This window comes from Butyricimonas sp. Marseille-P3923 (genome assembly GCF_900184685.1).
Lineage (GTDB): Bacteria > Bacteroidota > Bacteroidia > Bacteroidales > Marinifilaceae > Butyricimonas > Butyricimonas muris.
On sequence record NZ_FXXL01000003.1, the window covers coordinates 1 to 57,671 of the forward strand.

At 43.8% G+C, this 57,671-nt stretch carries 52 protein-coding genes (1 of these 52 running past the window's edge); 33 read left to right on the forward strand and 19 right to left on the reverse strand.

Going from position 1 to position 57,671, the window contains the following annotated elements:
• Positions 1-219: 219 nt before the first annotated feature.
• The 19 genes from CS948_RS00245 to CS948_RS21805 all read left to right on the forward strand — a co-directional run bounded on the left by CS948_RS00245 (position 220) and on the right by CS948_RS21805 (position 16,100).
• On the forward strand, positions 220-741 hold the full coding sequence (locus CS948_RS00245) for a UpxY family transcription antiterminator (protein ID WP_099290033.1): 522 nt from the start codon (positions 220-222) through the stop codon (positions 739-741).
• Positions 742-852: 111 nt separating this feature from the next.
• Positions 853-1,602: a hypothetical protein gene (locus tag CS948_RS00250; protein WP_099289803.1), complete on the forward strand. Its 750-nt coding sequence runs from the start codon at positions 853-855 to the stop codon at positions 1,600-1,602.
• A gap of 19 nt (positions 1,603-1,621) precedes the next feature.
• On the forward strand, positions 1,622-2,932 hold the full coding sequence (locus CS948_RS00255; RefSeq protein WP_099289804.1) for a UDP-glucose/GDP-mannose dehydrogenase family protein: 1,311 nt from the start codon (positions 1,622-1,624) through the stop codon (positions 2,930-2,932).
• The gene (locus tag CS948_RS00260; protein ID WP_099289805.1) at positions 2,933-3,946 is read left to right on the forward strand and encodes an NAD-dependent epimerase; all 1,014 of its coding nucleotides are present in this window, start codon (positions 2,933-2,935) and stop codon (positions 3,944-3,946) included.
• Positions 3,947-3,984: 38 nt separating this feature from the next.
• On the forward strand, positions 3,985-5,535 hold the full coding sequence (locus CS948_RS00265; protein WP_099289806.1) for a hypothetical protein: 1,551 nt from the start codon (positions 3,985-3,987) through the stop codon (positions 5,533-5,535).
• On the forward strand, positions 5,516-6,133 hold the full coding sequence (locus CS948_RS00270) for an acyltransferase (RefSeq protein ID WP_255301814.1): 618 nt from the start codon (positions 5,516-5,518) through the stop codon (positions 6,131-6,133). The genes CS948_RS00265 and CS948_RS00270 overlap by 20 nt, the downstream gene beginning before the upstream one ends.
• Positions 6,123-7,316 (forward strand): O-antigen ligase, encoded by a 1,194-nt coding sequence (locus CS948_RS00275; protein ID WP_099289807.1) that lies wholly within the window; start codon positions 6,123-6,125, stop codon positions 7,314-7,316. Before CS948_RS00270 ends, CS948_RS00275 begins: the two co-directional genes overlap by 11 nt.
• A 178-nt stretch (positions 7,317-7,494) precedes the next feature.
• Positions 7,495-8,589 carry a glycosyltransferase family 4 protein gene (locus CS948_RS00280; protein WP_099289808.1) on the forward strand — a complete coding sequence of 365 codons (1,095 nt, stop codon included), beginning with the start codon at positions 7,495-7,497 and terminating at the stop codon, positions 8,587-8,589.
• A 2-nt stretch (positions 8,590-8,591) separates the two neighbouring features.
• On the forward strand, positions 8,592-9,404 hold the full coding sequence (locus tag CS948_RS00285; RefSeq protein WP_141560851.1) for a hypothetical protein: 813 nt from the start codon (positions 8,592-8,594) through the stop codon (positions 9,402-9,404).
• Positions 9,401-10,426: a CapA family protein gene (locus CS948_RS00290; protein WP_099289810.1), complete on the forward strand. Its 1,026-nt coding sequence runs from the start codon at positions 9,401-9,403 to the stop codon at positions 10,424-10,426. Before CS948_RS00285 ends, CS948_RS00290 begins: the two co-directional genes overlap by 4 nt.
• 5 nt (positions 10,427-10,431) lie before the next feature.
• A complete protein-coding gene (locus CS948_RS00295) occupies positions 10,432-11,721 on the forward strand; it encodes a phenylacetate--CoA ligase family protein (protein ID WP_099289811.1) in 1,290 nt (429 codons plus the stop codon).
• Between the two features lie 11 nt (positions 11,722-11,732).
• Positions 11,733-12,485, forward strand: a complete 753-nt coding sequence (locus CS948_RS00300) for a glycosyltransferase (protein ID WP_227217292.1) — start codon at positions 11,733-11,735, stop codon at positions 12,483-12,485.
• 46 nt (positions 12,486-12,531) lie between these two features.
• Positions 12,532-13,140, forward strand: a complete 609-nt coding sequence (locus tag CS948_RS00305) for a sugar transferase (protein ID WP_099289812.1) — start codon at positions 12,532-12,534, stop codon at positions 13,138-13,140.
• Between the two features lie 4 nt (positions 13,141-13,144).
• Complete coding sequence (locus CS948_RS00310; RefSeq protein ID WP_099289813.1) at positions 13,145-14,305, forward strand: DegT/DnrJ/EryC1/StrS aminotransferase family protein; 1,161 nt, start codon at positions 13,145-13,147, stop codon at positions 14,303-14,305.
• 125 nt (positions 14,306-14,430) lie between these two features.
• Positions 14,431-14,709: a hypothetical protein gene (locus tag CS948_RS00315; protein WP_099289814.1), complete on the forward strand. Its 279-nt coding sequence runs from the start codon at positions 14,431-14,433 to the stop codon at positions 14,707-14,709.
• Positions 14,639-15,046, forward strand: coding sequence for an RteC domain-containing protein (locus CS948_RS00320; protein ID WP_141560852.1), 408 nt, complete (start codon positions 14,639-14,641; stop codon positions 15,044-15,046). The genes CS948_RS00315 and CS948_RS00320 overlap by 71 nt, the downstream gene beginning before the upstream one ends.
• 153 nt (positions 15,047-15,199) lie before the next feature.
• The gene (locus CS948_RS00325; protein WP_099289816.1) at positions 15,200-15,832 is read left to right on the forward strand and encodes a hypothetical protein; all 633 of its coding nucleotides are present in this window, start codon (positions 15,200-15,202) and stop codon (positions 15,830-15,832) included.
• Complete coding sequence (locus CS948_RS21500) at positions 15,829-15,966, forward strand: hypothetical protein (protein ID WP_176554842.1); 138 nt, start codon at positions 15,829-15,831, stop codon at positions 15,964-15,966. The genes CS948_RS00325 and CS948_RS21500 overlap by 4 nt, the downstream gene beginning before the upstream one ends.
• A 2-nt stretch (positions 15,967-15,968) precedes the next feature.
• The gene (locus tag CS948_RS21805; RefSeq protein ID WP_255301816.1) at positions 15,969-16,100 is read left to right on the forward strand and encodes a hypothetical protein; all 132 of its coding nucleotides are present in this window, start codon (positions 15,969-15,971) and stop codon (positions 16,098-16,100) included.
• A gap of 51 nt (positions 16,101-16,151) precedes the next feature.
• On the opposite strand, the gene CS948_RS00330 is transcribed toward CS948_RS21805, so the two are convergent.
• The 16 genes from CS948_RS00330 to CS948_RS00405 all read right to left on the reverse strand — a co-directional run bounded on the left by CS948_RS00330 (position 16,152) and on the right by CS948_RS00405 (position 32,755).
• Positions 16,152-17,144 (reverse strand): electron transfer flavoprotein subunit alpha/FixB family protein, encoded by a 993-nt coding sequence (locus CS948_RS00330; protein WP_099289817.1) that lies wholly within the window; start codon positions 17,142-17,144, stop codon positions 16,152-16,154.
• A 115-nt stretch (positions 17,145-17,259) separates the two neighbouring features.
• Complete coding sequence (locus tag CS948_RS00335; RefSeq protein WP_099289818.1) at positions 17,260-18,042, reverse strand: electron transfer flavoprotein subunit beta/FixA family protein; 783 nt, start codon at positions 18,040-18,042, stop codon at positions 17,260-17,262.
• 12 nt (positions 18,043-18,054) lie between these two features.
• Positions 18,055-19,194, reverse strand: a complete 1,140-nt coding sequence (locus CS948_RS00340; RefSeq protein WP_099289819.1) for an acyl-CoA dehydrogenase — start codon at positions 19,192-19,194, stop codon at positions 18,055-18,057.
• A gap of 47 nt (positions 19,195-19,241) precedes the next feature.
• Positions 19,242-20,444, reverse strand: coding sequence for an acetyl-CoA C-acetyltransferase (locus CS948_RS00345; RefSeq protein ID WP_218014297.1), 1,203 nt, complete (start codon positions 20,442-20,444; stop codon positions 19,242-19,244).
• A complete protein-coding gene (locus CS948_RS00350; protein ID WP_099289821.1) occupies positions 20,444-21,103 on the reverse strand; it encodes a 3-oxoacid CoA-transferase subunit B in 660 nt (219 codons plus the stop codon). Before CS948_RS00350 ends, CS948_RS00345 begins: the two co-directional genes overlap by 1 nt.
• An 82-nt stretch (positions 21,104-21,185) precedes the next feature.
• Positions 21,186-21,974 carry an OAM dimerization domain-containing protein gene (locus CS948_RS00355; protein ID WP_099289822.1) on the reverse strand — a complete coding sequence of 263 codons (789 nt, stop codon included), beginning with the start codon at positions 21,972-21,974 and terminating at the stop codon, positions 21,186-21,188.
• A gap of 143 nt (positions 21,975-22,117) precedes the next feature.
• Positions 22,118-23,674: a lysine 5,6-aminomutase subunit alpha gene (locus CS948_RS00360; RefSeq protein WP_099289823.1), complete on the reverse strand. Its 1,557-nt coding sequence runs from the start codon at positions 23,672-23,674 to the stop codon at positions 22,118-22,120.
• A 12-nt stretch (positions 23,675-23,686) separates the two neighbouring features.
• Entirely contained in the window at positions 23,687-25,087 is a 1,401-nt protein-coding gene (locus CS948_RS00365; RefSeq protein WP_255301817.1) for a DNA mismatch repair protein MutS, read from the reverse strand.
• Between the two features lie 52 nt (positions 25,088-25,139).
• Positions 25,140-26,150: a hypothetical protein gene (locus tag CS948_RS00370; protein ID WP_227217280.1), complete on the reverse strand. Its 1,011-nt coding sequence runs from the start codon at positions 26,148-26,150 to the stop codon at positions 25,140-25,142.
• An 88-nt stretch (positions 26,151-26,238) separates the two neighbouring features.
• Positions 26,239-27,483, reverse strand: a complete 1,245-nt coding sequence (gene ablA / locus CS948_RS00375; RefSeq protein WP_099289824.1) for a lysine 2,3-aminomutase — start codon at positions 27,481-27,483, stop codon at positions 26,239-26,241.
• Between the two features lie 67 nt (positions 27,484-27,550).
• Positions 27,551-28,588, reverse strand: a complete 1,038-nt coding sequence (locus tag CS948_RS00380) for a zinc-binding dehydrogenase (protein WP_099289825.1) — start codon at positions 28,586-28,588, stop codon at positions 27,551-27,553.
• Between the two features lie 102 nt (positions 28,589-28,690).
• A complete protein-coding gene (locus tag CS948_RS00385) occupies positions 28,691-29,734 on the reverse strand; it encodes a zinc-binding dehydrogenase (protein ID WP_099289826.1) in 1,044 nt (347 codons plus the stop codon).
• A 31-nt stretch (positions 29,735-29,765) separates the two neighbouring features.
• Entirely contained in the window at positions 29,766-30,593 is an 828-nt protein-coding gene (locus tag CS948_RS00390) for a 3-keto-5-aminohexanoate cleavage protein (protein WP_099289827.1), read from the reverse strand.
• Between the two features lie 10 nt (positions 30,594-30,603).
• Positions 30,604-30,990 carry a hotdog domain-containing protein gene (locus CS948_RS00395; protein ID WP_099289828.1) on the reverse strand — a complete coding sequence of 129 codons (387 nt, stop codon included), beginning with the start codon at positions 30,988-30,990 and terminating at the stop codon, positions 30,604-30,606.
• A 64-nt stretch (positions 30,991-31,054) separates the two neighbouring features.
• Complete coding sequence (locus CS948_RS00400) at positions 31,055-31,702, reverse strand: CoA transferase subunit A (protein ID WP_099289829.1); 648 nt, start codon at positions 31,700-31,702, stop codon at positions 31,055-31,057.
• Between the two features lie 516 nt (positions 31,703-32,218).
• Positions 32,219-32,755 (reverse strand): flavodoxin family protein, encoded by a 537-nt coding sequence (locus CS948_RS00405; RefSeq protein WP_099289830.1) that lies wholly within the window; start codon positions 32,753-32,755, stop codon positions 32,219-32,221.
• A gap of 170 nt (positions 32,756-32,925) precedes the next feature.
• On the opposite strand from CS948_RS00405, the gene CS948_RS00410 reads away from it, so the two are divergent.
• Positions 32,926-33,621: a hypothetical protein gene (locus tag CS948_RS00410; RefSeq protein ID WP_099289831.1), complete on the forward strand. Its 696-nt coding sequence runs from the start codon at positions 32,926-32,928 to the stop codon at positions 33,619-33,621.
• Here the strand turns inward: CS948_RS00410 and CS948_RS00415 are convergent.
• Positions 33,583-34,137 carry an RNA polymerase sigma factor gene (locus CS948_RS00415; protein ID WP_099289832.1) on the reverse strand — a complete coding sequence of 185 codons (555 nt, stop codon included), beginning with the start codon at positions 34,135-34,137 and terminating at the stop codon, positions 33,583-33,585. The genes CS948_RS00410 and CS948_RS00415 overlap by 39 nt on opposite strands.
• Before the next feature lie 103 nt (positions 34,138-34,240).
• Here CS948_RS00415 and CS948_RS00420 point away from each other — a divergent pair, with 103 nt between their 5' ends.
• The 9 genes from CS948_RS00420 (at position 34,241) to CS948_RS00460 (ending at position 49,722) form a co-directional block, all read left to right on the forward strand.
• A complete protein-coding gene (locus CS948_RS00420) occupies positions 34,241-35,383 on the forward strand; it encodes a FecR family protein (protein WP_099289833.1) in 1,143 nt (380 codons plus the stop codon).
• Between the two features lie 96 nt (positions 35,384-35,479).
• Positions 35,480-38,932, forward strand: coding sequence for a SusC/RagA family TonB-linked outer membrane protein (locus tag CS948_RS00425; RefSeq protein ID WP_099289834.1), 3,453 nt, complete (start codon positions 35,480-35,482; stop codon positions 38,930-38,932).
• Positions 38,933-38,960: 28 nt separating this feature from the next.
• Positions 38,961-40,400 (forward strand): RagB/SusD family nutrient uptake outer membrane protein, encoded by a 1,440-nt coding sequence (locus CS948_RS00430; RefSeq protein ID WP_099289835.1) that lies wholly within the window; start codon positions 38,961-38,963, stop codon positions 40,398-40,400.
• A 15-nt stretch (positions 40,401-40,415) separates the two neighbouring features.
• Positions 40,416-41,201, forward strand: a complete 786-nt coding sequence (locus CS948_RS00435) for a DUF4843 domain-containing protein (RefSeq protein ID WP_099289836.1) — start codon at positions 40,416-40,418, stop codon at positions 41,199-41,201.
• A gap of 15 nt (positions 41,202-41,216) precedes the next feature.
• Entirely contained in the window at positions 41,217-42,722 is a 1,506-nt protein-coding gene (locus tag CS948_RS00440; protein ID WP_099289837.1) for a PKD-like family lipoprotein, read from the forward strand.
• A 12-nt stretch (positions 42,723-42,734) separates the two neighbouring features.
• Entirely contained in the window at positions 42,735-44,984 is a 2,250-nt protein-coding gene (locus CS948_RS00445; RefSeq protein ID WP_176554843.1) for a zinc-dependent metalloprotease, read from the forward strand.
• A gap of 15 nt (positions 44,985-44,999) precedes the next feature.
• Positions 45,000-47,174, forward strand: a complete 2,175-nt coding sequence (locus CS948_RS00450; RefSeq protein WP_176554844.1) for a zinc-dependent metalloprotease — start codon at positions 45,000-45,002, stop codon at positions 47,172-47,174.
• A 27-nt stretch (positions 47,175-47,201) separates the two neighbouring features.
• The gene (locus CS948_RS00455; RefSeq protein WP_099289840.1) at positions 47,202-48,476 is read left to right on the forward strand and encodes a DUF255 domain-containing protein; all 1,275 of its coding nucleotides are present in this window, start codon (positions 47,202-47,204) and stop codon (positions 48,474-48,476) included.
• Between the two features lie 7 nt (positions 48,477-48,483).
• Entirely contained in the window at positions 48,484-49,722 is a 1,239-nt protein-coding gene (locus CS948_RS00460) for a thioredoxin fold domain-containing protein (protein WP_099289841.1), read from the forward strand.
• Between the two features lie 63 nt (positions 49,723-49,785).
• On the opposite strand, the gene kbl is transcribed toward CS948_RS00460, so the two are convergent.
• Both kbl and CS948_RS00470 read right to left on the reverse strand, forming a co-directional pair.
• Positions 49,786-50,976, reverse strand: coding sequence for a glycine C-acetyltransferase (gene kbl / locus CS948_RS00465; protein WP_099290038.1), 1,191 nt, complete (start codon positions 50,974-50,976; stop codon positions 49,786-49,788).
• Positions 50,977-51,087: 111 nt separating this feature from the next.
• Positions 51,088-51,660, reverse strand: coding sequence for a TlpA disulfide reductase family protein (locus CS948_RS00470; RefSeq protein WP_176554845.1), 573 nt, complete (start codon positions 51,658-51,660; stop codon positions 51,088-51,090).
• Positions 51,661-51,787: 127 nt separating this feature from the next.
• Between CS948_RS00470 and CS948_RS00475 the strand changes: the two genes are divergently transcribed.
• The 4 genes from CS948_RS00475 to CS948_RS00490 all read left to right on the forward strand — a co-directional run.
• Positions 51,788-52,363, forward strand: a complete 576-nt coding sequence (locus CS948_RS00475) for a sigma-70 family RNA polymerase sigma factor (RefSeq protein ID WP_099289843.1) — start codon at positions 51,788-51,790, stop codon at positions 52,361-52,363.
• 59 nt (positions 52,364-52,422) lie between these two features.
• Positions 52,423-53,613: a FecR family protein gene (locus CS948_RS00480; protein WP_176554846.1), complete on the forward strand. Its 1,191-nt coding sequence runs from the start codon at positions 52,423-52,425 to the stop codon at positions 53,611-53,613.
• A gap of 71 nt (positions 53,614-53,684) precedes the next feature.
• Complete coding sequence (locus CS948_RS00485; protein ID WP_255301818.1) at positions 53,685-57,260, forward strand: SusC/RagA family TonB-linked outer membrane protein; 3,576 nt, start codon at positions 53,685-53,687, stop codon at positions 57,258-57,260.
• A 12-nt stretch (positions 57,261-57,272) separates the two neighbouring features.
• Positions 57,273-57,671 carry the 5' portion of a RagB/SusD family nutrient uptake outer membrane protein gene (locus CS948_RS00490; RefSeq protein WP_099289845.1) on the forward strand. The gene runs 1,119 nt beyond the window's last position, so the window shows 399 of its 1,518 coding nt (coding positions 1-399); it begins with the start codon at positions 57,273-57,275; its stop codon lies off the right edge, out of view.

Here is a 57,671-nt window from a genome sequence, read left to right on the forward strand (position 1 = left end):
CAATAAACGATGGTTTTTTCATATTAAAATGTCGTTTGGCGAAACAGTTTTCGTGTACCTATAAGAAATATCACTGTTTAAGTGGGGTGCGTGAAACACATGGCAATAAATAATCTAAACCCGTGATAGGGTCAGTGCGCGAAGCGCATCCGGACGTAGTGTGCCGGGAAAATGGCGAGAAGGTGGAGAATCGCTTTTCGTAACAGAATCAACAATTACATGATCGAGGAGAAAAAAATACACTGGTATGTCGCTTATACGCGGGTAAATCAGGAATTATTTATCAAGAAAAAGTTGGACGAGTTGGGGATCGAGAATTTTCTCCCGCGTGAGGAGCAGGTTCGGGATACCCCGCTGGGTCGTAAGACTATTCGTGTACTTTTGATCCATGGTATGATTTTTATCCGTACGGATAAAGCCACGAGTTTCTCCTTGATTAACGAGTATTCCTTGAATATCGTTTACCTGAAAGATATAGAAGGGCGTTGTTCTTTGATTGTTCCCGACAAGCAGATGGAGAATTTCATGTTCTTGTTGGATTTTTCGCCGGGTGGCATCGAGATATTGAACAAGGACCTCAAGCGAGGTGACCGGGTGCGGGTGCTCAAAGGTCCCTTGCAAGGGTTAACGGGAGAGTTGGTACGTTTGAGAGGGCACAAACGAGTGGTGATCCGTTTGGACGGTGTGGCATCGATAGCCACGTCTTATATTCCGGGTTCCTTTCTTGAAAAAATAGAGTAGAATAGAACAATCGAATTAATTTAAGATTCATGAATTATGATTTGCGATTAAAAAAGTATCGATAAGTACAATTGAAATCATAAATCTAAAATCATAAATCAAGAAATATAAATGGAAAAAGGTTTATTTCACGATTTGTACAAGCGATTGAACATGCTTGATATCCGGGCGTATCCCCCGGGGCAATTGTCTGGCTTGTTACACGGTTACTTAACAGTGTATTCTATGGTACGGGTGTACCCGTGGTTGGAGGGGACTTTCGGTCACCCTGGTGATATTCACGAGCGGGCGAAAGAGATTGCACGGCTATACTCGGGGCAGTTGAGGAATGAGGATATTCCCGTGGATACCCGGGTGGGGTATGCGGCGGATATGATGGATGTTTATCAGGTATACTCGGACTTGGGGTACTTGAAAAATGGTGTGGATGCGGCTTACCAGATACTCTCGGTGCGGGAGAATGGTAAAATCGCTTTGCCTTGTCGGACACCGAATGTTTGTCGGTTACTGTGTAATTGTTACTATTTTGCCGGAGATGAGGTGTGTGGTGAATTGGCGGGGAGGTTGGTGATGGAAGCATTGGGATATAGGCGAGGCGGGGAACGTGATGTGTTGTTGGCGTGGTGGAGTGCTATTTGTTTGTACAATGATGTGGTCGGGGCAATGGAATTACCCAAAGAAGAACTGGAGCGGTTGAACGAGGAACGGACTCGTTTACGGGTCAGCGTGGAGCGGGAGGAGGACGAGAGGATCGAACGTTTCCGACAAGCGGGACAGGAAGCGGACTTTGGTTTGGTATCGGAGGTTTTTTATATTTTGGCGAAGCGGCAGTTCGAGGAATTGAATAAAACGTGTGGGTAGAATTATTTAATTTATAATTATGAAGATAGCGATAGTGGGAACCGGTTACGTGGGCTTGGTATCCGGGACGTGTTTTTCGGAAATGGGAGTTGATGTAACTTGTGTTGACGTGAATAAAGAGAAGATAGAACAGTTACAACATGGGATGATCCCGATTTACGAGCCGGGACTGGAAGAGATGGTACACAAAAACGTGAAGGCGGGAAGGTTGCATTTCACGACCGATTTGACCGAGGTTTTGGACGAGGTGGAGGTCGTGTTTAGTGCCGTGGGGACACCCCCTGACGAGGATGGTTCGGCAGACTTGAAGTACGTGTTGGAGGTGGCACGAACCGTGGGACGCAACATGAATAAATATCTGGTGGTGGTGACCAAAAGTACTGTACCCGTGGGAACGGCAATTAAGGTAAAACAAGCAATTCGGGAGGAACTGGAACAGCGTGGTGTGACGCTCGAGTTTGACGTGGCTTCTAACCCGGAGTTTTTGAAGGAAGGGGCGGCGGTAGAGGATTTCATGCGTCCGGACCGTGTTGTCGTGGGAGTGGAAAGTGACCGTGCTAAAGAGAGCATGACCCGTCTTTATCGTCCTTTTATGTTGACCAATGATCGGATGATTTTTACCGATATACCTTCTGCCGAGATGATTAAATACGCCGCTAACTCGATGTTGGCAACCCGTATTTCTTTTATGAACGATGTGGCGAACTTGTGTGAACTTGTTGGCGCAGATATCAATATGGTGCGTAAGGGAATCGGGGCAGATACCCGTATCGGGCAGAAATTCCTGTACGCGGGTTGCGGGTATGGCGGAAGTTGTTTCCCGAAGGACGTGAAAGCGTTGATCAAGACTGCCGAGCAAAACGGTTACGAGATGCAGGTGTTGAAGGCGGTGGAAAGCGTGAACGAGCGTCAGAAGTCGGTTCTGTTCCGCAAGTTTGTGAATCATTTTAGCGGGGATGTGAAGGGGAAAACTGTAGCGTTGTGGGGTTTGGCTTTCAAACCGGAAACGGATGACATGCGTGAGGCGCCCGCTCTGGTGTTGATTGATTTGTTGTTGAATGCGGGTGTGACGGTGAAAGTGTATGATCCTATCGCTATGGACGAGTGTCATCGCCGAATCGGGGATACGGTAGTTTACTGTAAAGATATGTACGAGGCGACGGTCGATGCGGATGCTTTAATGCTTGTCACGGAGTGGAAAGAGTTCCGGGTACCGAGCTGGAGCGTGTTGAAAAAATCGATGAATGGTCGTGTGGTGATTGATGGGCGGAATATATACGAGAGGCGGGAGCTGGAGGAGAACGGTTTTGAGTATTATAAAATAGGATAAATGAAAATACTGGTGACAGGTGCAGCCGGTTTTATCGGGTTTCATGTTGCCCGGCATTTGCTCGAGCGTGGTGATGAAGTGGTGGGACTGGATAATATCAACGATTATTACGATGTAAACTTGAAATACGCCCGTTTGGCAGAAGCGGGGATTGATAGGGAATGCGTTGAATACGGGAAACCGGTACAAAGTGTGAGGTACCCGTTATATCGATTTATAAAATTGAATCTCGAGGACCGGGAAGAATTACCGGGATTATTCGAGCGGGAGAAGTTCGAGCGTGTGATAAACCTTGCAGCTCAGGCGGGAGTCCGTTACTCAATTGAGAACCCGTTTGCTTATGTGGATAGTAATCTCGTGGGATTTGTCAATGTTTTGGAGTGTTGCAGGCATAATCATGTTCGACATCTGGTTTACGCTTCCTCGAGTAGCGTGTACGGGGCAAACGATAAAGTACCTTTCTCGGAAGACGATCGGGTGGATGAGCCCGTGAGCCTGTATGCTGCCACGAAGAAGGCGAACGAGTTGATGGCGAGTTGCTATTCCAAACTTTACGGGATGCCTGCCACTGGTTTGAGATTTTTCACGGTTTACGGTCCGTGGGGACGACCGGATATGGCGCCCATGCTTTTCGCTAAAGCGATCATGAACGGGGAGCCTATCAAGGTATTTAATCACGGGAATATGATGCGGGACTTTACGTACATCGATGATATCGTGGAGGGGATGATTCGTGTGTTGGACAAGGTGCCGGGAGTTAATAAAGATCGTCAACATAGCGTGTATAATATTGGTTGTTCCTCTCCCGTGCGGTTGATGGATTTTATTGAGAACCTAGAGCGGGCTATGGGAAAAGAAGTGGAGAAAGTTTATTTGCCGATGCAGCCGGGGGACGTGTATCAGACTTATGCGGATATTGGGAGTTTACAAAAAAATGTAGGATATAATCCGAATGTATTTCTTAAAATAGGAATAAGGGAATTTGTGAATTGGTTTAAAGGATTCTATTTGTAATGAATTAAGTGTATGTATATTAAATATTATTATTATTAATGAAGCCTTCTAATGTGGTGATTGTCAATACTGTATTTTTGTATGTGAAAATAGTGTTGACAGCATTTATAACTTTATTTTCAACAAGAATTATTTTAGATGTATTAGGAGTAGAAGATTTTGGTATTTATAATTTGATAGCTGGAAGTGTGGCTATTTTAAGTTTTCTAAATGGGGCAATGATGGTTTCAACACAGAGATATTTGTCTGTATGTTTGGGGAGTAATGATGCCTCAAAATTGTTTAAAATATTTAATACTAGTTTTATACTTCATATTGCAATAGCGTTATTAATATTTTTTGTAATTGAGATATTAGGATTATGGTTGTTTGATGGAATATTGAAATTTGATTTAGAACGATTTGATGTTGCTAAATTGGTTTATCATATTGTTGCGTTTACATTATTTGTGACAATTGTAGGAGTTCCTTATAATGCTGCTATAAATGCAAGGGAGGATATGTGGTTTTTTGCATTAGTTGAAATATTGTTAGTCGTGTTGAAACTATTGGCAGCTTTTTATTTATATTATACACCCTATGATGCCTTGGTTGTTTTTGCTGTTTCTACTTTATTGATAACTTTTGTTGGCTATATAATTAAATGGTGGTGGTGTCAATGGCATTATCAAGAAACAAAAATAGATATAAAAAGGGGTGTTGATTTTAAAATATTAAAAGAGATTCTTGCATTTTGTGGTTGGAATACCTTGGGAGCTGCTGCTCAGGTTGGTCGAAATCAAGGGACAGCTGTTGTCTTGAATGTATTTTGGGGAACTTTGGCTAATGCGGCTTACGGAATAACTAATCAAGTGAACGGATTGTTAGTGTCTTTTTCTCAAACTTTGACTAGTGCTATTGCTCCACAGATAATGAAAAGTAAAGGTAGCGAAAATCAGTCAAGAATGCTTTATTTAGCAATGTTGTCATGTAAGTTTTCCTTTTTTTTATCTTCGTTGTGGGGAGTGATATTATTGTCTGAATTACCTTTAATATTGCGTTTTTGGTTGAAAGAAGTTCCCGTGAATACAATTGAATTTTGTCGTTGGACGATATGGATATTTTTAATAATGCAATTGTATCCGGGGTTAGTGCGGGCATTACAAGCTGATGGTAGAATAAAGTATTATCAGATAGCGATATCGATATTGTTGTTATTGCCTCTTTTGATAGGATGTGGATTATTTGCTTGGGGATTTTCGATTAATAGTATTTTTGGGGTGATGATTTTTGCTCAAGTAATGACATTGTGTGTAACGCTGTATTTTTCAAAAATATACGTGGGATTAATTATAAAAGACTATTTATGGAATGTCGTTTTAAAATCTTGTATGATGTTCTCGGTGAGTCTTTTAGTGGCTTATATTTTTCATTATATAGAAAATGAATGGCTTCGTTTTATTTCTGTTGTGTTGACGGCGTTAATTACTCAATGTTTATTTTTTGGGAAGATTATATTGTCTGGAACAGAGAGAGAAAAGGTATATAGTATAGCATGTAAGTTAATATGTAAAATATTTGGAAATGTTAATGAAAAACGTTTTAGTTAAGATGTTTTCTCTTTTTCAAAAGAGAACTTTAAGGAGAAGGGTTAAGTTGCTCGGGAGTGGGCAAACTTTTAATAGATTTAGTAAGATCATATTGAATGATGGGTCTATGCCTTCAGATATAACTTTAGATTCTCATGTAAATATGTATGGTGTACTTACATCTTGTAATCATGGTAAAATATTTATGGGTGAATACTCGAAAATAGGAGTGAATTCACATATAAATTGCTCTAATATGATTACAATAGGGAAAGATACGGCAATAGCCAGTAATACTGTAATACAGGATAATAATACTCATCCAGTTAATCCAATTGATCGTAGAATTATGAGAAGGACTCCTCATGGATCAGACTTGAGGAGTTGGAAACATGCAGCGAGTGCCCCTATTATTATTGGAGAGAATGTTTGGATTGGGGAACATGTGCGGATTTGTAAAGGGGTAACTATTGGTGATAATGCAATTATTGCAGCTTGTTCTGTTGTAACTAAAGATGTTCCAGCAAATTCTGTGGCAGCTGGAAATCCAGCTAAAATAGTAAAAACTGATATAGATAAGTCTAGTACTTCTGTTTTTAGCCAAAGTAATGAAGATTGATAATTTTTTATTACTTCTATTTTCGTTTTTTTTAGGGCTAGGAGGGGTTTCTTTCTGGGGAAGTGCAAGCTCAGAAGGTGGGTCTGTATTTACTCAACTGTTTTTATTATTATTCATTTGTGTAGCATTTTTTTCTAAAAGAAATAGACTACATACTTTTAGTTATGGCAATTATATTTTTGCTTTGCTGGGAGTATGGTTAATTACTTTCCTTTCAAGTATTTTTCACCAGATTAATCTATTTGATGTGTTTTATCTGGTGTATTTTTTGAAGTATGCGTTGGCTATGTTGACGTTTGTTATATTGTTGATCTATTTTGAAAGGGATGAAAAGTTATTATTTAAATCTTTGTTTTGTTTTTCTTTTGCTTCGGGGCTTGTCGCTTTAGTTTTTCTTTTGAATTTGCTCCCAGGAGCTTTTGATTTTCATAATGGTCGTTTAGCGATAGTTGGGGAAAATGCTAATACAACAGGAGGGCGTTTTGCATTATCATTTATAGTATTATCATCATTTATCATTTTTGATGTTTTTAAGTGGCGGGTTAAGCGATTGGTTTTGATATTTTTCGCATTACCAATATTCTTCATGGTTGTAGCAAGTGGTTCAAGAGGGGCTTTTTTAGCAATGATAATAGTAACGATGATAATGTATTGGTATTCTATTGCTAGTTGGAAAAAAAGAATTCTTGTATTTTCTCCAGTATTATTGATTTCAGTGTTGTTTGTGATTTATTGGATGGGGACAAAGGAAGAGTTTGTAATGGCGGAACGTCTATTAGACGTGGTTAAGTATGGTAGTAATGGTGGACGTGATATGTTGATGGTACAAGCAATGGATATTTTTTCTGATTATCCATTATTTGGGTGTGGAGAACCGTTGTACGTTTTGGAACGTTCTATACGTTTTAATGAACATTTACCAGTCCATAATCTTTTGATTCATACGTTAGTAACAGGAGGAGTTGTTGCTCTTTTGTGTCTAGTCGCGTTTTATGTTTTATTGTTTAAAGATTCTGTTGAAGTATTACAAAAAACACCACTTCCGATGTGTTTGTTTTTGTATATTTTAATGCTAGCGATGAAATCAGGTGGATTCGCAACATTTTTATCGATGTGGTATATTTTTTCAATTGTTGCCGCATTATCAAGATTGATTAAAAAAAATGAATCTATGTCTTTATAGAAAATATTGGATGGAACTCACTTTATCGATTGATGATTATCTGAAAATATGATTATCCGCCGCGCGGAAAAGTGTTTGGTGTGACGATAAGAATTTCGTGTGATTTTTTGAATTATGTTATCTAATGAATGATAATTATTAAAACGAAATTGATACTTGTTTATTATAGGAAATATATATGAATATTTTGTTTTGTTCTAGGATATATGCTAATAAAGATACTGGTTTGTATTGGAGTATCCCTAATCAAGTAAGAGCTCAAGGGAAATGTGATAATGTTTTTTGGTACAATTTGTGGATGGGTGAAACTGAAGAATGGAAAATAACAAATTATTATCATTCGTTACAGGATTATCCGAGCGGACGTCTTAAGGATTTACCTGCTCCTTTTGATACTCCTGATTTAGTTGTATTTGAAACAGTATATATATTTGCTTTTAAAGCAATCGTCTTTGATGTTTGGAAAAAGAAAATACCATATATTATTATCCCTAGAAGTTCTTTGACGGCTCCAGCCCAAAAAATTAAACCTGTGAAAAAATGGATTGGTAATTTGCTTTTCTTTTGGAAATTTACGAGAAAAGCACTTGCAATACAGTATTTGACAGAAAATGAATATAAAGAATCTGGTGATAAGTGGAATAAGAAGCATATTATTATTGGGAATGGGATAACTCCCCCTTCTAACAAAAAAGAATTTTTTTCACGAGAAGGATTAAAAGGTGTATTCATCGGGCGTTTAACTTTGTATCATAAAGGTCTTGATTTGTTGGTTGAGGCATGTAATGAGGTGCAAGATGAACTGCGTAAAGCTAAGTGTTCAATTCATATATATGGTCAAGATAGAGAAGGTGTAGTTGAATATTTAGATAATTATGTGCGTAAAAAACATTTGGATGATATTGTTTTTTATCATTATGGAGCTGTATTTGGAAAAGTGAAAGAAAAGGTATTGTTAGATAATGATTTTTTTATTTTGACGTCACGTTTAGAGGGGCATCCGATGGCGTTAATTGAAGCTTTGTCTTATGGTTTGCCTTGTTTGGTTACGCAAGGTTCTAATATGCGAGAGGAAATTGAGGATGTGGATGCTGGGTGGGGTACCGAAGTGAATGTTGATTGTATTGCGAAAGGATTGTTAAAGATTTTATCTGAAAAAGCCTTGTTAGATTTTAAAAGCAAGAATGCTATTATTTTAGCAGAAAGATATAATTGGGATAGGTTGGCTCTAAAAGCTCATGGTGTGTACGAAATGTTATTAAAGACCAAATGATTATGGCATGGATAAATTATAATCATGTACTTGTAAATAAATCTATTATAAATTCTAATTTGGATTTTGATGAAATGTATCACCTTCTGCATACAGAGAATGTATTCATGGCAAAGTATATAACTGATTTTGACATGAGATCGTCAACAGAATGGTGGTATGTTATTAAAGATGATAAAATAGATTTATCTAAAATGAAATCTAAATATCGTAATGAGATTAATAAAGGATTAAATAATGCAACTACTAGAAAAATAAATCAATGGGAATTTAAGGATGAAATTCATCAGCTATTTATGAAAGTTATGAAAAAACGTAGCCAACATAAAGATAGGAATTTGGAAGATATGTTTATGGATAGATTTGAGGAATCGAATGAATCAATTGAATGGTGGGGTGTATTTCTTAATGATAATAATAAATTGGTAGCTTTTGCGATAGTTGATTCTTATGAAGAGTATGTGGATTTAAGAGAATTTTTCTTTGATTATGATTATTTGAGGTATCATATAAGTAATTCACTTGTCTATGCTTTATGTGTTCATTATTTGAATGAAAAAAATAAACGCTTTATATCTGATGGAGAACGTTCCATAAATCATCCTACAAATATACAAGATTATTTGATAAGGACTTTTGGATTTCGGAAGGCTTATTGTACTTTGCATATTGTTTATAAAAATGCTATAATTAAAAATATTGTTTCCTTTTTGTGGAAAATACGGAAAGCGTTGCTATTTCTTAACAAATTCTCTTTGGGCAAACAAATAAATACATTAATAAGATTAGAAACTATATATAGATCATTTAGATGATTCATTTAGCCGGAGATATTAATTTAACGGATGGTTTTTTTGATACTGGATTCGGAGTTGGAACGAGTCTAATGAAAAGAAATAATCCATATGTACATTTGGATAGAGAAGCTGAAGATGTTTGGGTCGGAAATTTTGAGGGTGTTTGTGCAAGTTCCTCGGATAAAGAAGGAATATATAAACGACAATTTTTGATAGCCCCTCAATATTTAGCTCATATAAAGCATTTTGATTATTATGGCGTGGCAAATAATCATGTGATGCAGCATGGACAAGTTGCCTATAGGGAAATGCTCCGAAATCTTTCTGAATTGGGGTGTGGTATATTTGGAGATAATATTCGAAAAAGTGTAACATTTGAACATCAAAATAAGAAGGTTAGTATACTTGGCTTTTCTGTACGTACAGAAAATTTTTCAAAAGAACCATTATATTGGTATTGTCCGGAATATATAGAAATACAAGAAGAATATCAGAAGATTTCTGATAGTGATTTCAAAATTGTTTATATTCATTGGGGAAATGAATTTATCGACAGACCTTATGAAGAGCAAAAAAGATTTGCCCATTGGTTGGTAGATTTGGGGTTTGATTTGATTGTGGGAATGCATCCGCATTTGTTGCAAGGTTTTGAATGTTATAAAGATAAATATATATTTTATTCCATAGGAAACTTCGTTTTTAATATGGTGTGGGAACCATTGAGATATTCTGTATTGATAAATGTAGATCTGGAAAAAAGTGATCCGTCAATCTCGTATAGTTATATTTATATTGGAGATGATTTTTTCCCAAAGCAAGTTGAAGAATGTCATGTACCTAAAATATATAGGTTTGAATATCTGAATACTTTGTTATGTGATATCGTTGCTAATGAATCTTACTACGACATGGTGTTTCAACGGATGAGAAAATATAGAAGGAACAATTGGAAAAATTTTATTGGCAATATAAGTCATTTTAAATTTAAAGATATACATGCACTTGTGCGTGATTTCATATATAGAAGAATAAAGAAATAGTATTAATGCTACATCGATTAATTTATTATTTAGGGATGCTCAAAAGGAATCCTTCTCTTTTGGAGTATTATAATTTTTTGAAAGAATCTGATTTTTGGTCATTAGAAAAGTTGCAGAAATATCAATTGGAAAAGGCAAAAGTTTTTTTTCAATTTGTGTATGAGCATTCAGTTTTTTATAGAGAATTGTTTGATCAAGTAGGGTTTAATGCACAAAAAATTACGTGTGTTGATGACATAAAAGTATTACCGATTATTGATAAAAATATTCTTCTAAGGGAAAATGAAAGAATACAATCGGATTATCGTTTTAAGAAATTGTTTTTTTCTGAAACTTCAGGTACAACGGGTCAAGTCTTGAAATTTTATAGAAATGAAGAATGGGAATCGGGACATCGGGCTGCAATGTTTAGGGGATATCATTGGTATGGTGTGAAAGTTTGGGAGAAAAATGGTTATTTCTGGGGATATAATATAGATAAAAAGCAAAAGTATAAAGTTGCATTTCTTGATTTTTTGCAGAATCGTTTTAGAATGTTTTCATATGACAAAGAAGAGTTGAAACGTTTTATAAAACGTTTGAGAAGAGCAGCATATTTAGAAGGATATTCTTCTATGATTTATGAAACGGCAAAAATGGTGAATCAGTTACCAGAGAGGAAGAATGATTTCAAGTTGAAAATGGTAAAAGGGACTTCAGAGAAAATTTACGAGAGTTATCAAGAGGAAATTCAAAAAGCATTTGGTCTAAAAATGATTAGTGAATACGGTTCTACTGAATCTGGAATTATAGCATACGAATGTCCGGAAGGAGGACATATGCATATTTGCATGGAAAATGTTATCGTAGAAGAGGTGAATGGTGAAATTGTAGTAACAAATTTATTGTCGTATTCATTTCCAATTATTCGCTATAAGTTAGGTGATTATGTGAAACTTGCGGATAAGACCTTTAGATGTAAATGCGGTAGGGAGCATTCTGTAATATTGGATATTCTTGGGCGTGTTGGTAAATGTGTTAAAGGGTATGTGCAACAATATCCTAGTTTGATGTTTTATTATGTGTTTAAGAATATTGCACAGACTACTGGTATTTCTTTAAATTATCAAGCAATACAAAAGGAGATAGGAAAGGTTGATTTGAGAATAGAACAAAATCAACCGGAATATCAATATATATTGCAGCGAGAATTGGATAAATACTTTAAAAAAGATGTTGATTTCAAGATTGTTTGGGGACAAACATTACATACTTGGAATGGAAAATTACGGGATTTTATTTCAGAATTAGATTGAGAGGTCTTTTTATGGAAGATTTAGTTTCTGTTATAATGCCGTCCTATAATTCTTCTCGTTTTATAGGGGAGTCAATATCGTCTGTGTTGAAGCAAAGTTATGTGACTTGGGAGTTATTAATTGTAGATGATTGTTCGCAAGATAATTCGGTAGAGATTATTAATCAATATACTGAGAAAGATTGTAGGATACGATTGATTGCATTGAAGTATAATGTTGGGGCGGCTGCGGCTAGAAATATAGCGTTAGAGAATGCTAGAGGAAGATTTATAGCTTTTTTGGATAGTGATGATGTTTGGCGAGAGAATAAATTGGAGTATCAAGTGAAATACATGTTAGAACATAATATCCCTTTTTCTTTCTCAAGTTATGAAATAATGAAAGAAGATGGAGAACGATTAAATAAAATTGTAAAAGTTCCTTCTAAGCTTTCTTATTGTCGTTATTTATGTAATACAATTATAGGCTGTCTAACGGTTGTGATCGATAGAGATGTTGTTGGCGATTTTAGGATGCCTATAATTAGAAGTAGTCATGATATGGCTTTGTGGTTGTTAATAATGAAACGAGGTTTTAAGGCGTATGGATTAAAGGAGTGTCTGGCAACTTATAGACTTGTTGCAACTTCTAATACTTCTAAAAAATGGAAAGCGGCAAAAGACGTATGGAAAGTGTATCGAGATATAGAACATTTGTCTGTTTTTTATTCCATGTATTGTTTTTGTGGATATACATTTAATGCGATATGCAAAAGGGTGTTGTGAAATTGTATTTGCGGTGATGTAATAATGTTGAGTTAATCTTTTTATTATGTTTCTAAAAGAGGTGTTTGACCGTTTCATGGCATTGCTCGGCTTAGGTGTGTTATGGCCTTTTTTATTAGTCGTCGTAATTTTGATACGGGTGAAAATGCCGGATGGTCCGGTGATATTTAGGCAGAAACGGATAGGTAAGGAGGGACGATTATTCACGATGTATAAATTTAGAAGTATGACAGTAATGCATACTGGTTCATCTGTGTCTGTGGCGGGAGAAAGTCGTATAACTCCATTAGGGGCGGTGTTAAGAAAATATAAATTGGATGAATTGCCGGAGTTATGGAATGTGTTGAAAGGAGATATGAGTTTCGTAGGGCCTCGACCGGATGTTCCCGGATACGTGGATTGTCTAACTGGGGAGGAGCGGGAAGTGTTGAAATTGAAACCGGGGATAACGGGACCTGCTAGTTTGAAGTACCGATGCGAGGAAGAGGTGTTAGCTAAGGTAGAAGATCCTCAAAAATATAATGATGAAGTGATTTTTCCGGATAAGGTGAGGATTAATAGAAATTATATTAAGCATTGGAGTTTCGTGTTGGATATGAAAATTATTATTTACACGATTATTAGAAAAGATTTGGAAGAAGAATTTTTGAAATAATGGTATGAAAGATAGAATTTGGCTTTCTCTCGCTCACATGGGTGGACGAGAGCAGGAGTTTATACGTGAGGCATTTGAAACGAATTGGGTGGTACCGCTGGGACCGAACGTGAACGCCTTCGAGAAATCCTTGAGGGATTTTTTAATTGAAAATGGAGAATTGAAAGTTGAAAATGAGGATAAGTGTGTGGTGGCGTTGAGTGCAGGGACAGCGGCGTTGCACCTGGGGTTGATACTTTTAGGTGTGGGAGAGGGGGATGAGGTGATTTGCCAGAGTTTCACGTTTTCGGCATCGGCGAACCCGATCGCTTATCAGGGGGCAACTCCGGTGTTCGTGGATAGTGAGGCGGATACTTGGAATATGGATCCGGTGTTGTTGGAGGAGGCGATAGAGGACAGGTTGAAGAAGACGGGGCGGTTGCCGAAAGCGATTATTCCAGTGCATTTGTACGGGATGCCGGGGAAGATGGATGAGATTTTGGAAGTTGCTGATAGATATAAAATACCCGTGTTGGAGGATTCGGCGGAGGCGTTGGGTTCGGAATACAAGGGACGGAAGTGCGGTACTTTTGGGGAGTATGCGGCGTTGTCGTTTAACGGGAATAAGATTATCACGACTTCGGGCGGTGGGGCATTGGTTTGCCCTTGTGAAGAGCGGGCGAAACGGGCGTTGTTTTACGCCACGCAGGCGAGGGAACAGGCTCCGCATTACCAACACGAGAAGATAGGGTATAATTACCGGATGAGTAATATATGTGCGGGGATAGGTCGGGGGCAGATGTTCGTGTTGGAAGAGCACGTGAGGAGAAGGCGAGAGATACATGATTTGTACGTGAGGTTGCTGGAGGGGGTGAAAGGAGTGAACGTGATGTGTCAGCCGGGGGGGGGAGATTTTAATTCGAATTATTGGTTAACGTGTATCACGGTGGAACCGGAAAAGGCGGGCTTCACACGTGAGGACGTGAGGTTGGCTTTGGATGCGGATAATATAGAGAGCCGCCCGTTGTGGAAGCCGATGCATTTGCAGCCGGTGTTCAAGGATGCACCTTTTTACGGGAACGGGACAAGCGAGAGATTGTTTGAGGTGGGGTTGTGTCTGCCTTCGGGACCGATGTTGACGGATAAAGATATTGAGAGTGTGGTTGGGGGAATTTTAGATTTATGATTTATGATTTATGATTTTGGGATTTAGTGATTGCTGACGATTTGATTAATTGATGAAGATAGAGGATACGCCTCGGGAGATGAGTTCCCGGGGCTTTTTTGTTTTATAAATTAAAATATAGAATTATGAGAAATTTAATGAAAGCGAGGTTATTCTCTTGGTTGGAGGATACTCAAGAAGAGATGACAAGGGAAGAGATTGGTTTGATGGTACAGGAGTTCATGGGGGATTTGGAGAGGTGGCTTGACGAGGGACGGGATTACAAGGTGGTTGCCCGTGGGTTGGAGCGGGTACGGGTCCGATTGGCGGTTTCGTGCGAGATGTTCCGGTCTGGTGACGGGATGGAAAAAAAAGAAGATAGTCGGTCGGTGTGCGGTTGCCGTGTTGGAATTGGTGGAACGTGAGATCCAGCTGGTGCGGGAAGGATTGGAATACCCGGAGTGGTTTGGGGCGAGGTTGAAGGGGGGACCGCTTGCCGTTTGGCGCTCGGGTTCGTTTAAGATGGAGATTGTTGAATTGGCCTTGGGGCTTTTCTTGGCAAAGGTGTTGTGGACACCGGGTGGCAAGTTGATGGAATATGACGAGATTATCAAGTTGATGGAGTCTGTATTGGGAATAGAGTTGCCTAATTACCGGGAATTGAAGCGGGATATATTTAACCGGAAAAAAGAGTTGACGGTGTTCTTGAAGCGGTTGATCGTTTTGATTGAACGGGAAAGAGATGAGAAAGATGGTTTGTAGGGGTAAAAAATAGTGCTGATAAATAGAGCGTTATAAAGTAAGTTACTACACGTGTGCTTCACGTGTAGTAATGAAGTATCGGGGCGGGTGTAATTTTGCATTCAGTAAAATGAGAGAGAATTGAAATTAGTATCCATTTAAAGCGAGAGTATTATGGCAGAAGTAAAAAATTGTTTGGGAATTAGGGGACGGATAGGGGATTATGTTCTGTTCCGGTTGGGGGGCAAGACGTTTTTAAAAAGGAGGGTGAAAGAGAATAAATCCAACACGGAAAAACAACAAGTGATGAGAGCAAGATTTCGGGCGGCAGTGTGTTTTTACCAGCGGTTGAAAGAGATGCCTTTGAAACAGGTGTTGAGTGTGGCGGCTAGAGGGAGATGTGTTAGCGGGTATGCTTTGTTCATGAAAATGAATCTGAAAGCTTTTGGGGCAGATGGGAGAATTGCGGACTTCGCGTTGTTACAGTTCACGGTGGGAAAGCGTCAACGGGCTTATAGTTTGGAGGGATGGATTGCTCCGGCGGGGAGGGTGACGTTGGAATGGAGAAACGGGTGGATTAGCGAGTTGAGAGAAGGACAGGATCGATTGGAAGTGGTGGTATTGAAAGAAGAGTGTTCATTTTCTCCGGTGTTGGTGAGCGAAGGTGTTACCCGGAATGATAGAGGAGCGTGTTTTTGGGTGGCGCATAAGCCGGGGCGGAAGGTACACGTCTATTGTTATTTTGTTTCCCCGGACGGGAAAGAGTTGTCGCAGAGTCAATATGTTTGTTTGAAAGAAAGAATATGAAACCGGTGCAAGGTATAGTTAGTGCGGTCAGCGAGTTGATTGGGCGGCTGACCTTCCCGGCGAGGGAGAAGAAGCAGTTGGAAACGGATCTGTTGAAGGTTTTTATTTTTTTACCAGAATATTTTTCACGCTGAGTTTGAATGCATTTTTCACGCAATTGGCGGATAATTTGGTGGCAGGAATTTTGAGCATCGTGGGAGGTGTGATCAGTTCGGTTGTAGTGGCTTGGTGCAAATACCGATGGGAACGGAAGCGTTCCGGAAGGTGAGAAAGGGAGAATGAAAATGGAGCCCGTTACAGGCTCCATTTTTTATCGGTTTTATTTTTTCAGTCTTTCGGTGAGAAGAGGAACGATCTTGCGAACGTCGCCAACGATACCCAAGTCTGCCACGTTGAAGATCGGGGCAAACTTGTCTTTGTTGATGGCGATGATGAAGTCGGATTCTTCCATACCGGCAAGGTGCTGGATGGCTCCAGAAATACCCATAGCGAAGTACAAGTCGGGACGTACGGTTTTACCGGTTTGTCCTACCTGACGTTCGTGACCGAGAACTCCGGCGTCAACCATTGCACGGGAAGCGGATACTTCCGCACCGATGGTACCTGCCATTGCACGCAACATATCGAATCCTTCTGCATTACCTACTCCGCGACCTCCGGAGATAAGAACTTTAGCCTCGGTGATGTCGATCAGATTTTTGGATTCTTTCACGGTTTCGATAACACGTACACGGAATTTAGATTTGTCGAAATTGATTTTCACGTCTTCAATGTTGCCTTTCCGGTTCAAGTCACGTTGTGCCATGCGCATTACCCCGGGACGTACGGTTGACATCTGCGGGCGGTGTTCTTTACAAATGATGGTGGCCATGAGGTTTCCCCCGAACGCGGGACGAGTCATTAACAGACCGCCGTCCTCGGCTATTTCCAATCCGGTACAGTCTGCCGTCAATCCGGTTTCAACCCGTGCGGACAGGCGGGGACCCAAGTCACGACCGATCGTGGTGGCTCCGATTAACACGATGCTCGGCTTGTTCTCGATGATGATTTGGTGGATTGCTTGGGCATAAGGTTCCGTCGTGTAGGTTTCGAGTTCCGGTGCGTCTACACGCAACACGGTGTCGGCACCGTAAGCAATACATTCTTGGGCTTGCGTGGAAAGGTTATGACCTAATAGCATGGCATACACTTTCTCGTTCAAGGCATCAGCTAATTCTCTGGCTTTGCTCAACAATTCCAGAGCCACGTTTTGGATAATGCCTTCTCTTTGCTCGATGAAGACATAAACGTTTTTATATTGTGCTTTATCCATCTTTCAATTTTAGATTTTAGATCCTATTAATTTCTTGATTTATGATTTTAGATTCCGATCGCATAAATTCAACGTTTTGTTCAATCGTAAATCATAAATCATAAATCCGAAATTTTTAAATAATAAATTTCTCTTTCAACTTGTTGATAATGATATCTGCGGCTTCCGCAGGTTCTACCTCGTAGATTTGTCCTGCTGCTTTCACTCCTTTCGTGAATGATTTGAATACACGGGTGGGAGAGCCGTTCAGACCGATCTTTTTCTCGTCAACAGTGATGTTGTCGAAGCCCCAGACTTCTATTTCTTTGTCGTAAGCTTCCACGATTCCTCTCACGGACATATAGCGGGGTTTTACGCCTGATGCCAAGGCGGTTAACACGCACGGGGTGTCAACTTCCACCATTTGGTAACCTTCTTCCGTTGACTTTTTCACGGTAAGGGTTTTATTACCGTCGAAAGTCAGTCTTTCCACGTAGGTTACTTGCGGTAAATCGAGGTGCTCTGCGATTTGCGGTCCTACCTGTGCGGTATCCCCGTCGATTGCCTGACGTCCGGTGATCACCAGATCAAAATCCAAAGTTTTTAAAGCGGCGGCAATGGTATTGGAAGTTGCCAATGTATCGGCTCCACCGAATTTCCGGTCGCTTAACAAGATGGCACGGTCTACCCCCATGGCGTAAGCCTCTCTCAAGATAGCCTCTGCCTGTGGCGGTCCCATGGTAAGAACTGTCACGTGTGCATCGTATTGGTCTTTTAATTGAAGGGCAAATTCAAGTCCTCCTTTATCGTCAGGATTCATGATACTGGGTACCCCGTCTCTGATAAGGGTTCCTGTAACGGGATCCAGTTTGATTTCCGTGGTATCCGGAACTTGTTTAATACAAACAACTATCTTCATTTCAATCTTCTTTTACTTTAATAAATTTGCAGCGATCACCATTCTTTGAACTTCTGATGTTCCCTCGTAGATTTCGGTGATCTTGGCATCTCTCATCATTCTTTCAACCGGGTATTCGCGGGTGTACCCGTATCCCCCGTGGAATTGTACCGCTTTGGTGGTAACTTCCATGGCTGTTTCGGCTGCAAATAATTTACACATGGCAGCATCCGTGGAATAAGCCTCTTTTTGGTCTTTTTTGTAAGCGGCTTGTCTTACCAGTAAACGGGATGCTTCAATTTTGGTCTGCAGGTCTGCCAGTTGGAATTGTGTATTCTGGAACTGACCGATGGCTTTCCCGAATTGTTTCCGTTCTTTCACGTATTTCACGGTTTCGTCCATAGCACCTTGTGCGATACCCAATGCTTGAGAAGCGATACCGATACGTCCGCCATCAAGTGTTTTCATGGCGATGCCGAATCCTTTACCTTCTTGCCCTAACAAGTTTTCTGCCGGAACGATGCAATTTTCCATGATCAATTCGCAGGTTGCAGAACCGCGGATACCCAATTTTTTCTCTTTTTTACCCACGGAGAATCCCGGGAAATCTTTTTCCACGATAAACGCGGAGATTCCTCTGGTACCCTTGGATTTGTCGGTCATTGCCATGATGATGTACACGTGAGCGTAACCGGCGTTGGTAATGAATATCTTGGAGCCGTTAAGCACGTAATGATCTCCCTCTTTCACGGCAATGGTCTGTTGTGCGGATGCGTCCGTACCGGCGTTCGGTTCGGTTAACCCGAATGCTCCGATCCATTCCCCGGAAGTTAGTTTGGGAAGATATTTGGCTCTTTGCTCGTTGGTTCCGTGTTCCATAATCGGGGCGCAGCACAATGACGTGTGTGCGGACACGATTACTCCCGTGGTGGCGCATACGCGGGACAATTCCTCTACTGCCATCGTGTAGAGTATGTTACTGCCTCCGGCTCCGCCGTATTCCACCGGGAATGGAATACCCATGATACCCAATTTCGCCATTTTTTCAACGGTTTCTATGGGGAATCTTTCTGATTCGTCCACTTCTGCCGCCAAGGGTTTTACCTCTTTTTCCGCGAACTCTCTTATCATTTGTAAGAAGAGTTGCTCTTTTTTTGATAGACTGAAATCCATTATTATTAATGTTTTTTTAGTTGAACGAAGCTAGTTGTAATTCTAAATCAGCATTTTTTTAGAATCAATGCCGTCCCCATGCCACCCCCTATACAGAGAGAGGCAAGCCCTACTTTAGCTTCACTGTTTAGCATTTCATATACAAGTGATACGATGATACGATTGCCGGATGCTCCGATGGGGTGCCCCAGAGCAATGGCACCACCGTTGACGTTTGTACGTTCGTTTATCCATTCTCTCGTTACGCCGTGTTGTGCCATCAACTCGTGAATTACTCCCAGTGATTGTGCCGCAAATGCCTCGTTTAGTTCAATCACGTCGATGTCGGATAATTTTATTCCGGCATTCTTCAACGCGTTGGCGATTGCGGGCACGGGTCCCATGCCCATGATAGCAGGATCCACACCACCCTGTCCGACACCGATGATCTCGCATAGAGGAGTCAGGTTGTTTTGTTTAACAGCCTCTTCCGAAGCGATCATCACGAAGGATGCACCGTCGTTGATTCCGGACGCGTTACCGGCTGTGACGGAGCCCTCTTTTTTGAAAGCGGGACGTAAAGTCGATAATTTTTCCAGAGATGTCTTTCTGTTGGGAAATTCGTCTGTGTCGAATTGTAAAGTCTCTTTTTTGACTTTATACTCGATAGGCACAATTTCAGCTTTGAAGTTACCGTTATCGATAGCAGCTATAGCACGCTTCTGCGATTTCATGGCAAATTCATCCTGTTCTTCGCGGCTGATAGAATATTTTTCCGCTATATTCTCTGCCGTTATTCCCATGTGGTATCCTTCGAAAGCATCCGTGAGGCCATCGAATACCATGTGGTCGATAACGGTTACATCTCCCATGCGATGTCCGTCACGGACATGCCCGGGGAGAATATATCCCGCTTTGGACATGGATTCGGTACCTCCCGCGATGATCAGATTCGCCAATCCCGCTTTGATAGCGCTTACACCGTTTAACACGGCTTTCATTCCGCTACCGCATATCATGTTGATACCATAGGCCGGTACTTCCTGAGGGATTCCCCCTTTGATAGATGCCTGACGGGCTACACCTTGACCCTGTCCGGCGGATAGTACGTTACCCACGATTACTTCATCGATATTTGCAGGGTTTACTCCGGTTTCCGCGATTATATTTTTGATTACCGCTGCACCGAGGTCTGCTGCTGATAATGAAAGAGTACTTCCTAAAAATTTGCCGATCGCTGTTCTTTTTGCTGCTACGATATATGTCTTCATTATTGAGGCATGGGTTTTAAGTTTTTAGAAACGATTAATTCACAGCCTGTTGCTGCTTTGATGTCATCTAATGTAAATTCACTGTTCAATTCTACCAGTTCGATTCCTGCCGGGGTTACGTTCATCACGCCCATCTCGGTGATGATCATGTCAACTTCGCCCGCGGCGGTCAACGGTAGGGTACATTCTTTTAGTATTTTGTGATTTCCTTTTGCCGTGTGTTCCATGGCAAGGATTACTTTTTTAGCGCCTACCAGAAGGTCCATGGCTCCACCCATACCCGGTGCTTTTTTGCCGGGGATAATCCAGTTTGCCAAGTTTCCTTTCTCGTCTACCTGTAAAGCACCAAGGATAGTTACATCCACGTGTCCGCCCCGGATGATGCCGAAAGAAGTGGCGCTGTCAAAGCTACAAGCTCCGTCTACAGCCGTGATGTATCCACCACCGGCATCCGTCAATTCCGGATTTTCTTTTCCTGCTTCCGGTTTCGGTCCCATGCCTAACAATCCGTTTTCGGATTGCAGCACCACGTGTACGTCACTTTGCAAGTAATTAGGAACCATTGTCGGTAATCCGATACCCAAGTTTACCACGTCGCCGTCTTTTAATTCGAGAGCTACCCGTTTGGCGATAACTTCTCTTACTTGATCTTTATCCATAACCGTTTTAATTTTTGATTTCAGATTTCGGATTTTAGATTAATGGTAATCATAAATCGTAAATCTCAAATCGTAAATGTAATTATTTATTTTTTCTTCTAACAAATTCCTGTGCGATAAATGAAGCCACGTCATCGGCATAGGTATTCATACCGAATCCGGCATCATAACCCAGTTCTTTCGCTAATTCGTGGGAGATACGGGGTCCCCCGCAAGCCAAGATTACCTTGTCCCGCAAGCCTTCCGCTTCGAGCATTTCCACGAGTTCAATCAAGTTTTGGATGTGAACGTCTTTTTGCGTAACGGTTTGTGAAACCAGAAGAGCGTCCGCTTTCAACTCGATAGCCTTGGCGATAAACTCTTCGTTGGGTACTTGACTTCCCAAGTTGTGAGCCTCTACCATCTCGTACCGTTCCAAGCCGTAGTGTCCGGCGAAACCTTTCATGTTCATGATGGCGTCGATTCCCACGGTATGGGCGTCGGTTCCGGTACTGGCACCCACGACAATCAACGGGCGTCCGATGTTTTCACGGATAAATTCGTCCGTTTCGTGCATATCCCATTTCGTCCCTTCCACTTTAGGCACGTGAATATTCGTGAAGTCCACAGTGTGCGTGCAACTTCCGTAGCAGTTGAAGAAGGTGAATCCTTCGGTCAATTCCTTGTGGAATACGACTTGCGGGTTCTCGAATCCCATTTTCTTCAATAATTGTTTAGCGGCTTCGATAGCCTCATCCCCGGCAGGTACGGGTAACGTGAAACTCAATTGAGTTTTTCCGTCGTTCATCGTGTCGCCGTAGGGTTTTATTTTTTTCAGATCCAGTGTCTGGTCAAAATCATTTTTATCGGTAGAATATAATCCTCCACTCATAATTAATTGAAAATTGAAAATGCAAAATTGAAAGTTATCAATTGCATAATTGGTTAAATTTTATTTTATTCACTCTTTTGAAAACTTGAAATTAAAAATGATAGTCATAGGACATCTCATTTTCAATTTTCAATTCTCAATTTTCAATTGTTATTAAGCATTAGCTCAATAAACGGGTTATAGTAATTGGCACCCTTGGCGGCAACTCCGTCAAGTCCTTTACCACCATTCTTCGGGCGTTTCACGTCACCGAAGATACCTTTTTCCAGCGCAGTGAAAAGTCCTTCACGCTCGATGTTTTCGAGTAGAGCGATCGCGTTGTCCAATACTTCTTTGGCACGACTCTGGATGATACCGTCCTTTTTAAATTCTACCTCGTCGCCGATGTTTTTCATGTTACTGAAAATGTATTTGGCATTCTCGATAGAGAGGTAACGGTCGGACATGAAAGGTGTGTGGATTGCTTCTGTCGGCATTCCCAACAATTGGATACCTTGTGAAGTCCATATTCCGATCATGTTGAAGAGTGCATCCTGTATGTGTCCGCGGAAGATATTTCCCGTCATGAACTTGGTTGGAGGCATATATTTTAACGTGGCTTTCGGGAAAATTTCACGAGTCATTTGTGCTTGGGAAAGCTCCAGCAGGAATCCGTTTTCCAGTGACGGGTCCATCTCAAAAGCGTGTCCCAATCCCATTTGTTCTTCTTTCAGTCCCGCGAGTAAAGCCAATTGTTCGTTGATAAGGTCGGAAGCCAGCACGGTATGCGCTTGCTCCACGGCATCGGCGGTAGTCAGATAGTTGTCCTCACCCGTGTTGATGATCACTCCGGCAAACCCGTTGATTACACGTGACATGAACTGGTCAACCAGCGTGCGTTGCATGTTGATGTCGCGGAAAAGAATCCCGTAAAGAGCATCATTCAACATCACGTCCAAGCCTTCCAAGGCTCCCATGGCGGCAATTTCCGGCATACATAACCCGGAACAGTAGTTGCACAAGCGGATGTAGCGTCCGACTTCTTCGCCCACTTCGTCCAGTGCTTTACGCATGATGCGGAAGTTTTCCTGTGTCGCGAAAGTTCCCCCGAATCCTTCTGTTGTTGCTCCATAAGGCACGTAATCCAACAAACTCTGCCCTGTTGTACGGATTACGGCGATAACGTCAGCACCCTGCCGTGCGGCTGCTTGAGCCTGTACCACGTCTTCGTAGATATTTCCGGTAGCGACGATCACGTACAGGTAAGGTTTCGGGCCTTCGCCTATCGTTTTCAGGTAATGTTCTTTTTTCGCCCGCCGGTCACTGATACGCTTGATACTTGCATCCACGTATGGTTTCAAGGCCGCTTTGATTTTCTCCATCGAGTGAACGGGTAACGTGGTCATATCCAACTGTCCCTCCGCGACTTTCTCTGCTATTTGTTGCGGGTTCATTCCGGTTTCCACGATGGTGTTCCCGAGGAAAAAGAGAATACCTTGTCCCAATACTCCTTTGTCTTTGATCTCGTCTACCAACACGTTGGGGAGCGGTACCGTGTTGGCGTCCACGCCATCGATGCCGAGTAAACGGCATAAAGTACGCTCAACGGCAACGGTCGAGTACTGATCCACGAATTTCTGTACGTCGTCGGCTATCTTTCGTGACACTTCTTTCGCGTGTGCCACTTTGTTGAAATCTAACCCTAATTTACTGTTCTGCATATTTTTGTTCTGTTATAAATTCTGTTCCAAATAGTTCTCCGCTTTGTCCAACAATTCCTCGTCTACACCCAGAATACGGGCAATTCTCATCGCTTCATGCGGCACGGAGTCTTGAGTCTCCTCGATTAGCGAATAATCGATAAACTCGTTTATGTTATTGATGGTCAACCGACCGTCTGTTTTGTCTTTAATAAATCCTTTTACCCGCATCTTTTTGCATCCGGCTTTGATGCCGCTGTAATGTGAGGTAATGAGGGAACGGACACCTTTACCTGTGAGAAAGTCGAGCACCGCGTTGACTATGGCCTTTCCTTCCGTGGGATTGGTTGTTCTTGCCAGTTCATCAATCAAGATAAGAGCGTTTTTCCCTGCTTTTACATCTTGAATGATGGTATTGAGCCTTAGCATCTCCGAGGCAAATGAAGAGAGGCCGCTAAGTTCCGATTGTTCGTCACCGATGCACAAAAGAACTTCGTCTACCAAAGCGATTTCAGCGTGTTCTGCCGGAACGTAGAAACCGAATTGGAATAAGGTTTGTGCCAGAGCCACGGTTTTGAGGATGACACTTTTACCTGCCATGTTTGCCCCGGTAATCAAGCATGCCCCGGGAGCGATGTCAATGTCGATAGCTTGAAATTTCTTACCTTCTGTTCTTAGAACTTCTTTTACCTGCGGGTTGAAGATGTTTTTGTAACAGGTAACCGTTTCTGAAATTTCCGGTTTACACAATTGCATCTCGATGGCCTGCTTTGCTTTGGCGAGCAATATGTCAAGCGTGGCAATATTGGCGAGTGCTTCGTTGATTTCAAGTTTATACGGGTGTATTTGAACGGACAGTTCTTCCCGGATGCGGTCTTCCAGCACGGTATGCTCGAATTGTAACTGATCCAGTACCTTGCTGTCGGTTCGCTCGTTCATTTTTAGCGTTTTTATTTTTACCCGCAAGGCTGCCAGTTCTTCGGAATAAGCATCATAAACGTAAAAATGAGGTATACGCATTCTTTCCGGGTCCAGCGTGTTGACTACCGGTTCCAAGTCCGGAAGTGATACCACGTCGATACGGGCGGCAATGAGCAGTTGCCGGATATCCATAACGAGTAAAGAGAATGCCTTTAATTCAAACAGTTCAATGTCGTCCAATGCTTGTGCTTCTGTTATCCGGTTTGCTGTACCTCGGATATCTTTCACTTGCATGAGCTTTACATTGATCTTGGTAATGGTGTCCGTCAACAAGGAATCACGCGAGATGTTGATTGTCGCTTCCGTTTTATCCAATTCGGCGCTAATCTCTTCCCTCGTGTGTAAGTACGGTAGTGTGTTCAATACACGTTTTGCCAGACCGGATTGAATTTCCAGTTTGTCGATCATGTATCTGAACCCGTTTACTTCTTCTATTGCGCCGCGTAAAAACACCTTAATTCAATTTTAGATTTAATGATTTTAGATTTTAGATTGAGAATGATTTTCAATTTTCAATCCTTTTCACATCGTATACCGGGATGCCTAAACTCGTTTGCATGGCGACCCGTAGTTCGTCCGAATCCAGACAATATCCATCCGGTGATTGGGGATTTATACAGACTGCCAGTAGTTTACTTTTTTGCAAAACCTGTATGGTACCGCCTTTTTTCACGAAGGCGTAATAGGTTTCCATGGAAGCGAACATTTTCGTGAAATCCCGCATGATTAGAGTGATTTCCCGGATTTGTTTTTGCTGCCGCAGGAATTGCAATAATTTGTCACTTATGGCGCCTGCCACGTATAACGTGTTCCCGTGCTTGAAAATATCGTCTTTTTTATTTTCAAGCATAAACACGGAGGGGATGTCTAAATCGTAGATGTTCCCTTCGTCATCTATCGACCACACACCTTGCTCGATTGCCATCAGCTTCCGCACGATGTCGGGTGCTGCTTCATTCAGGCAGATGAGGTCGTAAACGTATTTTGTTTTTCTTACCAGTTGAGGAATATTACAGGATAAAGCTGCTCCCGTGGCAAGTACCATCGCTTCAGTCACTGCCGGAGAGCTTAGACTGAGGCGGGAGAGAGCCCCGTCCACGATTGTCGTGTCGACATCCCAACGCTTCATATCATGAATCAAGGTACGCAGCGAACCCGTGTCAGCGGGTCCGGATAGCAACACTTTTCCCGACGAAACGGCTCTGGCGGTAACCAAGCGTCCCAAAGAGGTTTGTTGTGTGCTGACATCCATGATTTCTGCCACCAGCCTTTTGTCTCGGTAGTGCATCTCGGACGTGATGAATATCATATCCTCGAATACCTCTATTTCCGGTTTGGGCGTTTGGCAGACCTGATCTCTGCTTTCCCCGTCAATGCCTATGGAGGTGAGGGCAAAACGCTTCCCCGTATTCTTCACTCGCCGAAGAATGTAGTTCAAGCATTCTGTCTTACCGGCGTTTTTTGCCAGTCCCACGATTGCAATACTGTTGTATTTTAATATTTCCTCGATAAACACGGTTTCAATTTTAGATTTTAGATTTTAAATTTTAAATTTATTATTCCGTGAAGAATTTAAAATCTAAAATTTAAAATCTAAAATTAGTTTATTCGTGGTGATTTCTCTCGTTACGTGCCAAATGTTTCGGCTCGATAGAGAGGGCATCACCATTTAACAGGGCGGCTACCCCTTCTTTGCGAGCTTTTTCGCATTCCGGGCAGTGGCACTCTTCTTCGTATCTTTCCGGTTCCGTGTAAGTGGTAATAACACCCTCGTAGTTTCTCAACACGATGCGTTTGGGTGATTGAGAAAGGATATACGTCGGCATTACCGGGGTTTTACCTCCTCCTCCGGGAGCGTCAACCACGAACGTGGGAACGGCATATCCGGAAGTATGTCCCCGCAAGTTCTCGATGATCTCGATACCTTTGGATACGGGAGTACGGAAGTGTTCGATACCCATGGAAAGGTCACATTGGTAGATATAGTACGGGCGAACACGCATTTTCACCAATTCGTGCATCAATTTCTTCATCACGTAAGTGCAGTCATTGATACCTCTCAGTAACACTGTCTGGTTGCCTAGAGGGATTCCGGCGTCAGCCAAGCGGGCGCATGCTGCCTTTGACTCTTCCGTAACCTCGTTCGGGTGATTGAAATGAGTGTTCAACCAGATCGGGTGATATTTCTTCAGCATGTTTACCAGTTCCGGGGTAATACGTTGCGGTAATACAACCGGGGTACGGCTTCCGATACGGATAATCTCCACGTGCGGGATAGCTCTCAATTTGCTGATGATGTATTCCAAACGGTCGTCGCTAACCAACAGGGCGTCACCTCCGGAAAGCAATACGTCGCGTACTTGCGGGGTTTTCGCGATGTAATCGATACATCTGTCGATGCGCTCGGTCGGGGATGCACAGTCATGTTGTCCCGCGAAGCGTCTGCGGGTGCAGTGACGGCAATACATGGAGCATTGGTCGGTAATCAGGAATAATACCCGGTCCGGATAACGGTGTGTCAATCCCGGGACAGGAGAATCGCTATCCTCGTGTAACGGATCTTCCAGATCGGCTGCTGATTTGTGCAATTCGAGAGCCGAGGGTACGGATTGTTTCCGTATCGGGCAATGCGGATTGTTCTTGTCAATCAAGCTCAAATAGTAAGGGGTAATCGCCATTCTCAGCGTCTTTAAAGACTCGCGTATACCATCCTCTTCTTCTTTGGTTAACTCGATGTATTTCTTTAATTGATCGAGTGTTTCAATTCTGTTTTTCACTTGCCATTTCCAATCGTTCCATTGTTCGTCGGTAACTTCCGGGAAAAACTCTTTTCGTCTGCTTTCTGACATCACTTTATTTATTTTAGATTTTAAATTTTAGATTTTAGATTCCAGCCGCACAAGGCTGGCACTTTATTTATTTTACATACAGTTTTTCAAATAACTCGCGAATTTCCGCGGACTCCCGGATAATATTCAGGGTTAGTTCCGCATGTCCTTTCGCGTATCCGTTTCCTACGATTAAATTTATATCTTTTCCTACTCCCTCGGCTCCCAACGCCGCTTTCGTGAAGCTGGTCGCCATAGAGAAGAAGTAAACACATCCTTGTCCTTTGGTGACTAAAATAGAGGTCATTTCTGTCGAGGGCACGTTCACGTTGTTGATTGTCACCTCACAACCTCTTTCGCCCGCTATGGCAGTCACTTTCTTGTACACGTCCATCACTTTTGTCGCATCGGCGACAATCACGTGAGTGGCGAGATTCATTTCTTTTATTCTTCGGGCGTTCTCTTCCGAGTATTCCACCACGATGACCTTTCCGTAAGGTCCCACGTTTTTCATTGCCTGATAGCAGCAAAGTACTCCCGACTTGCCGCCTCCCCCGATGATACATACCGTATCACCTTCTTTTACCAGACGAGCCACTTGAGCCGGGGCTCCTGCCACGTCCAACACGGCTAATGCCAGTTTTTCCGGTATATCGTCAGGCAGTACGGCGTACAAGCCGCTTTCGAAAAGAATGGCTTGCGCTTCCACGTCAACCTGATCCGATGCCGGGTCAAGATTCTTGATTTTATTAATTTTCAATGGGGTAAGGGAAAGAGAAACCAACGTGGCGATTTTGTCACCCACTCTTAATGATTTATCCGGGAATGCCGGACCTATTTCGTTTACCGTACCGATTAACATTCCCCCCGAACCGGTCACCGGGTTTTGCATCTTGCCCCGTTCTTCCACGATGGAAAGAATCATTTCTTTCATTTTTGACGCATCCTTTCCGCAAGCACCTTTGATCTGCGTGTAACTGGCAGAGTCTATATTCAGTGTTTGCACGTCTATCAACAACTCGTTGTCATAAATGCTCATCGTGTTATCCAGCTTTTGTGCCGGTTGAGGAAGTGTTCCTTCCGGGATAATTACCCTGTGTGTACCGTATCTACAACCCTTGTCCATCGAATAATTTTAGATTTATGATTTTAGATTTCAGATTATGATTTACGATTGATAATTACCGTGAAAGCAATCATAAATCGTAAATCATAAATCGTAAATTAATTAAGCGTAAAGTTCCGTAAAGATCTTTCTTAAAGCTTCTGATTCTCTCAGTTCTTGAAGAGTGATCTCGGCATGACCTTTCGTGTAGCCGTTACCCACGATCATGGTTACGTCGCTTCCCACTCCTTCAGCACCTAGAGCTGCTTTCGTGAAGCTGGTAGCCATAGAGAAGAAGTAAACGACACCCGTGTTTTTCGTGCAAAGAATAGAGGTCATTTCCGTGTCGGTGATGTTCACGTTGTTGATGGTTACGTCGCACATCTCGCCATTCGTCAATTCCTCGATTTTTTCCATCACGGGAACGGGTTGAGTCGCGTCTGCGGAGAATACATAGTCGCAGAAACCGAGTTTCTGTAAACGTTCGGTACTCTTCTGGCTGTGGCACAATCCGATTACTTTACCGGTAACTCCTGCACGTTTTTTAGCCTCGTAACAGCACAACATACCTGATTTACCACCCGCGCCGATGATTAAAACGGTATCACCCGGTTTAACCAATTTGGCAGTTTGAGCGGGAGCTCCGGCAACGTCCAATGCTGACAGTGCCAAATTCTCGGGAAGGTCTGCCGGAATCTTGGCGTAGATACCGCTCTCGAAAAGGATTGCTTTCCCGTCGATGTCAACTTGGTCAATGTCCGGACGGATATCTTTAATCTTGTCGATGCGTAGCGGAGTTAAAGAAAGAGAAACCAAGGTTGCGATTTTGTCGCCTTCCTTCAAGTCGATTTTACCTTTCAATGCATCACCTATTTTTTCAACCGTACCCAACAACATACCGCCTGATCCGGTTACCGGGTTGCGGTGTTTGCCTTGTTTTGCCACGATGTCCAACATGATTTCGGCAATCTTGGCTTTGTCGCCGCCTGCTTGTTGCTCGATCTGGGTGAAGCTGGCTGAGTCGATATTCAAGGTTTGTACATCAATCAAGATCTCGTTGTCATAGATCTCGTCCATGTTGTTGTCAATCTTGTTAGCGGGTTGGGGTAACACACCTTTCGGTTCAATCACGCGGTGAGTTCCGTATTTGTTTCCTTTCTTTTGCATAGTATTTAAAATTTATAAGTTTGAAAATGAATTACTTTAAAGGTTTTAATCCTAAAATTTCTCTTGCTTCGGCGGGAGTAGCGATTCCGCGGCCCAATTCTTTGGCTATGCGAACCACTTTCTCTACCAATTCGCCATTGGATTTAGCGAGGACTCCTCTTTCGAGATACAGGTTATCTTCAAAACCTACTCTCACGTTACCGCCCATGGCAATAGCCGCGGCTGCAAGAGGGAAAGCGTGACGTCCGATTCCGGTTGCCGTCCAAGTAGAGCCTGCCGGAATAGCGTTTACTAACCAGCAGAGATTCGGTACAGTGGCAGGGGTACACCCGGGAACGCCGAGAACGAAATTGAATTGCATGGGAGCCCCGGGAACCTGACCTTTTCTGGCCATGGTTAGTATCGTGTCGAGATGTCCCATTTCAAAACATTCGTATTCCGGTTTGATATTGTTTTCTATCATTCTCTTGCCAAAATCCCGCATCATGGGCATGGTGTTCTCGAAAACATCGTCACCGAAATTGCAAGTACCGCAATCGAGGGTAGCCATTTCGGGGAAAAGTTCAGTCGGTTGAAGACGTTCTTCAGCGGTCATACCTACGGCGCCTCCCGTGGAGGGGATAAGGATCACATCGGGGCATACCTTGTAGATAGCGTCGATGCACTCTTTGAAGCGTGCTTTGCTTTGGGTAGGAGTACCGTCGTCTTCACGAACGTGAACGTGAACAATGGCTGCTCCCGCGTCCACTGCTGATTTGGCTTCTCTCACGATCTCTTCTACCGTGTAAGGAACGGCGGGATTTTGTTCTTTGGTTACTTCAGCCCCGCAAATGGCTGCTGTGATAATTAATTTCTCCATAAATAGTCATTTAATTTTTTCTCTGGTCTTCTTTTTTGACAACGCAAGTCCCACTGGCACGGCACACCACGATCGGTTCTTCCAGCACGTCGGCGGCGGAAGCCGAGATGTCCGGACGGGCTACAACCACTTTCTTTGCCTCGAAAACCATCTTGCGAGAAGTGTTTCCTACTTTCACGATTTCTCCGGTAGCCTCGATGTAATCCCCGGCGTAAACCGGCGCAAGGAATTCGATGTTGTCGTAAGCAACAAACAGGCCTTCGTCCCCGTCATGCATGATTAACAATTCCGTGGCAACGTCACCGAACAAGTGAACCATGTGTGCACCGTCTACTAAATTTCCACCATAATGAGCATCTTTAGCACTCATTCTTAAACGTATCATTGTTTTTTCCATCTTTCTTGATTTTAGATTTTAAATTTTAGATTTTAGATTGAGAAGCATTTTCAATTTTCAATTCTCAATTTTCAATTATATAGTCTACCATGATAGACGGCGTCTTCACGTTTTCGGCAGCGATTTCTCCTACTTCCACGAGTTCATTCACCTCGGCAATCACCAAATCGGCGGCGGCAGCCATCAGCGGATTGAAGTTTTGCGACGTTCCCCGGTAGACCAGATTTCCGGCTTTATCCCCGAGGCTTGCGCCCACGAGGGCGATGTCCGCTCTCAACGGTTTCTCGAGCAAATAATCTTTGCAGTCCACGTTGATCACTTGTTTTCCCTCGGCAACGATGGTTCCCATTCCGGTTTGAGTCAGGATACCACCCAATCCGCAACCGCCTGCACGCACGCGTTCAGCTAAAGAACCTTGCGGGCAAAATTCGATTTCCAGTTCGCCGCTATTCATTTGCTCGCTCGTGCAAGGGTTTGTCCCGATATGTGACACGAAAAGTTTTTTTACTTGCTTGTTAGCGATCAACTGACCTACCCCTCTGTCCGGGAATGCCGTGTCGTTGCAGATTAACGTAAGGTTCTTCACGCCGGACTTTGCCAAGGCGTCAACGAGCTTGTTAGGGGTTCCGTTTGCAAGGAATCCGCCAACCATAATGGTCATACCATCCTTTACTTTTGATACAGCCTCTTCGATAGAAATAAATTTACTCATAAGGAAGCATTTTTATATTGTTTCAGTTAAATATTTAACACATTCGCATTGATTTGTCAAATTTATATCGTTTTCGGGAATAAATGAAATATTTTCAACACAAAAACGGAAAAAATTCTTTATTGAGAATCATTTTACGTAGTCGAAAACATCCTTTACCCGTTCTCTCACACTTCACGGCTATAAATTTACACAATTTGTAACGTGTTTCCAATTTTTTTTCGCGTATTATTTTATTCGAGCAAAAAGGGAGTAATACGGAAGAACGCAGGATAATAGTAGGATAACTTACGGGTATTTGGCATGTCGATAGGATATATTCTAGTGCGAAGATACAGTAGCAGGTAGCGAATTTCCAAATAACAGGCATGAATATTTTATGCTGATAGGAGGTTGATAGGGGTTTCGTGGGAGTATCATAGAAGTATTTCCCACGAAACCCTAATGGAAATGTATTTTATATTGTGCGAAAAGGTATTTCTTCTCCTGTATATCCCTTGATTGTTGGTAGGAATATCAGCATCGCTTGCCCATCGTCAAGGCTTGTTCCATGGCTTTCGTTTGTTTGATTTCGCCGATTTGCCAAGCTCCCACGCCATAGATTACTCCTTTTTCTTTTGCCTCTTCCAGACAATCGGTAAAGCCCCGGAAGCCTTCGACGGTGCGTTCCATGGCGGGGATGCTCGTGTCGGCAGCTGTCACGATAAAGTAGAATTCCTTGTTACTGATTTCGGTGTAACGGGAACATGTCCGGTCTATCAGGGTTTTCATCTGGGCATCCATCGTGTAGAAATAGACGGGAGTGGCCATTACGATGACATCTGCGGCGATCATCTTTTCCAGAATTTCGGACATGTCATCCTTTTGCGGGCAAGGTTTTCCCGCGTTACAGATGCCGCAGCCCGTGCAATAATGAATCGTCCGGTCTTTTAGAAATATCTTTTCTACTTGGTGTCCGGCCTCTTGTGCGCCTTGCATGAATTGGTCGCATAATAAGTCGGAGTTTCCGCCTTTCCGCGGGCTTCCGGATAAAATAAGTACTTTCTTGTTCATGTCGTTTTTGTTTTTTACAAAGATAGGGGAAAATAGGGTGTCGGTTGTTATATATATTACGGGTATATATACCCTAATTACTGATTCCTGTTAATAATAAGGGGATGAGTGATGACATCTTGAAACGATTTCTTAGATTTGCATGGTTGATTAAGAGTTAATGAAACGATATGCGAGAAGTAATGGTTCAATATTTACAACACCGTCTGTTACGGTGGTTTGATGAGAATCAGCGGGTGTTCCCGTGGAGGGAAGCTCGTGCGACGAAGTATCAGCAGATCGTGTCCGAAATTCTGTTGCAAAGGACGAAGGCGGAAACCGTGGCGAGATATTATGATACTTTTTTCTCGAAGTATCCGGATTGGGAGGCTCTTTGCGGCGCAACGCTGGAGGAATTGGAAGAGGTGATGAGGCCGTTGGGATTATACCGGCATCGAGCGCGGAGGCTTTATAAGCTGACGGAAGATTTGCGTCGCAGGGGAGGGCAACTTCCGGGGGACGCGAACGAGTTGAGGGATTCCGGTTTCGTGGGTTTATACGTGACGAACGCTTTCGAGTTGTTTATATTGAGAAATCGTAAACCGTTGCTGGACGTGAATATGTCCCGTTTATTGAAGCGTTATTTTGAACCGGGTGATTTTATCGACGTGCGTTTTGATAAAGAAGTGCAGGAGTTGGCGAATGACATAATCGAGGTGCGGCGCTGCAAGGAGTTGAACTGGGCGATACTGGATTATGCTGCTATGGTATGCCGGAAGAGAAACCCGTTGTGCGGGGAGTGCGTGTTGAACAAGTATTGCAAGTATTACGCCCAGAGCCGGGAGAGGTCAGATCAGTCCGGTCGTGGTGAACACGAAGCAGGATAATGCCCCGAGTGATTTTTTTAGCTTCTCGATACCGAGTGCTTTCAATCTTTTCACGTTGGCGACGGTGACTTCCATTTGTTCGGCAATTTCCTCTTGTTTCAGTCCTTCCAGACTGAGCCGGATCACTTCTGCCATGCGGGGTGGCAGTTGTTCGATGGATTCATTCAAGAGGCGCAAGGCTTCTTCCTGTATGATATAGTTTAACGTGGACGATTCGTTTTCTTCCGTGAGATGTTTATAGCGTTCGTTTTCTCTTTTCGCGGAACGGATATAATTGTATACCAAGTTTCGAGTGGACACGTAGAGCAGGCTTTTCGTGGATTCCCCGAAGGTGATCTTTTTCCGGTTTAGCCATAGATTAACGAATACATCCTGCACGATATCTTCCGCTGCTTCTTTGTCTTTGAGAATGTTGAATGCGAAAGCGTTCAGCGATTCGTTGTATTGCAAAACGAGTTTGTCAAAGGCTTTACGGTTATCCTTTTGTATTTCTTGTAAGAGGGTGTCCAACTCCATAGTACGAGGGGATTGTAAATATTACAATACAAATGTATAATTTTTTTTTATTCGATGTATACTTTTTCTGAATGGTGGTGTTTTAGTGATAAAAAAATGAGATATGAATTATTTGGACGGAATCGAACTCGCCGAGATCATGGTAAAAAAGGTGGTTGGGAATATTTCCCCGAGGGAGGAGGAGCGTTTGCAGCGTTGGTTGGACTCTTCCCTCGAGCATCGGGAGATGTATGAGGCGTTCGTGTCCGGGCGGAGTTTCGCAGAGCGTAAACGGAATTTCGGACATCTGAAATACGAGAAGACGATAGGGGCAATTCATGAAAAGATTCGTCGTAAGGTGCGGCGCAGACTGTACATGAAGATTTCTTCGGTGGCGGCGGTGTTGTTGGTTGCTGTTTTGAGTACGGTTATTATTTTTTCGCTTCGGACGGAAAAAGCGGGGATGCAGCCTATTCTTCCGGTGGAGGGTAAGAATTACGCGTTTTTATCCGTGGATGATGGGCGCAAGGTGGTGTTGAAAGAAAATGACACGGGTACGGAGTGGAAGGAACACGTGAAAGAGAAGGCTGGCGAGAATGTGGTCGCGGAGGAGAAGGTGCAGATGATCCGTGTAGAAGTTCCGAGGGGAAGCGAGTATTGGTTGCGATTGAACGATAGTACCGAGGTTTGGTTGAATTCGGAAACGGTGCTGACATATCCGGATCGGTTCGCGGAAGATAAACGGGAGGTGACGTTACGCGGAGAGGCTTTCTTCAAAGTGAGGACTAATCCTACCCGCCCTTTTGAAGTGCGGACGGATGAGAATTTGCAGATATGGGTGACGGGGACGGAACTGAACGTGCGGGATTATGCCGATGAACAATTTTTGAAAGTGACTTTGTTGAAAGGTGTCGTACACGTGGGGAATGATTCGATATACAAAATATTGTCGCCTAGTGAACAGGCCGTGTTTGACAGGGAAACGGGAGATCTTGAAGTGGTAGAATTGGATGATCCGTCAACTTGTGTTGCTTGGCGGGATGGTATGTTTGCCTTTGAGGGAGAGCCTATAGGGGTGATTCTAGCAGCTATGGCGCAGTGGTATGATGTAGAATTTGTTATCGAGAATAAAGTTGCCACGCCCGGTGGTAGTGTGACTTTCCACGCCATGCGTGACGAGAAAGTGGAAGAGTTATTGAGTGTGTTACAGAGTTTAATTGATTTTAAATATAGAATAGAAGGAAAGAAAATATATATCCGTTTCTAAAGGTATAATCAAAAAACAAGGAAGAGTCTAGCCCACTCTTCCTCATGTTCAAGATTATTTGTGTATCTGTTATTTAATAACCTTAAAAACAAAGGTATGAAAAAAAATCATTTTATGAGAAGGAAAGGACGAAAAAAGATGGTTTGGAAGGGTCTTTTTCTAATCTTTTACATTTTTGCGAGTAGTTTTTGGTGTCCGGGGATGCTTTCCGCCCAGACGGAGCAGCGCGTGACGCTAAGTATGAAGTCGGTGTTGGTAGAGCAGGTGTTCAAGCACTTGCAGGAAACGACACGTTATCGGTTTACTTATCTGAAAGAGGATTTGCCTGATGCTCCCCGGAAAGATTACGAGTTCAAGGATGCTTCGATTAGCGAGGTGATGGACGAGTTGTTGAAAGGAACGAAATTACAATGGAAGTTTCAGAGTGGTGCTATCGTGGTAAGTAAAGCAAAAGCAACCCCGGTTGCCAAAAAGGTGATACAACGAGTGCGTGGTCGGGTGGTGGATGCCAAGAACGTTTCGATTCCCGGGGTGACAGTTCAAGTGCTGGGCGAATACCGGGGTACGACATCGGATACCAGCGGGCATTTTATGCTGACGGATGTTTTCGAGGGGAGTAAGATCGAATTTAGTTTTATCGGTTACGAGAAAAAGACATTGACGGCAAAATCGGAGATGGGTACCGTGATTCTGGATTCTCTGGCCTATGCTATCGAGGAGGTGACGGTAATCAATAACGGTATTTTTACCCGTCCGAAAGAGAACTTTACCGGTGCCGCGACTCAATACACGGGAGAGGATATCCGCGCGATCAGTAAAACGAGTATTCTGAGTGCCTTGAAGGTGTTGGATGCCTCGTTCCAGATGCCGGACGACGTGGTGAACGGTTCCAACCCGAACGTGTTGCCGAAGGTACAGTTGAGGGGTACGAACAGTATCATGCAGACGGACATGGAGAGCGAATACGGGTATATCAGCAACCCGCCGTTGATTATTATTGACGGTTTCGAGTCCGATTTGCAGACTTTGTTTGACATGAGTCCCAATATCGTGAAGTCAGTCACGTTGTTGAAAGATGCTGCTGCGACAGCGATTTACGGTTCCAAGTCCGCAAACGAGGTATTGGTTGTGGAAACGATTCAGCCGGAAGAGGGAAAAACGCAAGTGTTTTACACGGGTACTTATGGAGTGAATATACCGGATTTATCTAGTTTCAACTTGATGAATGCCAAGCAAAAGTTGGAGGTTGAGGAGATTGGTGGTTACTATCGTAGCCGTGATTTTTCGACACAGAAGCAGTTGGATGATTTGCACAACTTGGTCAAACACAATGTAGCCCGAGGCATTAATACATATTGGTTGTCCCAACCTTTGCGTACGGAATTTACTCATTCCCATACAGCGCGGGTTTCTTACGGGACCAAAAAAGTGTTGTTGCAGGGAACGGTGAATTATTCCAATAACGGCGGTATCATGAAAGGTTCTTACCGGAATGTACTCGGGGGTGACGTCCGGGTAAAGTACACGACTTTGGATAAGAAATTAAGTTTCCAGTATGCGCTAAAGATCAGTTCTTCCAAGGGGTCGGAATCACCTTACGGGGATTTCGGTCAATATGCCCGGATGAATCCTTACTGGCTACCGAAGGATGAGAACGGTAATGTCACTAAATACGTGGATATTTATCCCACGGAGGGGAGTAATGGTTTAATCTCTTCATCCCATACCCCTGCCGAGAAGAATCCGCTTTGGAATGCCCATTTGCATATGGTGAATACAAATTCCAGTCTTTCTATCGGTAACGAGTTCTGGTCGGAAGTGACTTTCGTGAAAGGTTTGAAGTTGAACACGACGTTTACCTATACACACGGGACAACGGAACGGGATAATTTCATACCGGGAACGGCGTCCGAATTTTTCACGTCGGCTTTTTCCGAAAGGGGATCTTATACCAAGAATAATGGAAAGACGAAAAAGTGGCAGCTGACTTCCACGTTGAATTACGGGCAAAACTTTGGGAATCACACGATTTATATTTCCGCGGGAGCGCAGTTGAATCACGATGAGTCCAATTCTTTCGGGTTGGTGGTTAAAGGATTCCCGAATGACCGCTTGGATGATTTGTTGTTCGGGCTGCAATACAGTAACACGAAACCGTCCGGGAGTTATAGTATGAAACGAACGGCGGGTTTTTACGGGAACTTGAGTTATGCTTACGGTAATCGTTATTTGTTGGATGGTTCTATTCGGGCGGACGGTTCATCCGTGTTCGGGCGGAAAAAAAGATTCGGGGATTTGGGCTCTGTCGGTATCGGTTGGAATTTCCATAACGAGAAATTTATGCTGGGGCAGAATGTTATCAGCCAGTTGAAGTTCCGGGTTTCATGGGGATTTACCGGAAGCGTGAATTTCCCGGCTTACGCGGGAGCCACGACGTACAAGTATCAAACGGACGGACGGTACCTTGATTTTATCCCTGCCACGTTGATGGGGTTGGGGAACACGGCATTGAAGTGGCAGCAAACGCAAAAATGGAATTATGGTGTGGATTTGGGATTGTTCGATGGACGGGTGACGGCGAACTTTAATTATTACCGGGAGACCACGGATGATTTAATCATGTCGACTTCCACGGTTCCTTCCAATGGTTTTGATTCTTATCACGATAATTTGGGTAAGAGCCAGAACGTGGGATTCGATTTGGGGGTTCGGGTGGTGTTGTTTCAAGCACCCAAGAGAGAGTTGTTCTGGTCTGTATCTACTTCATTCTATCATAACGAGAATAAATTGTTGGAGATCACGGATAATTTGAAAGCACAAAATCAAGCTGCCTTGAATCAACAGATAACAAACGGAGCTACGACTCCGGTGCTTCAATACGTGGAAGGTGCCAGCGTGAGCGGATTGTATGCCGTGCGTTCTTTGGGAATTGATGCGAGTAACGGTTACGAGGTATTCCTGACGAAAGACGGGCGGCAAACTTACGTGTGGAGACAGGAGGATATGGTGTATATGGGAGATATGCAACCGAAATTGAACTTCACGATTTATAATAATTTCCAATACAAATGGATCCGATTGAACTTCGGGTTGACTTTCCGCACGGGAGGTGTGTTGTATAACAGTACGCTGGCAAGTAAAGTGGAGAATTTCAATTTGAAACAAAATATGGATAAACGGGTGTTGAAAGATCGTTGGATGGAACCGGGTAAACCTGCCGATTATAAAGGATTGGTGGATTTGGAAGGTTATACGCGTACGGAAAAATCGACGAAAGTGACTTCTCGTTTCGTGCAGAAAGCAAATTCGTTCGAGATTACGGGATTGACGATTGACCCGGGTATTCTGGTGGAGCGTTGGTTGAACCGGTTGGTGAACAAGGCCGTGCAGAAAGTGAATGATACTTCCAAAGAGGCTATTAACAGCGACCGTTTTAGCGTGAGTTTCTCGATGCAGAATGTATTGCGTATTTCAAGTATGAAGCGGGAGTCCGGTACGTCTTACCCGTTCAATCGTAGTTTCCTGTTTACGCTGTCGGCTAGATTGTAGTGTTTGTGAAAAATAAAAAAGGTAGATTATGAAGAAATATATTTTTTATATCGTGTTGGTTTTCGGGCTTTCTTTGGGGGCGTGTAACGATTGGTTGGATGTACCCTCGAAGACGGAAGTGATCGATTACGAGATGTTCGAGACGGAACAGGGATTTATGGACGGCATGGCGGGTGTGTATTACCTAATGACGGACGATGCCTTGTACGGGGATATACTGAGTATGACTTATCTGGATGTGTTGGCTCGGCGTTTTAAAATATTCGACACTTATGATGTCAGTGGTTTAGGAAAAGATCTGGGGGAAGTCAATTATTATCAGGGGTCTGAAGTTGTCAGTGTGATTGATAATATTTGGAGCAAAGGTTATAATGTTATCGCTAACGTGAATAGCCTGTTGGAACAGATTGAAAATTACAAATCGGTATTTACTTATGACAATTACCGGATGATAAAGGGGGAAGCGTTAGGCGTCCGTGCTTTTATGCATTTCGATTTGATGCGGTTGTTCGGGAAGCCGTATGCGTTGGCTGGGGATGAATTGACGATTCCTTACGTGACGAAACTATCCGGGCGGGAATGGCCTTTGTTTAATACGGAGGATGAGGTGATCGGGTTGGCTCTTCGGGATTTACAGGAGGCGGATAGTTTGTTGTCGGTAGACAATATGTATTCGTCTTCCGTGGAGAATAGTTGGTTGAACAGTCGCCGTTCTCATTTTAACCGTTGGGCGGTATATGCGACGATGGCTCGGGTTTACCACTGGAAGGGGGACACGGAAAATGCTTTGTTGTATGCCCAAAAAGTGATAGAGTCGCAACAATTCAGGTTTATGGATCCGTTGGTGGACTGTAAAGATTTGCAATCAAGGGATGTTGCATTTTACACGGAATGTATATTTACTTTGAATAAAACTAATTTGAAAGACGTGTACAACAAAAGAGTAGGGCTTGATCGAAATGGCTTGCTTAATGATGTGGAAGATATCGAAAAACTTTATGGAAAAACGTCGGGGGGAAGTACGGATTATCGGTTCACGTACTTGTGGTACCTTACTGAAACTAATCAGGTGGGCGGTCAGAAGTATACATTTTATAGGTATAACGGGGGTGTTGCCAGCAGGGGAGATTTGGTTACTTTGATGCGTTGGTCTGAGATGTATTATATCGCCGCCGAATGTTGTGGTAACACGGCGGAAGGGCGTGCTTATCTGAACGAGGTTTTGGTGAACAGGGGATTGAAAAAGCTAGAAGATTCCATATCGGACGAAGAGTTCCGGAACGAGATTCTGAACGAGTACAAGAAAGAATTTTTCAGTGAAGGGCATTTATTCTATTATTATAAGCGGTTGAATATAACGAAGGTATTGGAACACGATCAAGAAACATACGTGGATGTTGCGACTCCCGGTTACGTGTTCCCCATACCGGAGAAAGAGCTTGAATTAAGGCGTGGAGTTACAGAATAATCAACAAGAACAGTTATGAAAATGAAAACGTTATATAATATACGAATCATGTTGGCGGTGATGTTATTCGGGATTATTGCCGCTTGTGAAGATGATGACAAGATTCCCGGAGCTTCTTATGATGCGGGGGTGTGGTTTTACGGAACGGGAACTGTCATTAAACAGAATAAATTTGACATGGACGAGTTCAACAAGATATTCAGCGGTTTTTATTCGTTCTATTTTTTCCCGGGGGTAGAGGAACATACTTTTGAACTTCCGGAGATTCGTTTGATGGGGAAGCCCGTGGATTACGATCGTGAAGTGAATTTAGTTGCGGGAGAGGGAAGCACTGCCGTGGAAGGCGAGCATTTTATAATTGAGGATAACGTGTTACCTGCCAATGCGGTTTCATTTACCCCGAAGGTGCTGTTACTCAAAAAGAATTTGGGTGACGAAGAGAAAATTGTCAAGTTCGTGCTTGAACCTTCCGAAGAATTTCCCGCACGGGTGTTCGGGGATACGGTATCGGACGACAAGACATTTTTGATTTCTTTGCGCTACGAGTTGAAGTTTTCCAACTTGGTGTCGGAGCCGCCTTATTGGTCACAGTGCGGTATTTTTGGTGATTGGAGCCGGGTGAAGTTTGATTTCATGTACGAGAAATTGGGGAAATACTGGGGTGTAGAACCGGTGTCCCCCGCGGATAGAAATTATATGTATGATGACTTGTTGCGTATGCGTCGTGAATTACAATTGTGGCAAGAAGAACATCCCGGCGAAAAGATGCTGGATGAAAATGGGGAACAAGTTACTTTTTAATTTAAACACGAAAGTATGAAAAATTGGTTTAGATATAGTCTTATCGGGATGCTGGGCGTATTGCTTTTGGCGTCGTGTTACAAGGATAAGAGAAATTATTCTTATCGGGATTTAAATGAGATTTCGATTGATTTACCGGAAATCGTATCTGTGCAACAGGGGATGGTACTGGAAGTATCTCCCAAACTCTCTTTTGCTTTGGAAGAGAATGAGGAAAACTTGAGTTACGAGTGGGTGGTTTCTATTCCTACCTCTTCGGATTCTGTGAATGTGGTATTATCCACGGAACGGGATTTTGCCGAGCAGGTTGATTATGCTTCCGGTAATTCTTACCCGTTCGATTTTAAGGTGACGGATAATAACACGGGTGTCACTTATCGTAAGGGGATGAAATTGGAGGTGCGGACGAACTATCAGCCCGGTTATTTTGTCGTGGAGCAATATGACAATCATTCGGATATCAGTTTTTACAACACATCGACGGATACTGTGTTTCATCGTATATTCTCGGAGGTAAACCCGGAAGTCGTGTTGAAACCGAATGTAACGGATTTGTTTACGGTCGATTTTAGCGGGTATTCATCTCCGGACGGGAAGGTTGCCGCGGGGAATATGACGATGATTTTCGGAGAAGATTGGGGATACGTGATAGATTATCGTTCTTGTCGGGTGCTTGCCGATATAGAGCAGATGTTTGCTATGCGTCCGGAAGTTGTTCGTCCACAGGTTTTGGCAAATTATATCGAGAAGAATTCTACATTTGTTTTGATAAATGATGGAAAGGTTTACCGGATGCATCAAGATCAGGGGCAAACTTTATTTGGAGAACCTATGGTTGCGTCAGATGGTTTGGAAACCGGTTGTGCTTCCTTTATCGGTTCGGGAATGAATTACAGGGGGCAATTGATGGGGATTTTGTATTTTGACGAGGTGAATCACCGTTTTTATTCCCGGTACCAAGCAACTAACGTAGTTTTTACGGATGTGAGAGGTGTTTATGTTTCTGCGGGAGATACCTTGTTTAATGCGGCGAAAGTAGATGAAGATTGGGAATTGATCGGAATGCCGACCGGAGGTGCGGGAAATTACTATTATAATATGGTGTTTCGGGATGCGGACAATGCTTACGTGATACGTTATACGATGGCGGGAGTAGGATTTAATGGTGGTCCTTTTCATGTTATTAGCGAAGAGGCGTGTCCCGGTATGAAAGATAGTCCGGTGTTTGTGTCCCCGTACGGTAGGCAGCAGATATATTATGCCAATGGAAACGAAATTCGCTTGTATGACGCAGACGCGAATACTTCCCGGTTGCTTTATGCTTTCTCGGCGGGTGAAGAGGTGGTTTCTATAGTCTTGCCGACAAACGACGGGCTGAACCTGACTGCCGCCACGTATAACGGGAGCAAGGGAGCGCTCTATGCTTTCACGTTGGTGAATACCGGGGATTTGAAAGACGCAGAGCCTAAGTTGTTGGCAACCGATTTCGGGAAGATAAAGAAGATCGTGTACAAAAAATAGTTTATGAATTTAATGACGTTTTGTGTAGCGGGGAGGAAAACATTCTGGTTTTCCTTCCTTCTCTTCCTCTTGCTGCCTGTTTTTTCGGCGGGTAAGGGGAAAGAGAAAGATTATTTCAAGATATACCGGGAAGGAGATCGGGTGATTTGGGAATTGTCTGCATCTCTCGTGGGGAGGGAATGGTTGCTGGTGAACCAGATCGCGGCGGTGGGGAACGGTTATTACGCCCAAGTGGGGGATATGTCCGGAGAGCCGAGAATCTTGCAGTTGCGGGAGAGAGAGAATGGTAGGATGGTGTTGATACAGAAAGCGGTGATGAGTAAGAATGCGGGTTCCAATATGACGGGACTGCCTAAGGCTCCTCATGAGATTGCCGATTTTCAGAGTGAGGAGAGCGGCAACGGGAAGGCTTTGCGTTTGGATATCACGTCGTGGGTGGTGAGCGACACGGGGATGGTAGACGGTAAATTGCGGACCCTGACACTGAAAATCATTTCTCATCCGGATTGCATGGAGATTGTCGGTTGGCGGGAGAGAAAGGGAGGGCAGGTACAGGCGAGTAGTTGTCTGTTTTTGATGTCCGGGCAATTGATGCGGCTTCGTTATGAAGATCAGCGGGTGGGGTATTTCAGGAGCAAGCATTTGGTATGCGACGATACGACGGCGAAAGAGGAAGAGGCGTATTGCATCTCCCGTTGGCGGTTGGAACCCCGCCCGGAAGATATGAAGAAGTATCAGAAGGGAATACTCGTGGAACCTCGGGAACCTATTCTGTTTTATATTGATCCGTTGACTCCGGCAAAATGGGTTCCCTATATTGAAATGGCAATCAATAACTGGAAGCCCGTTTTCGAGCGAGCCGGGTTTAAAAATGCCATTGAGGCGAGGGTGGCACCGTCGACCGATTCGACTTGGACGTTGGAGTCTTGTCGGGCGGCTATCGTGTATAAGCCGCTCCCGGAAGAAAACGCCTTCGGGGAACGGTATGCCGACCCGAGGAGCGGGCAGATATATCACGCTCGTATCCAGTGGGGACACGGGTTGGTGGAGTGGTTGAAGGGGAATTACATGATGCAGGCGGGAGCGAGTGATCCGGGGGTATTCACGGAAGGGATTTCGGATGAATGGTTGGGTACATTGCTGTCGGTGATTGTTTCGCACGAGGTGGGACACACGTTGGGACTAACTCATAACATGGGGGCGAGTTCCGTTGTGCCCGTGGAGAAGTTGCGGGATAACGAATGGTTGACGGAAAACGGTATTTCCACTTCTCTTATGGATTATTCGAGGTTTAATTATGTGGCACAACCCGGGGACGGCATCGAGCGGAAAAATTTGATTCCCCGGATAAACACGTATGATTACTGGGCTATCGAATGGGGCTATCGTTTGTTCCCGAAAATAAAGACATTGGAGGAAGAGCACGCGCACGTGTCCGCTAGGGTCGGAGAGGAGCAAAAGAAGTGGGGACAATGGTTCGGGGCACAGAATACTTCGGGAGATCCCCGTTGCCAATCGGAAGATTTGGGGGATGATTTGGTGGAAGCGAATACTTACGGGATAGCCAATTTGAAGCGGGTGTTGGAGCAATTGGAGAGGTGGGGCCCGGATGCAGATGGCAGTTACACGACTTTCCGGAATATGTATGACCGGATCATCTTTATCGGAGAGCAAAATGTACCCCGGGGACAGTTTTATTTTTACATGCAACAGGTGGTGAATATCGTGGGCGGCAGTTATGTAAATTATGACGAGAAGGAACAAGCAGAGAGAACGCCGGTGGAGAGGGAGTATCAGCGTCGGGCGATGATGTTTCTGGGAGAACAGGTGTTTACCACTCCCGAATGGTTGTTGAAACCGATGTTGTCGGGAAAAGTGGAGAATGATCCGTTACGTTTCATTGAATTGGTGCAAACCGGGGTTTTGACGATGTTGGTTGGCAAAGGGAGTGGCTTACCGGAGAGGGATTCCGTTGGAAATTATACACGGACGGACTTTTTCGAGGATTTAAATCGGATCATCTGGCAAGACGTGTTGTCGGGAGAGATGCCGGATGTTTACAGGCAGAACTTGCAACACAGTTTCTTGCGGCAAGTCAGTTCTTACGGTTCGAGAGGCGGGCCGCAGGCAATCCGATTCTACAAAGGGTATATGGCAGATATGCAGGGAAAATTGAAACAAGTTAGTGTGGCAAACACGGACGAGCGATTCGGTGTCTATTGCCGGGATTTGATTCAGCGTATGAATAGGTTTTTAAAGTAAAAGGAGATGTATTGTATGTATCGGAAAATATTTTGTATTCTGTTGCTTATCCGGGTGTTGTGCATCGGTGATGGTTATGCGTCTGCTTTTCGAGTGTACGCTTCCGGGGAGAAATGTCTGTTGGAAATGCCCCGGGAGATGTTGGGAAGGACTTTTTTGGTCGTGAGTCGTTTGGATTCAGTGCACGAGAATCGTACCTATCAGCCGGGGAGCCGATGGGGAAAGGAGAGAACCGTCATTTTCAGACCGGGGGAAGCCGGGAAGGTGGATGTGTATCTGCCGGATTATCGTTTTGACGAAAGAGAAACTTCTCCGGGGATGAGGAGATTGTTAGCCCGTGGCAAGGTGGAGTTGCCTGCCATGAATTGCCCGATTCTGAATGAATCTTCCGATTATATCGTGATAGATGTGACGGGGATGATGAAAGGGGGACAACCGTTGTTTGATGGCGAGGGAAAGGAAATTGTGCGTTTTCGTGGAGAGAATGATCGTTTCTATTGCACGGTAATGCGGGAAATGCCTGCCATACGTCGTGAGTGGAAACGGGAAGGAGATAAAATGACCGGGATGCCGGTGACAACCACGTTCTTCCTGTTACCGGATGTCCCGTGGCAAGCACGGGAAAGAGACAGGAGAGTGGGGTTTTCTTCTGTTTCGTACGATTATTTTAAGGATGAGAGTACGGGCGTGCGTACTCGCCATGTTGTGAGGAGATGGGCGTTAGAGCCTCGTGACATGGGGGCGTACGAGCAGGGGAAGTTGATGGAACCTCACGAGCCGATAGTGTTTTATCTCGATCCCGCGATTCCTGCTTGTTGGCGACCTTATTTTGTCCGGGCTGTCGAGGACTGGCAGCGGGCTTTTGAGGCTACCGGATTCAAGAATGCTATCGTTGCACGGGAATTGCCGGGAGAACTGTCGCGGGAAATATCGTCGTTGAGCGGGGTAATTCTTTATCAGGATTCCTTGCGGGGAGAGGTCGTGGATGTGAATGTCGATCCCCGGAGCGGGCAAATTGTACAAGCCCGGGTGCATTGGTCGCCGCAAGTGTTGGATTCTTTGAGATACGAATGGATCGCAAGGAGTGCTCTATGGAAAGCGGGAGATCATTCCGGGGAAACGGAGAAACAAATCACGGGTAATCTGATCCGTGTAACGGTAGGACAAAGGGTAGGTATAGCTTTGGGGTTATTGCCGAACAGGCTTGCCTCTGCATGGATTCCCGTGGAGAATTTGCGGGATAGAGTTGGGGAAATGTCATCCTCTATCATGGGGGGTGTCATGCTGAACACGGTGGCACAGCCGGAAGATATGGTCGGAATGGCGGGTATGTTTCCCGTGGTGGGGGAGTATGATTGTTGGGCGATCAATTGGGGATATCGTTACGGGGAAAAGGAATGTGCTGCGGCATTGTTGGCAAATATGGCACGACCGGAGTTCCGGTGGTGTGACAATTCACGGGCTGTTGCTAATTTAGAGAATCAAGGAGATGATCCGATAGCGAGTGTGGGCTACACTTTGGAGAACGTGAAGCGGATGTTCGCGGGCAAGCGTGACACGACGGGGTGGGTGTCATGGGTACGACACGCCGGAGAGAAAACAGGAGTATTGTACACTACCGTGTTGCCCGTTCTTCAGCAATTTGGCGGTATGGAGGTCCGACCGGAAGCCTCTTGTGCGTATGTACCCGTGCTTTTCCCCGTGGGACGGGAGCGACAGGAAAAAGCGATGGAGTTTCTAGTTCGGGAGGTTTTTGCCACGCCGCAATGGTTGATACGTTCGGCGTTAATCCGAAAAGCCGGAATCGATCCGGTAGAAATGATTACAAGTTGGCAAAGCGCCGTGCTTGAGTTTTTATTTGAAACAAGTATAAGCCGGTTTGCTTTGAATAACATCATGTCCGGGGAGGATTCCCCCTACACGGCAGATGAATTTTTAGACGGTCTGTATCGGGCTATATGGGTTGATGCGGGACATGAAGATGCTTGTATGAAGGCTTTGCGGTTGCGTTACTTGGAGATCGTTGGGAAAGTTGCGCGAGGGTATGCCAAAAGTAATGAGTCGGTAGCTTTGCGGGTGCATTTGCGTAAACTGCACGGAAGGATTGAACAAGCCTTGTCCGGAACGGTTGGCGGGGTGGAACGGGAGAGTTGGATGAGTTATAAAACTAAAATAGAGGATGTATTATAGTATGTTGTAAATTAAAAAAAGAAACGTATGAAATTGATTATTATTATTGCATTGGTGCTTTGTATGCCGGGCCTTACGAGGGCACAAGAACAGGGAATCCGCTTTGACAAGAGCATGAGTTGGCGGGAAGTGGTTGAAAAGGCCACGCGGGAGAATAAATATATCTACGTGGACGTTATGGCCACGTGGTGCGGACCTTGTCAAGCTATGGTTAAGAATATCTTTCCTCAAAGGGAGGTCGGAGATTTCTACAACGAGCATTTTATCTGCGTCAAATTGCAAACGGACAAAACCGCCAAGGACGACGAGTACGTGAAGGCTTGGCACAAGGAGGTGAACGATATATGCACGAAAGCGAAAATCAAGGTGTTGCCCACGTCTTTATACTATAACCCGCAAGGGGAGTTGGTGCATATCATCCCGGGCGGGATGCCTGATGCCGGGCGTTTCGTGGAGGCGGGCAAAATAGCCTTGGACGAGAACCGGCAAATATTCACGTGTTTGAAAAAATACGAGGCAGGGGAGCGTGACGTGGAGTTCCTGTATGAATTGTCCGTGAACTTCTTGATGTTGGGCGATAAGGTGATGGCGAGAAAGGTGGGTAATACTTTTTGGCAGACGATAACCCCGGAAGAACGGTTACTGGACAAGGGTATCCGTTATGCCGCCGATTTTTTCGAGAGTGTTGACGACGCCATGCTCCCTCTTTTCATGGATCATCCGGAGCGGGTCGATGCCGTACTCGGGAAAGGAGTGGCGGATCAGAAAGTAATACGGGCAATCGAGGCGAAATACATCAATCCGCTGATGAAGGATTCCGTGAATATACCCGATTGGGACGGGCTTTACCGGGAATTAACGGAGAGATACCCGAAGAAACAAGAGAGTATCCGGAAAATGTTATTGAACCGGAAATTAGGATACGGGCAACGGTATCATAATGATGGGCTTTGTGCCGCCGCGCTGAAAGAGTTGTTGCCTATCTGTTGGGAGGAAGGGAGTGAGGTGTTGATTCCTAATTACGCGTACGAATTGGGACGCAAGGCTCAAGACAAAGAAGCGGGTAAAATTGCCCTCGAGTGGCTGGAGCGCACGTTGGATGAAACGAACGCTTATCAGTTGTTGAATTACGCGGATATCCTTTTCTTGAACAAACAAAAGGGGAAAGGGTTGAAATGCGTGAACACGGCGTTGAAGCTGACCGAGGAAGGGAGTAAACTACACGAGAGGGCAATGGAAATGAAAAAGAAAAATGCCCGGGAAATGAAGTTTTTAAAGCAAGTGATGAATGAAATTAATTAAAACAGTTATGAGGTTTAAAGTGCTCGTGTTATTGGCTTTATTGTTTCCGGTGGGGACAATTGCCCAAGAGAATAAAGGTATCCGGTTTGATAAAAGCATGAGTTGGGAAGAGGTCGTGAAAAAGGCAACACGAGAGAATAAATACATCTTTATGGATGTCATGGCGACGTGGTGCGGACCTTGTCAAGCCATGGCACAAGCCGTTTTCCCGAACGAGGAAGTCGGGAACTTTTTTAACGAGCATTTTGTTTGCGTGAAGCTACAACTTAATAAAACGGCAAACGATGACGAGTATGTCAAAGCATGGTATCAAGAAGCGGAAAAGATACAAAAGACCTACAAGATACAGAGTGTACCGACTTTACTTTTCTTTAATTCCAAAGGGGAGATTGTGCATTCCATGCCGGGAGCGACGAATAATGCCGGTGCTTTTATCGAGTTGGGAAAGAATGCTTTGGACGAGAAGCAACAGTTGTACACCCGTTTACGTGCATTTGAGGCGGGAGAACGGGACGTGGAATTTCTCTACGACCTGTCAATTGATTTCGCCATGCGGCGGGATGGGGTGAATGCCATGAAGGTCGCCAATGTCTTCTGGCAGACCATTACTCCCGAGGAGCGGGTTTTGGAGAAAGGAATCCGTTATGCCAATGATTTCATGTCCGGTACGCGGGATGAAACTTTTAGGTTCTTTCTGGAACACCCGGAAGAAGTGGATGCCGTTCTGGGGGAAGGCAGTGCCAAGAAAAAAGTGGTGGGGCTTATCGAGCGGGAAATGGTTCTGCCTCTCGTGAATGACTCCGCTAGAATGCCGGAATGGGACGGTATTTATAACGACTTGTGTGTGAAATACCCTTCATTAGAGAAGAATTTTAAAGAAATGGTATCTAACCGGAAAATGTATTATGCCCAAAGATACCGCAAAGACGATCTGTATTTGGAAGCTTTGTTGGAATTAATCCCCATATACGGGGAACAGGAAAACGGTACATTGGCAAGATCGTACGCCCATCAATTGGGGAAAAAGGCACAGAATCGGGAACAAAGAAATATAGCCTTGAAATGGTTGAAAGAGAAGTTGGACGAAAAAGATGCGGTAGGGATGGCGTATTATGCGGAGATACTTTTCTTGTCCGGGCAGAAGAAAGAGGGTAGAAAATACATCGACTTAGCTGTCAAGTCCATGAGTCAGGGGGATTTTGTTTACACGGAAGTGAAAAGGATAAAAGAGGAATACGGCAATTAAAAAGCGGGTAATGAAAAAAGGGCGTGCATAATCACGCCCTTTTTGTATATAAGATAATCTCGTTTACTTGATGACCCCGAGTTTCTTACCGATCTTGATAAAGGCAGCCAAGGCACGATCCAGTTGCTCGCGAGTGTGTGCGGCTGACAATTGGATACGGATGCGGGCTTGTCCTTTCGGTACAACCGGGTAGTAGAATCCTGTAACGTAGATGTTTTCTTTTTGCAGTTCGGCAGCGAATTGTTGTGAAAGCACTGCATCGTAAAGCATCAAGGCACAGATGGCTGATTCGGACGGTTTCAAGTCAAATCCGGCTTCCGTCAATTTAGCGCGGAAGTAGTTGGCGTTGTCCATCACGCGGTCTCTCAATTCGGTGCTCTTTGTCAGCATGTCGAATACGGCGATAGATGCACCGCAAATTGCCGGGGACAAGGAGTTAGAGAACAGGTAAGGTCTTGAACGTTGACGCAGCATGTCGATGATTTCTTTCTTGCCGGTCGTGTATCCGCCCATGGCACCACCGAGAGCTTTACCGAGGGTTCCGGTGAAGATATCCACCCGGTTCATGCAATTGTGGTGTTCGGCTGAACCGCGTCCAGTCTTACCAATGAATCCGGCAGCGTGGCTGTCGTCAACCATTACGAGTGCGTTGTATTTTTCAGCCAAGTCACAGATTTCGTTCATCTTGGCGATATCCCCGTCCATGGAGAACACACCGTCGGTAACGATGATGCGGTAGCGTTGAGCTTGAGAAATCTTCAATTGTTCCTCTAGGTCAGCCATGTTGGCATGTTTGTATCTGTAACGTACGGCTTTGCAAAGACGAACTCCGTCGATGATGGAAGCGTGGTTCAATTCATCGGAGATGATGGCATCTTCCTGTCCGAACAATGGTTCGAATCCCCCGCCATTAGCATCGAAGCAAGCGGCGTAGAGAATCGTGTCTTCCGTGCCGAAGAATTGAGAAATTTTAGCTTCCAGTTCCTTGTGTATATCTTGAGTTCCGCAAATAAAACGTACAGAAGACATACCGTAACCGCGGCTGTCCAATGCTTTCTTGGCACCCTCGATGACCGTCGGGTTGGAAGAAAGTCCTAAATAGTTGTTCGCACAAAAGTTTAACACTGTTTCTCCCGTGGCAAGTTTAATCTCCGCATCTTGCGGGGTCACGATAATTCTTTCGCTTTTGTATAAGCCGGCGTCTTTTATCGACTGTAATTCAGTCTTTAAAAAGTCTTGAAATTTTCCGTACATATCGCTAATTTTAATGTTTGTTTTAATGGCCTCAAAAGTAATCATTTTTTACTTACAACGTATTCGAAAATGAATATATCGTACTTTATTCGGGGAAAAAATTCGAAAGTGTTATTTTCTCGTTTGTTCGTGTTTACGGATAGTTTTGTTCTCCTTTACTGGAGATGATAGTTTCTTATACTTGTCAATAAGTAAACGAATGGTGTCTCTGGTTAATTCAAATCCGGATAATTCAGGGATTCCTTCCCAAATGACGGTTTTGTCGGGTGCGAGTAATTTGCAATGGGGAAAGGAATCAATCCAGCATTCGTTTATCGTGGTGCTGGTTGAGTCTGCCGCGCTATAATATTCTATGACGGGCTTTTTCATTTTCTTCACGTCTTTTGCTGTTTGATTGGCGATGCCGATGACCACGAGGTCGTCTTTAAATTCTTTTGCAATTTCGTTTAGGTGGGGAATTTCTTGTACGCACCAGTAGCACCAGGTGCCCCAGAAATCGATGAGAATGAATTTGCCCGTGGTGTCCGGGATTTCGGATATCCATTCCTTGATGACAATCGGCGGCATTTTTTGGTTGATGAGTTCTTTGTCTGCACCGGTATCTTTCCCGTGGTTGGATTCTTGCGCCTGTCCGGAAATACATATGCAGGCAGTCATGCAAAGTAATAATAACATTTTTTTCATAGTATAATAATTCATGTGATTTATATGAAGACAGACATGGAAAATCAAAAATGGGTGAATAATTTTTCTCTTTTTGTTGTAAATAAAATGAAGAGCAGTATTTTTGTCTATCTGAAATATCGGCAAGATGGTGATAAAAGACTGTGTTATTATACAAGCATTGCAAAAAAATTGTAATACCGGAGGAGATTTGTTGTTCGACCGGTATTATAAGCCATTGGTTTTATTTGCCGATTCTTTGATTACAGACCGGGTGTTTGCCGAGGATTTGGTTCAGGAGGTTTTTTATCGTTTTATGAAAGAACGCGTGTACGAGAATATTGTTCCCGATGCCTTGGGTACTTATTTGTTCCGGGCGGTAAAGAATATTTGCGTGAATAGTTTGAATGCTAAAAGGGAGGTGTACTCGGAATTGGAAGTGTTGAAGTGTGATGCTGTCGAGGAGGAGAGTAAGACTATAGATCCGGAACTGATTGTTGCTATTTACAAGGCGATAGAGGATTTGCCGGCGAAGACGCGTATCGTGGTGCAGGAAATTTTGATTAAAGGAAGAAAATATAAAGAGGTAGCGGAAGAGAACGGTACGTCTGTTAATACGGTGAAAACGTTGCTTTCTAGTGGGTTGAAGGTGTTGAGAAATACATTCTCCGATTCGAGTATATTATGTCTGTTTATAAAATATGTGCTTAACGGGAAAAATTAAGTGAAAATCATTCACCCATTTTCGATTTTGCTGGTCTGTCTATACAAAATCGGAAAATGATGAATAATTCGGATGTATATATAGAAGCGTTAGTGGCGGGTTTTTTCTCGGGGAATTTGGACGAACGGGAAACCGGGGAACTCTTGGCTTGGGTAAAGGAAAGCAAGAAGCACGAGGTCCTTTTTAAGAAAAGGATGCGTGAATTATATGCGTTGCAAGTTGCCGGGGAGTGGAATACAATCGATACCGGAATAGCGAGAAATAAAGTTTTTCGAAAATTACATCGTACTCGAAAATTGTGGCGTATGTGGGGGACGGCTGCAGCGGTTGTCGTGTTGTTATTTTTATCAGTAGTTCTGTATTGGCGGGAGAGGGCTGGGGATGTGTTCGTTCAGGAAAAGGTATTTTCCGAATTGGTACAGCGACAGGGCAGGCGGCAGGCGATTTTATCTATCGGTACGGAGAAGAAGGTGATATTAAACGCTACTGTAAAGAAGGCGATACTTACAGATTCTTGTAGCCATATTTTCATGGATGATAGTTGTATGATGCGTTACGAGAGGATGCGTGCGCACGATGCGCACGAGGTACGGGTGCATACTTTGGAAGTCCCCCAGGGGAGTGAATTTCGTTTGACCTTGAGTGACGGAACCCGGGTTTGGATGAATGCCGGGTCGAAGTTGTGTTACCCGGAGTATTTCGATGGGGAAAAGCGAGAAGTAATTTTGGCGGGTGAGGCTTATTTTGAGGTTGAGCATGATGCGGAAGTTCCTTTCATCGTGAAAACGGCGGATATGGATATCACGGTTTTGGGGACAAGTTTTGACGTGAAAGCTTATCCCGAGGATGAGTACGTGATAACGACTTTAGCAACTGGCAAGATCAAGCAAAAGTATGTTGCTAGTGGTGAAGAAATTGTATTGAGCCCCTCGGAGCAAGCTGTTTATATGAAAAGCAACGGGCTTTTGAAGACGGAGCGGGTGGACGTGGGAGAGGCGATCGGTTGGAAGAACGGACGGGTTGTCATGAAGAATAAACCGTTGAAGGAAATTTTTAAGGAACTTGCGAGATGGTATGACTTTGAGGTGGAGTATAAAAATGATCGTTTACAAGATACGCGTTTCTATTTGAATATGGATCGGTACGATGATATCAAGATGGTATTGGAAAAATTACAGAAGACCAACGGGGTTAAATTTATTTTTTACGGGCGAAAGATATTCGTGTATGATGATACAATTTTAAAATAAATCAAAACAGGAGGGATTAGGGCTCCCTCCTGAAAACATCAAAAGATGTTTAACTAAAATCAAACAAAAGTATGAAAAAAAACAGGATTAATGTTTTTCGCGAGCGACGAAAAACGGAATGGATGTTATCTAAACTTAGGGGGCTATCCCTGCTTATTTTGATGGTGGTCGGTTTCTTGTCGACGTATGGGCAAACGCAGCGTGTTTCTTTGCGTTTGGAAAATGAATCTCTCGTGAAGGTGTTATCCGAGATCGAGAGGCTTTCGAATTATTCTTTTGTTTTTAAGATGGAAGACGTGGAGAACGTTGTCCATTTGACCGTTCGGGCAGAGAACAAGATAGTGAAAGAAATTTTGGATTCTTGTTTGTTGAACTCCGGGTTGAGTTATTTGCAGGAAAATAATTTAATCATTATCAAGAAAATGGCTCCCAAAGTGAAGTCTGTTGTCGTTACCGGAGTGGTGAAAGATGAACAAGGTTACTCCATTCCGGGGGTTACCGTGTTAATTATGGGGACGAGTCTCGGAACGGTGACCGACGAGGATGGAAAATTTGAATTGGAATTTAACGAGGGGCAAAAGATTGTGTTGCGGTTTTCTTTTATAGGGATGAAAACGAAAGAAATCGTTTATTCCGGACAAAAGAATATCGAGGTTGTGTTGGAAGAGAATGTTACCGAGATGAATGAGGTCGTTGTTACCGGATATCAGGTGATTGACCGGAAGAAATTGACGAGTGCGGTGAGTTCTGTAAAAGCGAAAGATATCATGGTTCAAGGTGTGATGTCTATTGACCAGATGCTGAAGGGGCGTATTCCGGATATGATGATGACAACTAATTCCGGGGAGGTGGGAGTAGTACCTCGAATCCGGATCAGGGGGACTTCCACGTTGATCGGGAACCGGGAGCCCCTTTGGGTGGTGGATGGTATCGTGCTGAACGATCCGGTACCTATTTCTCCGGAGGAACTGAATGACCCGGATTACGTGAACCGCATCGGTAATGCGATAGCCGGGCTTAATCCTCAGGATATTGACCGTATCGACGTGTTGAAAGATGCTTCTGCGACAGCCTTGTACGGGACGAAGGCCGCGAACGGGGTGATCGTGATTACCACGAAGAAAGGGCACGTGGGGAATATCTTGGTACGGTACAACGCGACAGGTACTTTCAAATTGCGTCCCCGTTACACGGATCGCAAAGTTAATGTCATGAATTCCAAGCAAAGAGTCGATTTTTCCAAGGATTTGGTCGCGAATCATCATGTTTACCCCTCGGATATGCCTCAGGTGGGGTACGAGGGATTGATTACCCAAATGTACCAGAGAGTTGTTTCTGGGGATGAGTTCACGCGAAAAGTGAAAGACTTGGAGAGGATGAACACGGATTGGTTCAAGATATTGACGGAGGATGCTTTCTCTCATCAACATACGATTAGTTTATCCGGCGGAAGTGAACAATTACGTTACTATGCTTCAATCGGGTACGCTATTGATAATGATGTTATTAAAGGTGCTAATAACGAGCGTTATACGGCTAGTTTAAATTTCGATGCTCATTTTTCGGATTGCTTTACGCTGGCTTTAAGTTTGTTGGGAAATGTCAGTTCCAGAAAATATAATCAATCGGGAATTAACGTGATAGATTATGCTTACACGACAAGCCGATGCATTCCGGCGTATGACGAAAAAGGTCGCTATTATTATAAGCCTAGTTCGACAGACTATAACTTCAATATTTTGAATGAATTGGAGAATAGTCATTCTAATCAGGAGGCTTCCGGTTTTACTTGCAACGCGAATTTGAATTATCGTGTCACGGACTGGCTGAACGCTCAAGCTATTTTGTCTTATTCCACGTCAAATACAGAGCAGGAAGGCTATTGGTCGGACAAAACAAATTATGTTGCAAATATGCGCGGTTCCGAGTATGGGGTAGAGCCTCCTAAAGGTGAATACACGCATTCCCTATGCCCGTACGGGGGTGAATTGACAAAGATTTATGACCGTAATAACTCGTACACGGCACGTTTGCAGTTGGATATGAACAAGAGTTTCGGTGAGAATTTCCAGCATAATATCGTGACTAATCTGGGATTTGAGGCTTCTTCCACGCGTGCCCATGGCTACAATCGTGTAGAACGGGGGTATTACGAGGAACGGGGCAAGCAGTTTGCCGCCGATGTGAATATTGATGATTATCCCGCTTACAAGAGTTGGCTGGGAAACAACTATCCCTCGATTTCGGATAATTTGTCTAATTTGATCGCGGCTTATATATCCGTGTCTTACACGTACAATAATTTGTTCACGTTGAATGCTAACACCCGTATCGACGGGTCTAATAAATTCGGGGACAGGAGTAACGAGAAGTTATTGCCGATCTGGTCTGTGTCCGGTTCGTATAATATTTCGGAGCACATGAATATGGCTCCCCGATGGGTTAGTAATTTGGCATTACGGTTGTCTTATGGTTTTCAAGGAAATATGTTGGACGGACAATCTCCGGTGATGATATTGAAAAAACTTCCGCTAAACGCTCACTACAACGAGTTGATGTCTAAGGTGGAAGTATACCCGAATCCGAGTTTGAAATGGGAAAAAACGAGTTCATTTAACGTGGGATTGGATTTCGGCTTGTTTAATAACGCGTTGCAAGTGAACACGTCTTACTATTATAAATTAACGAAAGATGCTTTCATGAACAGGACGGTGTCTTCTGTCAACGGGCGGAAGTCTTACGTGATTAATTCCGGGGAGATTCGGAATAGCGGTTACAGCGTAGATGTTTCGTTATCTCCGGTTTCTACGGATAATTTCAGGTGGACGTTGTCAACTTCTTTTTCTCAGGTATTTAATGAAATGAATACCGTGCCCGGTGCGGAAGAGTATGAACTGGATGATTTCCTGTCCGGGAATGCATTGACGAAAGGTCACGCTGTCGGTACATTCTATTCATATAAATTTTTAGGTTTGAATCCCGTGGACGGAGGTCCGATGTTCGATACGATGCAGGAGAGAAAAGAGGAGTTAATTGGTAAAAGTAAGTATGACGTGTTCACGACCATTTTGACTCCTTCCGGTCAGCGTGACCCGAAAATACAAGGCGGGCTTAATAATAGTTTCCGTTACAAGAGTCTTCGTTTGAATATATCTTTCAATTATAGTTTGGGGTCTAAGGTGCGTTTGTTCAAATTATACGATAACGGGATCGAGTTTAGTGCGTTGGAAAATGTAAACAAGGATTTAACCAAGAGGTGGAGAAACCCGGGGGACGAGCGTTACACGAATATTCCTTGTATGGTTAATGCAACGACGGGGGCGAGTAAACGGTATGGTGCTAATGTGATCGTGGGGGAGAATATTATGGTGGGAGAGAACGCGTGGACCATGTACAACTATGGTAGTCAACGGGTGGTAAGTGGAAATTATCTTCAGTGTCAGGACTTGAGCCTCACATATGATGTACCCGAGAAATGGTTGAATCGAATCGGGTTGACCAGTTTGTCTGTTACTGCTTCGACCTCGAACGTGTTCACAATCTGTTCTTCAAAACTGAAAGGTCAAGCTCCGACACAGAGTGGATTCGCTGAAATCCAATTATCGGACAGACCGGCGTTTTCGTTGGGATTGAATGTTGCATTTTAAATTTGATGAGTTATGATACGGATATTTACGATTGGAATAATACTATTGTTGACGGTATCTTGTTCTGGCTTTTTGAAAGATTACTCACAGGATTTGGCGTATGTGCATTCATACACGGATCTGGACGAATTGTTGATTGGTGGTGCTTATCTGGCACCTGATTTTACGAGTCTGGAGGGGGTGACGCCTTACGTGCATTTGATGGCAGACGAAATACGAGAGAATATAGAGGATGCGAATGGTTTCGGTTCGGACTTGAATACACACGGGAGAGATAAATATTTCGGCTACTACACGTGGCAAAAACGAGTTGACCTTGGAATTGATAATTTGGAGAAAGTGAACCAGAGTTTAGATTGGCAATGTTTTTATGAACGTATCAACGTTGCCAACATGATTATCGCGGGAATC

Coding starts and splice junctions, on each gene's coding strand:
- CS948_RS00245 (WP_099290033.1), top strand. CDS start 220: ATGATCGAGGAGAAAAAAATACACTGGTATGTCGCTTATACGCGGGTA.
- CS948_RS00250 (WP_099289803.1), top strand. CDS start 853: ATGGAAAAAGGTTTATTTCACGATTTGTACAAGCGATTGAACATGCTT.
- CS948_RS00255 (WP_099289804.1), top strand. CDS start 1,622: ATGAAGATAGCGATAGTGGGAACCGGTTACGTGGGCTTGGTATCCGGG.
- CS948_RS00260 (WP_099289805.1), top strand. CDS start 2,933: ATGAAAATACTGGTGACAGGTGCAGCCGGTTTTATCGGGTTTCATGTT.
- CS948_RS00265 (WP_099289806.1), top strand. CDS start 3,985: ATGAAGCCTTCTAATGTGGTGATTGTCAATACTGTATTTTTGTATGTG.
- CS948_RS00270 (WP_255301814.1), top strand. CDS start 5,516: ATGAAAAACGTTTTAGTTAAGATGTTTTCTCTTTTTCAAAAGAGAACT.
- CS948_RS00275 (WP_099289807.1), top strand. CDS start 6,123: ATGAAGATTGATAATTTTTTATTACTTCTATTTTCGTTTTTTTTAGGG.
- CS948_RS00280 (WP_099289808.1), top strand. CDS start 7,495: ATGAATATTTTGTTTTGTTCTAGGATATATGCTAATAAAGATACTGGT.
- CS948_RS00285 (WP_141560851.1), top strand. CDS start 8,592: ATGGCATGGATAAATTATAATCATGTACTTGTAAATAAATCTATTATA.
- CS948_RS00290 (WP_099289810.1), top strand. CDS start 9,401: ATGATTCATTTAGCCGGAGATATTAATTTAACGGATGGTTTTTTTGAT.
- CS948_RS00295 (WP_099289811.1), top strand. CDS start 10,432: ATGCTACATCGATTAATTTATTATTTAGGGATGCTCAAAAGGAATCCT.
- CS948_RS00300 (WP_227217292.1), top strand. CDS start 11,733: ATGGAAGATTTAGTTTCTGTTATAATGCCGTCCTATAATTCTTCTCGT.
- CS948_RS00305 (WP_099289812.1), top strand. CDS start 12,532: ATGTTTCTAAAAGAGGTGTTTGACCGTTTCATGGCATTGCTCGGCTTA.
- CS948_RS00310 (WP_099289813.1), top strand. CDS start 13,145: ATGAAAGATAGAATTTGGCTTTCTCTCGCTCACATGGGTGGACGAGAG.
- CS948_RS00315 (WP_099289814.1), top strand. CDS start 14,431: ATGAGAAATTTAATGAAAGCGAGGTTATTCTCTTGGTTGGAGGATACT.
- CS948_RS00325 (WP_099289816.1), top strand. CDS start 15,200: ATGGCAGAAGTAAAAAATTGTTTGGGAATTAGGGGACGGATAGGGGAT.
- CS948_RS21500 (WP_176554842.1), top strand. CDS start 15,829: ATGAAACCGGTGCAAGGTATAGTTAGTGCGGTCAGCGAGTTGATTGGG.
- CS948_RS00330 (WP_099289817.1), bottom strand. CDS start 17,144: ATGGATAAAGCACAATATAAAAACGTTTATGTCTTCATCGAGCAAAGA.
- CS948_RS00335 (WP_099289818.1), bottom strand. CDS start 18,042: ATGAAGATAGTTGTTTGTATTAAACAAGTTCCGGATACCACGGAAATC.
- CS948_RS00340 (WP_099289819.1), bottom strand. CDS start 19,194: ATGGATTTCAGTCTATCAAAAAAAGAGCAACTCTTCTTACAAATGATA.
- CS948_RS00345 (WP_218014297.1), bottom strand. CDS start 20,444: ATGAAGACATATATCGTAGCAGCAAAAAGAACAGCGATCGGCAAATTT.
- CS948_RS00350 (WP_099289821.1), bottom strand. CDS start 21,103: ATGGATAAAGATCAAGTAAGAGAAGTTATCGCCAAACGGGTAGCTCTC.
- CS948_RS00355 (WP_099289822.1), bottom strand. CDS start 21,974: ATGAGTGGAGGATTATATTCTACCGATAAAAATGATTTTGACCAGACA.
- CS948_RS00360 (WP_099289823.1), bottom strand. CDS start 23,674: ATGCAGAACAGTAAATTAGGGTTAGATTTCAACAAAGTGGCACACGCG.
- ablA (WP_099289824.1), bottom strand. CDS start 27,483: ATGTCAGAAAGCAGACGAAAAGAGTTTTTCCCGGAAGTTACCGACGAA.
- CS948_RS00380 (WP_099289825.1), bottom strand. CDS start 28,588: ATGGACAAGGGTTGTAGATACGGTACACACAGGGTAATTATCCCGGAA.
- CS948_RS00385 (WP_099289826.1), bottom strand. CDS start 29,734: ATGCAAAAGAAAGGAAACAAATACGGAACTCACCGCGTGATTGAACCG.
- CS948_RS00390 (WP_099289827.1), bottom strand. CDS start 30,593: ATGGAGAAATTAATTATCACAGCAGCCATTTGCGGGGCTGAAGTAACC.
- CS948_RS00395 (WP_099289828.1), bottom strand. CDS start 30,990: ATGGAAAAAACAATGATACGTTTAAGAATGAGTGCTAAAGATGCTCAT.
- CS948_RS00400 (WP_099289829.1), bottom strand. CDS start 31,702: ATGAGTAAATTTATTTCTATCGAAGAGGCTGTATCAAAAGTAAAGGAT.
- CS948_RS00405 (WP_099289830.1), bottom strand. CDS start 32,755: ATGAACAAGAAAGTACTTATTTTATCCGGAAGCCCGCGGAAAGGCGGA.
- CS948_RS00410 (WP_099289831.1), top strand. CDS start 32,926: ATGCGAGAAGTAATGGTTCAATATTTACAACACCGTCTGTTACGGTGG.
- CS948_RS00415 (WP_099289832.1), bottom strand. CDS start 34,137: ATGGAGTTGGACACCCTCTTACAAGAAATACAAAAGGATAACCGTAAA.
- CS948_RS00420 (WP_099289833.1), top strand. CDS start 34,241: ATGAATTATTTGGACGGAATCGAACTCGCCGAGATCATGGTAAAAAAG.
- CS948_RS00425 (WP_099289834.1), top strand. CDS start 35,480: ATGAAAAAAAATCATTTTATGAGAAGGAAAGGACGAAAAAAGATGGTT.
- CS948_RS00430 (WP_099289835.1), top strand. CDS start 38,961: ATGAAGAAATATATTTTTTATATCGTGTTGGTTTTCGGGCTTTCTTTG.
- CS948_RS00435 (WP_099289836.1), top strand. CDS start 40,416: ATGAAAATGAAAACGTTATATAATATACGAATCATGTTGGCGGTGATG.
- CS948_RS00440 (WP_099289837.1), top strand. CDS start 41,217: ATGAAAAATTGGTTTAGATATAGTCTTATCGGGATGCTGGGCGTATTG.
- CS948_RS00445 (WP_176554843.1), top strand. CDS start 42,735: ATGACGTTTTGTGTAGCGGGGAGGAAAACATTCTGGTTTTCCTTCCTT.
- CS948_RS00450 (WP_176554844.1), top strand. CDS start 45,000: ATGTATCGGAAAATATTTTGTATTCTGTTGCTTATCCGGGTGTTGTGC.
- CS948_RS00455 (WP_099289840.1), top strand. CDS start 47,202: ATGAAATTGATTATTATTATTGCATTGGTGCTTTGTATGCCGGGCCTT.
- CS948_RS00460 (WP_099289841.1), top strand. CDS start 48,484: ATGAGGTTTAAAGTGCTCGTGTTATTGGCTTTATTGTTTCCGGTGGGG.
- kbl (WP_099290038.1), bottom strand. CDS start 50,976: ATGTACGGAAAATTTCAAGACTTTTTAAAGACTGAATTACAGTCGATA.
- CS948_RS00470 (WP_176554845.1), bottom strand. CDS start 51,660: ATGAAAAAAATGTTATTATTACTTTGCATGACTGCCTGCATATGTATT.
- CS948_RS00475 (WP_099289843.1), top strand. CDS start 51,788: ATGGTGATAAAAGACTGTGTTATTATACAAGCATTGCAAAAAAATTGT.
- CS948_RS00480 (WP_176554846.1), top strand. CDS start 52,423: ATGAATAATTCGGATGTATATATAGAAGCGTTAGTGGCGGGTTTTTTC.
- CS948_RS00485 (WP_255301818.1), top strand. CDS start 53,685: ATGAAAAAAAACAGGATTAATGTTTTTCGCGAGCGACGAAAAACGGAA.